Source organism: Stieleria maiorica, from assembly GCF_008035925.1.
Classification (GTDB): Bacteria; Planctomycetota; Planctomycetia; order Pirellulales; family Pirellulaceae; genus Stieleria; species Stieleria maiorica.
This window is the reverse complement of record NZ_CP036264.1, coordinates 8613058-8670728: the sequence shown is the minus strand read 5'-3', so window position 1 is coordinate 8670728 and position 57671 is coordinate 8613058. Positions and strand designations below refer to the sequence as shown.

Below are 57671 nucleotides of genomic sequence, written 5' to 3'. Positions count from 1 at the left end.
TGCAAAAACGCTTGCGGTGGGGGCAAGCACTTGCGGTGCGGGATTCCAGTATTTTCCGGGGGATCAGTTGTGGCGAGACGAGAAGTCTACGCAACTGGCGGGCCGGATTGGAGAGCCACGCGGGAAATTGCAAATCGATTTCGCAAAGAAAGTTGCGGCGATCTCGCGTCACGACCAACTCGTATCCTAACCGCAAATGCGGCGATAGATACACTCATCAGGGGGATTCTAACGCAGCATTTGTCACTCGGGGTGTGGTTTTAGCGGTTAGGGGCCGGCTGGACACCGCTTTCGCCTCGCAGATCCGTCCCCGGGGTGCTCAGGTGAGCCTTCCGGCGGATAATGGTGCGGTCAACTAACGGGGCGGTCAACGAAATTCCCCACTCGAGCTTCATCAACCTTTCATTCCGCAGCCATCCTTCCATGCATCGAGGTCCGGATCGAAAACTACACCTCGGCGTGATGGCAAAGTACTGGACGTCGGGACAAGTCAAGACACGGCTGGGGGCAACCATCGGGATGTGTCAGGCGGCCCAAGTGCATCGAGCGTTTTGCCACCATTTGGCCGGCCGATTGGCCACCGCGGCCGATCAACGGTCGTTCGTCGTGTCACCACCGGAGCGTCAAGCGGACTTTCGGACATCGTTGCCACCGGGGTGGCAGATCGAAATCCAATCCGAGGGCGACTTGGGATGTCGCATGCAGGCCTGGTTTGCCGGCGGCGCGGAGGCGGAGGGTGACCGAGTTTTGATCGGTGCCGATTGCCCTCTTTTGGATGGTTCGGTGATTCTCCAAACCGGTGAGCTGTTGGAATCCCACGACGTCGTGCTGGGGCCGGCGATCGATGGCGGGTATTACTTGATTGCATTGCGTGGGCCATGGCGTGCGGAGTATCGGAGTTTGCTGGAAGAGATGCCGTGGAGCGGCGCGTCGGTTTTCCAATTGACGTGTCGTCGTGCGAAGGAGGCCGGATTGCGTTTGGCAACGCTGGCGGCGATGGAAGATGTTGACACGATCAAGGAGTTGGAAGCATTGATGATTCAGTTGGAGCAGCGTTCCGGTGACGTGGATTGCCGCACACTTCGTCGGTCGATCGAGCAAGTGATTTCGCAGCGGGGAATGGGATGAAGAGCGACGTGGTGGTGATCGGGGCCGGTGCGATCGGTTTGACGCTGGCGTACGAGTTGGCCCAACGCGGTCGACAGGTCACGGTCGTCGACCGGGACCGATTGGTTGCCGTGGAGACGGACACGTGTTCGATCAACACGCCTTTTCGATCGGCCACGTCGTGGGCGGCAGCCGGCATTCTGCCGCCGGCCGATTTGGAGCACTCGACCGATCCGATGGACCGCCTGCGCGGGCTTAGCCACCAGCTGTTTCCCACCTTGGCGGCGCGGTTAATGGTGGAGTCCGGGATCGATTCCCAGCTGGCACGTTGCGGAGGATGGTACTTGTCAGACACCGTCGGCGAGACGGCGTCGATGGTCGGGATGGTGTCGTTTTGGCGCGAGCTGTCGATCGAGTGCGTCGAGCGGACGCCGGCGGAGTTTGCCGCGAGCGAACCGGCGCTGGCCGAGTGGGCCGAGCGCGAGCCGGCCGCGCGGGCATGGTGGGTGCCCGATGAATACCAAATCTCTCCGCCGCTGTTCTTGCAAGCGTTGATCAAGGCCTGTGATCGCCTGGGGGTGACGTTTTTGGATCAGAGCCGTGTGGTGGACATCGATGATGTCGAATCGAAGGTGACGGTGACGCTGGAACGCCGTCACGGAGGGCGTCAATCAATCGAAGCCGGGCAAGCGGTCGTTTGCGGAGGCACGTGGAGCGGGCTGATGGCCCCGCGGTTGAGACTCGATCAGAGTCTGGTGCCGGTACGGGGGCAGGTGTTGTTGCTGAAGACTGAAACGCCGATCTTGTCGAGCATCATCAATTTCGGCCAACGCTATTTTGTTCCACGGCGTGACGGAGCCGTGTTGGTCGGTTCCTGCGAAGAGGAGGTCGGATTTCAACGGGGAACGACACCGGCGATGCTGGACGAATTTCGCCGGTTCGTTCGACGTGTTTGTCCGCCGCTTGCGTCCGCCCGGGAATTGAGCGCTTGGTCCGGGCTGCGGCCGTTGACGTTTGACGGGTTTCCGATCTGCGGCAAACTGCCCGGCAGCGATTCGATCTTTGTCGCCACGGGACACTTTCGCAGCGGCATCCATCTGTCGCCTGGGACCGCCATTTGTTTGGCTGATCTGATGGGCGGTGACGAGCCCCCGATCGATCTGCAGCCCTTCTCGGTCGGCAAGCAGCAGGGGACGGCCGGTTGATGAACGGCTTGTTGGTTGAATCAGCCGTATGGCGCGAGCCTACGGGCCCCGGTGCGTTTTCCTGGGAGTTTTAGGCCCGTACGCTCGCGCGAAACGGCTAATCCCACGTGTGATCGGATTAAATCAACAGGTCGTTAGGCGGTCTGGGCGGTAGTCAAACGCGGCAGGACATCTCAAGATGGCGGGACCACCTTCTGGCGAAGGTGGCTACGTTCGGCCGGCGATGCACAACACACCCCCTATGGAAACAGCCCCCCCGATGACCGAAGAGACCGCGACGTTGGAACCGCCGGGGTCGATCGCCGTGATCGGCGCCGGACCGCTTGGGATCGAAGCGGCGCTCTACGGACGCTTTCTCGGTTACAACGTGACGCTTTTTGAAGCCGTCGAGGTGGCTCATTCGATTGCCGATCGGCGTGATCAGCCGATCCCGATGATGCCCGATCGCTGCGTCTCTCCCTTGGCCAAGGGGGCGCTGGACGCTCAAGCCGGCGATGACGAACCGAAGTCGCTGCCACTTTCGATCGCCGAGTGGATCGATCGAGTCTGGTTGCCGCTGACGCAAACCGATTTGCTCCGCGGCCGGCTGCGTTGTCCGGCACGGGTGAGTGCGATGGAGTTGGTGTCGGCCCCAAGTGACGATGGGGATGACAGCGATCTGGAGGATGACGACGTGCCACCGGATTTTCGGTTGCGTCTTGCCGAGGGAGAAACGGCCGACTTTGAAGCCGTGATCGTGGCCACCGGAGCCGAAGGGACCGAGATCGAACGATCGTTTGACGAGCCGGTGGATTACCTGTTTACCATAGGCCGGCAGCCGACCGGAGACGCGGAGCAGGACTTTGCCGGTGGGCTCAAACAGATCGTGGCCGTTTACGCCTCGCTGGGCGGGCGAGCGGATCTGGACCTGTACCGGCCCCCGCGCGGATGAGACTGACCTTGATTTCTGGGGGAGATCGGCGAGATAAAAAGGGATGTGGGGGCGGAATGACAGGCTGGAATCCTATCCCACTTCTTCCCGCTCGATCCTTGACGGCACTGGATTCAATGGCAAGACATCGATGTTGTGTTCTGGTTTGGTTCACTGCGAGTGTGATTTCGTGCTGCGCGGTGACCTGTCCGGCGCAGGAGCGGTTGCCGGGCGATTCGGTCTATCGTCGCGGCGTCGCGTCGGTTTCGGAACGTTCGTTTCCATCCGAGCCGGTTCAGCAGGCTTCGGCGGGGGAGTTTCCGTCGTTGGTCGTTCCGGGGGACGCCGATGCGGATGACCGGGCTTCTTCGGATGGGGCGTTGGCAGGGCCGGTGGTGACCACGGTCAGTTCGCTGTTGGTGGTGCTGGCGGTCTTCGGTGGTCTGGTTTGGATTTCGCGTCGCTTCGGATCGTCGCGGACGTTTCAGGGAGCGTTGCCCGAGGACGTGCTGCGGAATCTTGGCGGTGCGGCGATCGATGCCAAGACCCGCGTGACGTTCTTGAAGGTGGGGGCTCGGATTTTGGTGATCGGACAAACCACGGCCGGTGACCCGCAGACGTTGTCGGAGATCACTGATCCGGAGGAGGTCGAGCGGTTGACCAATCGATGTTTGGGGCGACCGGAGATCGTCGGCCGGCGATCGGGGTATCCCAGCGGTGTGGAGACGTCGCGTCGCGATTTGGCCGCCGGATGAGTTTGGCGATCCTGAGCGTTGCGATCCTGCTGTTGGTCGGCGTCGTGTTAAGGCAGTCGCTGCGTCCGCTGCGCGTGTTGTTCATTCCCGGTTCGGTCGTGGCGGGGTTCGTCGGATTGACGGCGGTGACGTTGCTGGGGCGTTTGGGCGGCGAAGTGGTTGCCGCGAAAACGTCGGAGCTGAACGAGACTTTGGCCGGTTGGCCGGGACCGCTGATCGCCGTGGTGTTTGCGGCGATGATGTTGCAGCAATCCGGCGGCAGCCCGCGGCCCCATGACGATTCGACCGCCCGGCGCGTCGGACGCCAAGGTTTGATGGTCTGGATCATCGTGCTGGGGGAGACGATGGTCGGATTGTGGGCGACTTGGCTGTTGATTCAGCCCCTCTACGATGTACCCAATTCGTTCGGCATGCTGATCGAAACGGGGTTTGCCGGTGGCCACGGTACTGCCGCCGCGATGGGGCAGGTGTTCGCCAGCGAGCAGGTCGGTTTGGAGGCCGGGCTGGATTTAGGCTTGTTGATGGCGACGTGCGGGCTGGTCTACGGTGTGGTCAGCGGCATCTTTTGGATCAACGTTGCCTCGCGATTGGGATGGTTGCGGGACGAATCGACGCAGTCAGCGTCGGCGAGCGTGTCGCAGCAGCCCAAACCGATCGGGTATCAGACGACGTCTCCCGATGCGATCGATCCGCTGTTGTTGCAGATCGTCTGGATCGCCTTGGCAGTCGGTGCGGGGATGTTGATGCAGGCTGTGGTGCTGGGGCTGGCCGGCCAGATCGATGTGGTGATGGGAGCCGGTGCGGCGTCGGACGCGGTGGGGGCCGATGCGGAATTGTCCAAGCGGATGTCGGCGAGCAACGTGATGGATTTTCCGCTGTTCATTTACACGATGTTCGGGGGCTGGCTGGTCCGCCGGGTGCTGCGTCAACTCGGGCAGACCCATCGCATCGATTCGATGACGATCCAGCGGCTCAGTTCCACCGCGATGGAGATTCTGGTGGTCGCCGCGATCACGTCGTTGAAGCTGAGTGCGGTCGCTGCGCTGATCGGGCCCTTTTCGATTCTGTTTGTTTGTGGAGCAATTTGGACGGCGATCTGTTTGATGGTGATCTCTCGCTGGGTATTGCCTCGTGAATACTGGTTTCCGCTGGCTCTGATCAATTACGGGATGTCGACCGGCACCACGGCGACGGGGTTTGTGTTGCTGCGGGTGGTCGATCCGGAGTTGAAGACGGGGGCGGCGAGTGATTATGCGCTTGCGGCGCCGTTGTCGGCCCCGTTCATCGGCGGCGGGATTCTGACGATCGCGTTACCGCTGGTGCTGTTGGAGCGGGTTTCGATTGTTTGGCCGGCGACCGTGATCGCGGCGGCGGTGTTGGTGTTGGTTGGGGTGGGTCGGCACCTGGGCCGGTCTGATTGATTGGGCCGCGGTGAAAACACTCAAGCACCGCCAATCGACCCTCCCCTCGCTGCGGTCGACCCTCCCTGCCAGGGAGAGTTGCTTTGAAAAACCCCGCTCACTCGCCAGGGCGGGGCGAGTGAGCTGGCTTGTGCGAGGTCCTTCGCGAAAGGCGACGGGACGGTTAGAACATGTCGATCAAATTCCCGCCACCAGGAGCCCAACACCGGGAGACTGCATTGTCCAGTGTGACTGTCCCTGTCGATGACTTTCCGCCGCTTCCGGCCCCCACGTTGGGGCAACGGGTCGCGGTGTGGTGGATGATCTTGAAAACGTCCCTGGGTGAACGGTTGGTGTACCGTGGCGATTTTGCCCTGGGGACGCTGATGCGGTTCCTGCCGATCATCACGCAGATCTTTTTGTGGTACGCGGTTTTCGATTCGATCGGAGACCCCGAAGGGAGTTCGGCGGCCGAGATCGGCGGGTTCGGGTTTCGGGACATGGTCGCGTACTACTTGCTGACGATGATCGCGCGGGCGTTTTCCAGCATGCCGGGATTGGCTTCGGGGATCGCTCAGCAGATCCGCGAGGGGGAAATCAAACGGTTTTTGATCCAGCCGATCGATTTGATCGCGTTCCTGTTGCTGACGCGTATCGCCCACAAGCTGGCCTACTATGCGATTGCGGTGGCTCCGTTCGCGTTGGTGTTTTTCTTGGCACGGGACTACTTCGTCGGCGGCTGGCCCAGTCTGCCGGTGTTCCTGGCGTTTTGTGGTTCGCTGGTGATGGGGTTCCTGATCGGATTCTTCCTGGAAGCGGCGATCGGGATGATCGGGTTTTGGTTCCTGGAGGTCAGTTCGTTGCTGTTTGTGATCATGTTGTTCAGCTTCTTTTTGTCTGGACACATGTTCCCGCTGACGATGTTGCCCGAGAGCGTGTTGACGGTGGTGAATTGGTTGCCGTTTAAGTACCTGGCGTATTTCCCGGCGGCGATCTTTTTGGAGAAGATTCCGGAGGAGGAGTTGGCGCGGGAGATGTGGATCGAAGCCGGGTGGTTGGTGTTCTTTATCATCCTGTGCCGCATCGCGTATGCCCGCGGCGTGAAACGCTACAGCGGATTCGGAGGGTAACGTCGATGGAGGAGCTACTGCGTTACATCCGCGTCTTTTCGACGTTCGCCCGCAACAGTCTGGTCCGTGACATGACGTTTCGGATGAACTTTTTCTTGCAGTGCGTCAGCAGTCTGGGTTGGACGGCGATGAACGTCGGTTTCTACCTGATCATTTTCGAACACACCGGTTCGATCGGCGAGGGGACGGGGTGGGACCGCGATCGGTTCTTTTTGTTCATCGCGACGACCTGGTTCATCAATTCGTTGGTGCAGGCGTTTTTCATGCCCAACGCGCAGGAATTCAGCGAGATGATTCGGACCGGCGGGCTGGATTTTGCGCTGCTGAAGCCGATCGACACGCAGTTCTTGATTTCGTTTCGGCGGGTCGACTGGAGTCAGTTGTCGAACTTTTTCGCCGGCGGAGTGATCGCGGCGGTCTCGCTTTGGAATCTGGCCCATCGCGAGGTCGATCCGATGGTGCCGTCGGCGTTGTCGGTCGTGCTGTACCTGGTGTTTCTGGTCTGCGGGATCATGATCATGTACAGCGTGATGATCACATTGAGTGCGACGAGTGTTTGGTTGGGGCGGAATCAGTCGCTGTACAATTTTTGGTTTTACATCACCAATTTCAGCCGCTATCCGATGGAGATTTACAACCGCGGTTACTTGGGCAAACCCCTGTTTGGTCTGTTCACGTTTGTGATTCCGATCCTGTTGGTGGTGAACGTTCCGGCGCGGATCTTGGCCGATCCGTTGGTCGCACGCGAGGACGGTGCCCAGTGGTACGTGGTGTGGGCGGCGGTGATGACGGTCTTCAGCGTGTTGGCCAGCCGCTGGTTGTTCCGCAAGAGTTTGCTGAGCTACCGGAGCGCCAGTTCGTGAGGGCTGGGAAGTCGCCGTGTTCTCCGAACTCGGCGCACGCGAAAAGCGAAGCTTTGTCCCGCGCCGACCTCGGAGAGGACGGCGACCGTCCCGTCCAATCAAAATCGAAGCTGCGGTAGACTACTCGCAGCGAGAGGAAATCAACATGCAGGCGCGCGACCAAGGAGAACAGATGGACGTATCGAAAGACATCGTATGGCACCAGCACAGCGTCGACCGGGAGATGCGCGAGCGGCGGCTCGGGCAACAGGGCTGTGTGATTTGGTTCACGGGGCTGAGCGGGTGCGGCAAGAGCACGATCGCCAACGCGTTGGACGTGATGCTGTCCGAGGCCGGTCGGGCGACGACGTTGTTGGACGGTGACAACGTACGTCATGGGCTGTGTGCGCCGCCGGCGGTGTTGGAACCCGAGCACGGTGCGGAGTTTGCGGAGCGATTCGGGTTGGGGTTCGGCGCCGTCGACCGGGAGGAGAACATCCGCCGCATCGGCAGCGTGGCGGCGTTGATGGCGTCGGCGGGGCTGATCACGTTGACGGCCTTTGTCAGCCCTTATCGCCGAGATCGCGACCGGGTCCGCAAGATCGTCTCCCAGGCGGGCCGGCCGAGTGATTTCGTCGAGGTGTTTGTCGACACGCCGCTGGAGGTCTGTGAGGCGCGTGACCCGAAGGGGTTGTACAAGAAAGCGCGTGCCGGCCAGATCAAGCAGTTCACCGGTATCAGCGACCCCTACGAATCACCGGAGTCGCCCGAGATCCGCCTGGACGGGGGGGCGGGGGAATCTGTCGACGAGATGGCCGGGCAGGTGAAAGCCTGGCTGGTCGAACACGGGGTTTTTTAGCGGAGAGTTTCAAGTTTCAAGTTGGGGGCCCGGGGGGAACTTGAAACCTGAAACCCAAAACCTGGAACTGATTTTTTGCCGTTGCGGTATTGGGCGATGGCGGTAAACTACCGGACCGTAAATCAGACACGAAACAAAAATTTGGTTTGAAAGTAAGTACGAATGACGATTTCGAAGCAGCGAAAAGCTGAAGTCATCAAAGAACACGGTGCAAACGAAGGCGATTCGGGTTCTCCGGAGGTTCAGATCGCGATTTTGACCGAGCGAATCAACGGTTTGACCGAGCACATGCGGACGCACAACAAAGACTATGCGTCCCGCCGAGGGTTGCTCGGATTGGTTAGCCGCCGCCGTCGCTTGCTTGACTATGTTCGCGGGGAGGACCCGCAGAGATACTTGGATATCATCGGAAAGCTGGGCATCCGTAAGTAGCCCGCAACATCGGCCGCTCTGGCGTGACGAAGGCTTCGGCCAAAAGTCGCCATCGCGGCGACCGGAGATTGATTTCTCGCTTTCTTCTTCACGCCCGGCGGCCTCTATGCAATCGCCGGGCGGGGTTCGGCAAGCGCTGTGCTTGCCGCTGTCGAGGGTGATTGAAACTGCCCTCCCCCTCCAGAGCCTTTTCTCTATAGCGCCCCTGATCTCGTCCGCCTGCGTTGGACCGTGCCGGCAGAAATCGTAGAGCATCGGGGGTGATCTTGATCCGATTCGGTAGGTCGGAACGGTCCGCTATCGTTCATGACTCCGGGCACCCCGCAGGCAATTGGGCCGGTCGGTTGCCGGAGTAATTTTGTTGTAGTTGTCGTTGCAGGAAGGAAAGTAAAGTGACTGTGAATAAGATTCGCGTCGAAAAGAAGATCGGGCGTCATGTGTTGTCGTTCGAAACCGGTCAGTTGGCGAAGCAAGCCGCCGGTGCCGTGTTGGTTCAGTACGGAGAAACCGTCGTTCTGGTCGCCGCGGCCAGCAGCAACCCGCGGCCGGGAATTGATTTTTTCCCTTTGATGTGTGATTACCGCGAACGCTTCGCGGCGGCCGGAAAGTTCCCCGGCGGATTCTTGAAACGTGAAGGACGCCCGTCGACGAAAGAGATTTTGAGTTCGCGTCTGATGGACCGACCGATCCGACCGCTGTGGCCCGAGGGGTACATGGACGAGGTTCAGGTCCAGGCGTTTGTGGTCGCCAGCGACCAGGAAAACGATGGCGATGTGTTGGCGATGAACGGTGCCGGCGCGGCTCTGCACATCAGCCCGCTGCCGTTCTTGGGGCCGATCGCGTCGGTTCGCGTCGGCAAGGTCGATGGCGAATTGGTCGCGTTCCCCAGCAATTCGGATCTCGAAGAAAGCGAATTGGACATGATCGTCAGCGGCTCGCGAGAGCAAGTCGCCATGATCGAAGGCTTCGCCAACGAGATGGCCGAAGACGAAATGATCGAGGCGATTCAGTTCGCCCACTCGGCGATCCGCGAAATCCTGGATCTGCAAGACGAGCTGTACCAGAAGGTCAACCCGCAGAAGATCGAGTACACGCCGCCGGAAGACGACGGGTTGTTGGACAAGATTTCGGCCAGCTACTACGACGAATTTAAATCTGCCATGCAGACCTCCGGCAAGCACGAACGTGCCGCCGCGGTCAGTGCCCTGCGCGACAAGGCGATGGCCGAGATGATTCCCGATCCGGAAGCCGAAGGCGCGATTTGCAGCAAACGCTTCAAGACGGTTTGGCATGATTTGGAAGGCAAGGTCGCCCGCGATTTGATCGTCGCCGGAACCCGCCCCGACGGCCGCGACAACACCAGCTTGCGTCCGATTCACTGCGAAACCGACGTCTTGCCCCGCGTCCACGGCTCGGCCGTGTTCCAGCGTGGTGAAACGCAGGCGTTGATCACCGTGACTCTGGGAACGGCGCGTGACGAGCAGCGTGTCGACGGCTTGCACGACGAATTCAGCAAGAAGTTCATGCTCGATTACAACTTCCCCTCCTTCTCCGTCGGCGAATGCCGACCGATCCGCGGGCCGGGACGTCGTGAAATCGGACACGGTTGTTTGGCCGAACGCAGCGTCGCGCCGGTGCTGCCGGCCGCCGATGAGTTCCCCTACACCGTCCGCGTGATCAGCGACATCACCGAATCCAACGGCAGCAGCTCGATGGCGTCGGTGTGCGGTGCCACGCTGGCACTGATGGCTTCGGGCGTTCCGATCAGCAACCCGGTCGCCGGGATCTCCGTCGGATTGGTTCGCAACAGCGCCGACGACTACGTCTTGCTGACCGATATCCTGGGCAGCGAAGACCACTTCGGCGACATGGACTTCAAGATCGCTGGGACGCAAAACGGGATCACCGGCATCCAGCTGGATTTGAAGATCACCGGGATCAGCGAAGAGATCATTCGTGCGACGCTGAAACAATCGCGTGAAGCTCGGATCGAGATCCTGCGCAAGATGCTGACGACGATCCCACGTCCCCGTCGCGAAACCGCTCCGACCGCGCCGCGGTTGTTGCGGACCCGAATTTCGCCGGACAAGATCGGCGCATTGATCGGCCCCGGCGGCAAGAACATCCGTGGCATCCAGGAATCGACCGGCTGCGTGATCGAAGTCGACGACGACGGCACCGTTTTGGTCGCCGGCAACGACAAGGATTCGGCCGCCGAAGCGATGCGTCAGGTCGAAGCCTGCACCGCGACCGTCCAGATCGGCAAAATCTATGACGGCATCGTCAGCAGCATCAAGGACTTCGGTGCATTCGTCGAAATCCTGCCCGGTCGTGACGGACTGTGTCACATCAGCGAGCTGAGCAGCGGCTACATCAGCAGCATCGACAAGGTCGTGCGTGTCGGTGACGCGATGAAGGTCTTGGTCATCGACGTGGACGAGCATGACCGCGTCAAGCTGAGTCGACGTCAGGCGCTCGAAGAGCTGGGCGAAGAGGACGAGATCGCAGCGATGGTCGCCGAGCAAGGTGACGATCGCGGTGGCGACCGTGACCGTGGTGACGGCGACGGCGGTGACCGTTCGCGACGCCGTGGCGGAAGCGGACGTCGCCGCGGCGGAAGCGGTAGTGGCGGCGGACGTCGCCCTCGCGACTGAGACCCGCGCCGCGTCTGCGGACGCACCTGATCAACAAACCCGCCCAAGAGCCTCGGTTGTCACAGCCGAGGCTCTTTCGGGTTCGGGACCGTTCGTTGGTGTCTAGCCTTGAGGCGATTCTCCGTCGCTGCGAGGAACGTCGATCGTATTACTGATGGATTCAGTTGCTCTTGTCCCGTGCGTTATCAAAGATCACTAAGCTCGGTTCGCCAACGGCGATCTACAACATAGCCTGGGGTGAGACCGGATGAGCCCCAGCGAATCCGGGCGTAACCCCAGGCTATGGATGTGTATGCCCTTGGGGCAAGTGCTGCGGAATGAATTCCGCAGCATCGTGAAACCGCCTTCGGGGCTAACAAAGAAGATCGATGATCACCACTGAGCGGTCCTAACCAAAAAGTCGCTCAGTAATACAATCGACGTCCCTGGCAGCGAGAGGCGCCGGCCCGGAAGGGCCATCGTACCCCGATGCGTCGCCGGACGCCGGCCCTAACCTTCTTGCTGCAACAACTCGATGGTCGTCTTGATCACGTCGGTGTTGTCCATCAGAAAACTGTGCAGCACGGGGACGGTGCGAAAGCTTTTGGCGCCGTCCAACTTGGCTTCTTCAACGCCGACAACGAAGTCGCCGTCGCCCTCGACCAGCGGATTGGCCACCGGCGTGGAGACGTCGCCGGCGATGATGTGAAACGGAAACGGCGGCACGGCCAGTTTCGGTTCCAGTTCTTTCCACTGCGCCCCCAGTTCCATGCCGCCTTTGCCGGTGACCCAGCCGAACACTTTGGTCGGCGCCAATCGCTGGGCGATCGTCGCGCCTTGGTTGGGCGGTCCCAACATCACCATCGATTTGCAGCGTGGCAGGATCTGTTGCGGGTCGCCGTCGCTTTGCAGATCACCGACGGCGTGGCGGACCACGATGTTCCCCATGCTGTGACCGACAAAACTGAAGGTATCGTCGCGGGGCAGGTCTTCGAGCAATTCACGCAGTGCCGCGGCATGGTCACCGATCGACGCTCGTGTGCTGGCGTAGGAGAATCGGATCGCGCCGGGGAGTCCGTTTCCATCGAGTTGTTTGTCGAGCGCTTTCATGCTGCCGCTGGTTCGCATCAATCCGTGCAACAGAATGACGTGATGCTTGGCCGCGGCGTTGGCGTTCTTGGGGCATTTTTGATTCAGTGTATCAACGCATTGTTGTTTGCTGCCCCAGGCCCGACGATAGCTGTCGGCGTCGATCAATCGCCAATGTCCGGTCAACGCGTTTTGTTGGACCCGGTACCCATCGCGCCACAGGTGGTCCGTCCAGATCTGAGAGTACTGGGTGGTCGGAAGCGGCACGTTGAAGTTGGGGGCGTCCGTCACGTCGGAGTCCTCAGTCGAGGGCGGTGCGGTTGGCGGTCCTGCGGAGTGACCGGAATGATGATGGATTTCGAAGCTGAGCGAAGCGGCCAGGGCGAGGGTGAGCAGGTAACGCATGCGACTGATTTCGTTGGCAAGCGGATTCGGGCATCGTTGGGGGCTAAGCGAGAAGAGCCCGTGACGGCAGGGATGCTTCGGAAAAATCCTCCTTATTTGATCGACTGAAGTCGAGCCAGGGGGCGGCCGGGCGGGAAAAAATCAACCGAAATCGGTCGGTTGGCGCGAGCAGTCCCGAGATTTAAGCGTTGCGGAAATCGGGTAGGAAGATTTCGGGGGTAAGAAAATGATGCAATGTACCCTTGGTTCGACAAGGCTAATCTTCATACCTCTGCCCCCGGGCCGCGTCACCCCGTGGCGTCGTTTGGAATCAGGAGACGGATGGCAGAATGATTCGGGGCAGAATGATGAAGTGCCCGCTGGCTGATGCCCAATACGGCTAAACCGAGGTTGATGGGGCCCTTACGCTGGCGCGATACGGCTGATGTTATTTGGTTATGAGCCGATTGGCGCCAGCCTTCGGGCCCTCCCCTGGACAAAACTACCTCGATTTAAAGTTATTGGGCTGATGCCAAGGGCGATCAGCCGAAATCGCGATCAGCGGTTGCTGCTGGAGCTTCGTCGGCTGACGCGTTGGGCCTGTTTGCTCAGGAACTGCGTCGCTTCTTCGGCGACCAGGACGGTTTCTCCCGAGCGGATCTCGGTGCGGAACCGGTGGTGGCCTTCGCTTTCGGCTTCGGCGATCACGCGGATGCGAACCTCTTCGCCGGGACGAATGCTGTCGATCGGATCCAGCAGGACTTGTCCGGTCAGCACTTGGCCGCTGTGGCCTTCGATCCGACGCGGTTCAATGCCGTTGCTGAATTGAGCGATCGCTCGCACGCCGTTGGCTTGCCGGCTGCCGCGGTTCTTGATCACGATTTCGTAGACGACTTCGGTTCCGACCGGTGCCGGTGCCGCGGGGTCTTGCAGCGTCATCACCAGGTCGGCGATCGATTCGACGCGGGTGTCCAAGGCGACCGCTGCCTTGCCGGCCGCACTGCCGGCAGCGTTGAAGTCGAACGTTTGCTTGCCGGGCGAAACCATGGTGCAGCTGAACTCGTAATCGCGTGACGCACCGGGCGGCAGCGACTGGATCGTCCAAGTCAACTTGGTGCCCTGTTGCTGTGCCGCGTCGATCCCGCCTTGGTAGCGGACGCCCGAGGGCAGCGCCAGGCTGGCAACGACGTTCTTGCAGGTCGCTTGACCGTTGTTGCTGATCTGCAGGTGGTACATCGCGTCGGTGTTTTGGTACTTGGTTTCCGGACCGGCCAAGACGGCTTCCAGTTCGGCGGCGGAAACGCGAATCGTCTTTTCGGCCTGTGCTTTCAAGCCGAGATCGCCGGAGGCCAGCCCGTGGATCTTCAGATCGCCCAGGTCTTGAGCGGTCAGCTCGACTTCGAATTGCGCTTCCTTGCCGCTGGGGATGTTGCCGATCCGCTGCGTCTGCGGCGTGGGTGAATTCGGCGACAGGGTGAACACGACGTTGGGTGCGACGCCATCGCCGGGATTGAGCACCCGTACCTTGTAGGTTTGCGATTCGCCGTAAACGACTTCCTCGGGGCCTTCGATCAACAGGTCCAACATCGGCTCGCGGACTTCGATCCTGGCGATGCTTTTTTGGGGGATTAGCGTCCAGTCGACGTCCAGCCCATGGGTCCCGCTGCGTTGGGCTTGGAGCCGCACGAACAGTTTTTCCGTCGTGCCTGCGGGCAGCGAATCGAGCGTCCAAACCAGTCGGTCGCCTTCTTCCAAGCCCTGACGCTCCACGGAGCCGCGGCTGGCGTTGTGGCCCTTGATGTCCGCCCAAACCGGGATCACTGCGCGGACCATCAATCCTTCGGCGTCGATCGCACCGCGGTTCTCCACACGGATTTCGAACTCGTGTGTTTGGCGGATGATCACGCTGGACGGGCCGTGGGTGACGACGCGTATCCCCGGCAGTTCCGACGCGACCGCGGTCTGACCGGCGGCCAGCTCACGGGACGTCGATGGTTTGGTGACAGGCCGCGGTTGCGGCGATGGTTGGAACGCGCCGTCGGAATGCGTCGGTGCCGGTTGCGTCGCGATCGGTCGATCGGACGTCATGGGCGCCGGCGTTGGAACTGCCGGGATCTGCGTTGCCGGTGTGGATGCCATCGGGGTTCCCAAGTGGCTTCCGCCGGGAGCGATCGCGTGCGTTCGGTTGGGTTGGCGGCCGTGAGTCTCCGGGACGACCGGCATGGTCGGCTGTGAAGCGTACGGTGCGGTCGGGATCGGTGATGTGGCCCCCATGGACGTGGCGGGCGGTTGGGCGACAGGGGCACCCAGCTGCGGGATCGCGTAGGGATCGTGGCCGGACACATACGGGTTTTGTGAAACCGGATGCGGCGGAACATAGGGTTGGACGGCGATCGGTGCGGTGGGCATCGGTGAGGTGCGGGGTGCAATCGGCGCCGCGGGCTGGGGCATCGTTGCCGCGGGTTGGGCCATCGGTGCCGCTGGCGGTGTGTTGGTAACCGGTGCAGTGGTGGCCACACCCGAGCCGATCGGGGCGCTCGCCGGTCCGAACGGGGTGCTGGCCGGATTCAGCGGGGCACGTGGTTGCGGGCGGGGCTGGAACGAGGATGCCGGCGGCCCGATCCGATGTCCGGCGAGCGATCCGGTCGGTCCCAATTTGGGCGCCGCGGGGGCGGGCAGCTCCGGAGCGACGAACTGCGGTTCGCTCGGTTCCGGCGGGTTGATCGGGGAAAGCGGCACCGATGGTGGCGTGGGCGATGACGCGACGTTGGCCATCGGTGCGGCCGATTTCGGTGCGGGCGCAGGGGCCGTCGCCGCGACTGTCGTCGGCGCTGGCTCAGCGGGGGCATTGGCAGCCGGTGCGGTCTCGGCAACGGTGGTCGGTTCGGGCGCAGCCGGCGCCGGTAGCGGTTTGGCGTTCGCCTCAGGTGCGGTCGTGTGCTTCGGGGCTGACGTGGCGCTTTCCGCCAGTGCCGCATCGCTGCCCGTTTGAGTCGGGTTCGTGTCCGCGGTTGCGGCGGGTTTCGGCAGTGCGGCGACCGCAGCCGGTTGGGGTTTCGGCTGTGGTTGCGCTTTGGGCTGCGGTTTGGGTTGGGCCTTCGGTTGCGGATTCATGGCGATATCGGCAGCCGGAGTCTTGGCGGGTTTCGGGGCCGGCTTGGTCGGTTCCATTTCGGCCGGTTTCGTCGGCTTGGCGTTGGACTCAGCCAGCTTGGGGGCCGGATCGCTGGAGCTGATCGAGGCTTCAACTGCGGTTTTGGAATCGGCGATCTTGGATTCCTCAACGACCTGGCGACGTGACACTTTGGGCACGATCGCTTCGCGGGTGGCGGGGGCATTTTTAGCGGCAGCAATCTCGGACGCATCCAATGTCGGGACATCGCGGCGGCCCGACCGCCGGCTGCTGGACAGGACGGACAGCGCGACGTTGTCCTCACGCTGGATTTGGCTTGAGGTGCTGCGTGATGTTGAGGTGCTGCGCTGAGCGGTGCTAGCCGGTGCAGTGCGTCGGCTTGACGGTTCGATGCGTCGGCTTGACGGTTCGATGCGTCGGCTTGACGGTGCCGCAGCGAGGGCCGGCGGCTGCGGGATGGCCGGGTTCATCCGCGGCTCGGGGGCCGGCAGCGGGGCCGACGTGTGGGGCGAGGTCAGTCGCGAGGGGCCGGCCAGACGGGTTTCATTCGGTTGCGGATCGCGAATCGGCGTCGGGCCTTTGGCCGGTGATTTCGATTTCGCTTGATGATACGGAATTCCCTGCCAATCGACTTTCGCTTGGGGCGTCGGGGCGGTCGGCTGGCTCGCTCGGTCGGTGCTGCTGGGACGCGATCCGAAAATGCCGCTCAGGATGCCCTGGGATTGAACCGTTTGATTGGACGTCTGGTGATCGGAGGGCCGCCGCGGCGTGTGGTTATGCGATGTCGTGTCGTTGCCACTGGAGCTTTGGCCGCGACCGAACAGGTTTGGCAGCAGCGAGAAGCTACGATTGGGGTCGACATTGGGGGCTGTCGGCTGCTTGCCGACAACTTGTCGGATCGGTTCTTTTTCCCCAAACGGCACCAAGCCCAAAGCGTTTTGCACGCCCGAGGTCGCCTGTCGGGGCTGGGCGGCCGATGCGGATTGTTGGGCAGCAGCGCCGCCGGCAGCCGCTCGACGTGACGCGTCACCGGGGCTTGTCGCAGCGACGGGGCTGGCAACCATCAGCGTGGCGAGCGAGTAAAGAGCGAATGATTTGACGTGTCCGCGCAGCATGCGTCCATCTCGTGAAGTGCGTAAAGAGAGCTTGTCATTCACGGTATCGGAATCGCTGCTGCAACAATTGAGTAGAATTTGACGGTTGTGCCGGATTGTCTGACGCATTGGCTGCGGTTTCACGCCGCCTTCGTTTCACAGGCCGATCCCGCTCGATTCCCGTCCTCCCATCCTTGCTGTTGAATCACACCCCCATGAAACTCCGCTCTTGGTCTCGATCGTTTGGTTTGTTCACGCTGTGTACAGGTTTCCTCATGACGTCAGCTCTCTCGTCCCTCGCGCGTGCCGAAACGGTGGACGTTTGGTTCGGCACGTCGACCTCGCGAAACGGCCCCAGCAAGGGCATTTATCACGGCAAGTTCAACACCGACAACGGGAAACTGACCGATGTGGAACTCGCCGCGGAGATCGGCAGCCCAGGATTCTTGGCCAAGCACCCGAGCGGAAAAATGCTGTATGCCGCCGCCAGCGATGCGGGGACGCCATCGATCGTCGCCTACAGGATCGAAGGCGGGGGCGGCGAGGCCACGTTGGTCAAAGACAGCAGTGTGCCGATCGGAGACGGCGGTGCGGCTCACGTCTCGGTCAGCCGCGATGGTAAAGTCGTTTTGTCGGCACAGTACGGTGCCGGGTCGACCGCGTGTTTTTCGCTGGATGATTCGGGCAGCCTGATCAAACGCACCGATTTGCAAAAGCATCCTGCTGGTTCCGGTGTGATTTCCGGTCGCCAAGAAACCGCCCACGCCCACTGGTCGGGAACCTCGCCGGATGATCGCTTCGCGTTCGTTCCCGATCTGGGGATGGACAAGGTCGTGATCTACAAAATCGATACGGAGAACGCCACGCTTGAGCCGCACGGCTACGGGGTCTGCCCGCCCGGCGGCGGTCCGCGTCACATGAAGTTTCATCCCAACGGAAAGACGATTTATGTGCTGAACGAATTGGCGTTGTCGGTCACGGTGTTCGACTATGACGCCCAGGCCGGCACGATGTCGCCGATCCAGACGATTGAAACGATCAGCGAAGCGGTCAAGGCCAAAGAGGTTTTCAACAGTTCGTCGGAAATCCGAGTGCACCCCAGCGGCAAGTTTGTCTACGCCGCCAATCGTGGCAACGATACGATCACCGTTTATTCGGTGGATGACTCGTCGGGCAAGTTACGCTTGGTCGAAGTCGAACCGATTCGCGGGGCATGGCCGCGGAATTTCAATTTGGATCCGAGCGGAAAATGGTTGCTCGCTGCCGGTCAGGCGTCCAACACGGTTTCAATCTTCAAGGTCGACCAAGACACCGGCGAACTGCAATTCACGCGGGATGCGGTGTACGTGCCCAGTTCGATTTGTGTGCTGTTTTAGGGGGCAAGATGATGGGGGCAGAATGATTAGGGGCAGAATGATGGGGCGAGAGGGTCGCCGGCAGGGATTGTTTTGCCCTTCCTTCGAGTATGAGGCAACGATCGTGCAATGGGACCAATAGGACGTCTAGGTCCCATGCGTCCTATTGGTCCTATCGATCACGGCCTCTTCTCATCATTTCGCCTGGGCTAATTGCCAGCCCAAAAAGCCATGCTCCTTTCCCGCTACAGCAGTTTTTCGAACTGCTTATACGTCATGGTGTTGGCGACGTCGGCTTTCGTCAGGCCTCCTCGGCGGGCTTGTTTGATGCCGTATTGCATCACGTCCATGCCGTCGACGGTGTGGGCGTCGGTGCTGATCACGATCGGGATGCCCAGCTTTTTCGCGGCCGCCAGGTGCACGTCGTTTAAATCCAGGCGGGCCGGGTTGGCGTTCAGCTCCATCAGCGTGCCGTTGGCCGCGGCGGCTTTCATCACCGCATCCATGTCGACTTCATAAGGCGGGCGGCGATTGATCAGTCGGCCCGTCGGGTGAGCGATGCAGTCGACGTGTTCGTTTTCGATCGCGCCGAGAATCCGCTCGGTGATCTGCTCGCGCGGTTGGCGTTGTCCATAGTGGACACTGGCCAGCACCCAATCGGCTTCGGCCAGAACGTCGTCGGGCAAGTCCATCCCGCCGGATTCCAGGATGTCACATTCGATGCCTTTCAGGATCACCAATTTCCCTTCGTACTCGGGGCGGATTTCATCGATCATCGCCCACTGCTCGCGCAGGCGATCGGCATTGAGTCCCATCGCCATCGACACGCGTTTGCTGTGGTCGGTGATCGCGATGTACTTCAGCCCTCGCTCGATCGCGGCGTCGGCCATTTCGCGAATCGTGTTCTGGCCGTCGGTGGCCGTCGTGTGCATGTGCAAGTCGCCGCGGATGTCGTCCAGCGTGATCAACTCGGGGATCTCGCCCGCCTGGGCCCATTTGAACTCGTTGCGATCCTCGCGCAATTCCGGAGCGATCCACGGCAGGCCGATCGCCGCGTAAACGTCTTCTTCGGTTTCGCCGGCGACCTGAGTTTCATCATCGACCCGGAACACACCGTACTCGTTGATCTTCAGCCCCTTGTCCTTGGCGATGCGACGTGTGTGCACGTTGTGGGCCTGCGATCCGGTGAAGTACTGCAGCGCGGCGCCGAACTGGTTGGCGTCGACACATCGCATGTCGACTTGGAACGCTTTGCCGACACGGATCGAAATCTTGGTGTCGCCCCGGCCGATCGTTTGCGATCGGTCGGCGTAGGATTCCAGATGATCCATCGCGGCGTCGCGATCGGAGGCGACGACCAGCAGATCCAAGTCGCCGATCGTTTCGCGTCCGCGCCGATACGAGCCGGCCCACTGCATCGTTTCGATGTGCGAGCAGGATTCCATATGGCGACCGATCGCGCGGGCCAACGCGTCGCCTTCGGCCCAACGGATCCGCTCGGCCGCCTGCTCGGCGATCGCCAACCCTTCTAAAATCGCCTCAGCCGTCTTGGCACCAAACCCTTTGACCTTGGCGACCGAACCGGCTACACACGCAGCACGCAAATCCGCCAACGAGTCGATGTCCAATTCCTTTTGCAGCTTGGCGGCCTTCTTGGCTCCCAGACCCGGGATCCGAGCCATCTGGATCAACACCTCCGGGACTTCCTCGCGGAGCTTTACCAGTTGGGGCAGCTTGCCGGTTTTCAGCAGCGTTTCGGTCTTCTCGGCGAGCGTCTTGCCGATGCCCGCCAGGTCGCTCAATTTGCGGTCGGGATCGTCGACGATGTCGGCGACCGATTCGTCCAGATCACGAATCGCTTTGGCGCCCTGGGTGTAGGCGCGAATACGGAACGGGTTTTCGCCCTTGAACTCCAGCAACTCGGCGAGTTCGTCAAAGACGTTGGCGATGGTGGCGTTGTCCATCGTGGCGTGGCTTTCCGCTTGAAGGGGAGATGATTTGATATCGCGTCAGCAGCGTATCAACTTGAATAGCGACTCGCGCTGCGTCAGTATCAAGTTTTCGGGTTGCGTTTGTCGAGCGGAAAAGGGGGCCGAGTGTCGCCGTGTTCTCCGAACTCGGCGCGGACGCGAAAAGGCGAAGCTTTGCCCCGCGCCGACCTCGGAGAGGACGGCGACTGACTTGTCCCAATCAAAAACCAAGCTGCGACAAAACGACTAGCGTGCCGGCAGCCAGCCACCGCTGTCGCGTTTGACGGGGGTCGGCTGGCGCGGTGCGGTTGGGGCCGGGGTCGCTGCGTCTTCCCAGGCGGCGACTTGACGGACGCTTTGGTGCCGCGTGGTCGCCTCGCGGACGGGGACGCTGACGCGCGGGCGTGCCGAATCAAGTTGGGAGGGGGACCGCGAGGAGGCGGAGCTTTCGGTGTTGCGGAACAGAGCCGACGGGTCGGCACCACGCGAGGAGGGCGCCGGCAGCGGCGGTGCCCGAAACTCTGGAGCTTGGAACTCTTGCGTGCTCGGCGGTTGAACGACGCGCTGACTCGGCGCCGACTGGCCCGTCGGTTCGGTTGTCGGTTGCGTCACCGTCGGCGGACCCGCCGGAACGCCGATCGGTCGCAGGGTGCTCCACTGTGAACCGGAGGATTGCGACCCTGTGGATTCGGTCGTCGATGCCGGGGGAGATAGCGGCGTGACCGCCGAGGGCGTCTGGGCGGTGAACTGTTGACCGAAGCGATCACCCGGGTTCCCGTTGGGCTGGTGTCGCGTCACGGGTGGGTCCAACTGGATCGCAGGTCGGTTGTCGTCGTCGCCGGTTCCGCTGGACTCTGACGGTGAGCTTCCGTAGGGATAAAGGTCGTCGCCGTAGGAATCGGTTCCGTTGTTGTTGAAGTAGCCGTTGTCGGCAGATCCATTGCCGGTGGATCCATTGCCGGTGGACGTTGAATCGGACGAGCCATTGGTGGCCGAGCCATTCAGTTCGGGGCGGCCGGATTCTAGACGCGGCTGTGGCACTGATTGTTGGTCCGACGGATCACCGCCGGAACCGCTCGGCGATCCGCCGGTCAGTGGAGCCGTGTTCGAAAATCCGGAATCGGGGATCGTTGATGGAATCGTCGTGACACCGGGATCGCCGGGTAAGAATTGTCCGCCGACTTGGCCGATGCCGCTGGCTGGCGGTGCGAAGCTGCCGGGGGTTCCGGCAAGGGGAAACGAAGATTGCGGGTAGGTATTTCCTAGCGTCGGTGTTGAGCAGACGTCCGGTGTGGTCTGCACCGGCGCCGCACCACTTTGCAGGGGAAAGGACGAGTTGTACGGCACGCGTTGCAACTGCTGCACATAAGAGCTGCACGGTTGTTGCACCGTGACCGTCGTCCCGGTCATCGGATCCACCGTCGACACAGGCCGGTAATAGGTGATCGGCGCCGTGTAATAGGACGTGACGTAATTCGTGTCGCGTCCCAACAGCGAGTTGAAGAAGCGAGCCAATCCAGAGCCGAATCGGCGGCGTGGCGGTTGCGGGCTGACCGGAACCAAGGGCGCGTAATTGGTTGGTACGGCGTTGTACGTGACCGGCGCGACGTTGCCGGGATAGTTGGCCGTGTAGACCGGTGACGCGGTGATCGGGTTGGCGGTTGCGGTCCCACGCAGCGTCGTGCTGATCGGCACCCGATTGGCGGTGGCAAGCGGCAGCCGATACGCGTCCGTCGTCGGCACGTAGCTGGACGTGATCGGGGCGCTCGGCGTGACCGGGGCGGAATTGACGATCGGCAGACGCTGCGCGTATTGCTGGCCGGCCGGCATGCCGGTGTAGACCGACGGATTGTCGAAGGTCTGGACGGAGGTGTAGCCATAGCCGGGACGCTGGGCTTGGTAGGCGCCCGAGGTCACCGTCGGGGCACCCAGCGGAGTCACCGTGACGGGCGCTCCTGCATAGCCGTAGTTGGCGGTGTAGGTCGGTGTTCGTCCGAACAGCCAATCCAAACAACCGGCGTCGGCGAAGCTGGCGAATTGGAACGCCGGCAGGATGGCGGCGGCGGTGATGGCAAGGGTTCGAAGGTTCGATCGGCCGGTCGACATGCGACGATTCCGTGGACGGCGGTTTGGGGTGATGGCATTCTTTTGGGGGGAGCTTGGTTGTGGAAAGTCCACAGAATCTCCCGCAGTAGTGGACGCCGCAGATAGGGTCTGGTCAATCGATTCGACAGCCTCACTTGGCAGTTGGAAAGCGATTCGGGCCGTCCCGTGCCGGTCGTAACGGGTTTTGGGGATCTGGCGGGGGAACAGAGACAGTTTCGGGAGTTTCGTCGTCTGTCAGTTTGCCAGCAATTTAAGGGGAGTGCGTCGCCGGGGGCTGGATGATGGGGGCAAGACGATGGGGGCAAGACGATGGGGGCAGAATGATGGGGGCAGAATGATGGGGGCAGAATGATGGGGGCAGAATGATGGGGTGGCAGAATGATGGGGTGGCAGAATGATGGGGTGGAAGGGGGGCTTTGGGATGAGGACGCTTTGTTCGTTTTAGTGGTTTCGGGGGGATTTCTCTGATTGCCTTGAGCTACGGGGAGGACGATTGCCCACGGATGGCAGCGCGAACCCACGGATCTTAGGCGGCATTACATCCGTGGGTTCGCGCTGCTATCCGTGGGCTTTTTCGATTCCCCCAGGCCTCCTGCCCGGACGCACCACCCCAAAGAATGCTTCCCGCCGCGGGGTTCTTTTCGGCTTGGGGCCTTCTGCCAACGTGGCACGAGCGTTAATCTCTCCGGCCCCGCTGCGGAAGATCGCGTCCGGTCCCCAATTTTGTTCTCAGGCGGCGATTCATTGCGGTTGCGATCGGAAAGGGCGGCAGAGACGGGCTGTTTTTTTTGCGTCGATGCCGGCTTGGCACGCCGGTTGCTATCCGTGGCGGTCAATCAGCGGAACTGTCATTCCGTCGCCGGATTCGATTCGCATCGACTGCCAAAAAGGGCCGTCGGCGAAAGGGCAGCCACCATCAACGGCTGCACCGGGGCGACGAGAGCGGGTCCGCATGCACGAATACACCTCCGGCGCACACGGTCGCCGGTCCAACCCATTTTCCCCCTTATTGAACATCTCGTCAGACGCGTCGCTGGGTTGAGCCCGGCAGTGGACTGATCGGGGTGCGTTGTAAACCACAGGAGAAACAACGTCGTGGCAAAGCAAATCGTTTTCGACGACGACGCCCGCGGGCCACTGTTGGCCGGCGTCAGTAAATTGGCGCGAGCCGTCAAAAGCACGCTCGGTCCACGCGGCCGAAACGCGGTGCTCGACAAAGGCTGGGGGTCGCCCAAAGTGACCAAAGACGGTGTGACCGTCGCCGAAGATATCGAGTTGGATGACCCCTTCGAGAACTTGGGTGCACAGCTTGTCAAAGAGGCCGCCAGCAAGACCAACGATGTCGCCGGTGACGGCACAACGACGGCGACCGTGTTGGCCGAAGCGATCTTCCGCGAAGGGTTGAAGATGGTCGCCACCGGCGCCGATCCGATGGCGCTGTCGCGCGGGATCAGCAAGGGTGTGGAAGCCGCCGCGGCCCAAATCCAAAAACTGGCCAAGCCGGTCGACGAGAAGAGCAAGAGTGAGATCAAGCAAGTCGCGACGATCGCCGGGAACAACGACCCGACGATCGGTGACGTGCTGGCCAACGCCTTCACCAAGGTCGGCAAGAACGGTGTGATCACCGTCGAAGAAGGCCGCAGCAATGAGACCTACGTCGACGTCGTCGAGGGGATGCAATTCGACCGCGGGTTCCTGTCTCCGCACTTCGTCACCAACCAAGACGAAGTCTCGGTCGAGTTGGAAGATTGCTACGTGTTGTTGTTCGAAGAAAAGATCAGCAACAACAAAAAGATGATTCCGCTGTTGGAAGCGATCAGCAAGGAAAAGAAACCGTTGCTGGTGATCGCCGAAGACGTCGAAGGCGAAGCGTTGGCGACGTTGGTCGTCAACAAGATGCGCGGCATCATCTCGGCAGCTGCCGTCAAGGCACCCGGCTACGGCGATCGCCGCAAAGCGATCCTGGGCGACATCGCAGCCTTGACCGGCGGCAAGGCCATCTTCAAGGATCTGGGCATCGACCTGGAAAGCGTCAAGTTGTCGGACCTGGGACGGGCCAAAAAGATCCGCATCACCAGCGACGCGACCACCATGGTCGGCGGTGCCGGCAAGAAGGCGGACATCGACGGCCGCGTCGAGCAGATTCGCCGTGAGATCGAACAAACCGACAGCGACTACGATCGCGAGAAGCTGCAAGAGCGTCTGGCCAAGCTGGCCGGCGGTGTTGCCCAAATCAACGTCGGTGCCGCGACCGAAACGGAAATGAAAGAGCGTAAGGCGTTGATCGACGATGCCCGCGCGGCCACCCAAGCCGCGTTGGAAGAAGGCATCGTCCCCGGCGGCGGAACGACGTTGCTGCGTTGCCGTGCTGCGGTTGAAAAGCTCGAAAAGTCGATCGAAGGCGACGAGTCGCTGGGCGTTCGCATCGTTCGGAACGTGTTGGACCAACCGCTGCGAGCGATCGCCAACAACGCCGGGCTGGACGGTGCCGTCGTCGTCAACCGTGTGTTGCAGCTCAAGGGCAAGACCGAAGGCTATGACGCCAACGCGGAAAAGTACTGCGACCTGCTGGCCGCCGGGATCGTCGATCCGGCCAAAGTCGTGCGGACTTCATTGGCCAACGCTGCCAGCGTCGCGGCGCTGTTGCTGACGACCGAATCACTGGTCACCGAGATCCCCGTCGAAGAAGAGGAAGGGGGCGGCGACCATCACCACGACCACGGCATGGGCGGCGGAATGCCGGGCATGGGTGGCATGCCGGGTATGGGTGGAATGGGCGGCATGCCGGGCATGATGTAGCCCGGACCCGCGGCAGGCACAGTAGCGACGGGCGGTGGACTCCGCTGCCCTGCTCTGCCCTGCCCCACTCCGGCGGCGCCGCACGAGAGTCACTCCGCGGCCCCGCCAAATGCAACTGAAACAATTCAAACTCAATCACCTTTCGAAAACACAACACAATCATGGCAAAACCGAAATTGCGTCCGCTCGATGACCGAGTCGTTGTTCAACCCGTCGAAGCCGAAACGACCACCGCCGGCGGGATCGTCCTGCCCGATTCGGCGAAAGAAAAACCGCAACGCGGCACGATCGTCGCCGTCGGCCCCGGCAAGCTGCTCGAAAGCGGCAGCCGAGGCGCGCTCAGCGTCGACGTCGGCGACACGGTGATCTATGGAAAGTACGGCGGAAGCGACATCGAAGTCGATGGGCAAGAGATGAAGATCCTTCGCGAGAGCGACATCCTGGCAAAGGTCCTGTAGGGACATCGGCGACCGCCCCGCCCTGCCCTGCCCCGCACCCGCGGTGGCATCGGTCGCAGCGGCGGGCCCGGTCCAGGTGTTCTGGGATGCGTTCATTCAGCACTCGTTATCATTGATAGAGGAATCCTCTCGTGGCAAAACAACTCTTATTCGAAGACCACGCACGCGCACGCATGCTGGCCGGCATTGACAAACTCGCCAATGCCGTCGCGGTGACGATGGGCCCCACCGGTCGCAACGTCATCATTGACAAATCGTTCGGCGGCCCGACCGTGACCAAAGACGGTGTCACGGTTGCCAAAGAAATCGAACTCGAAGACCGCTTCGAAAACATGGGCGCGAAGCTGGTCATCGAAGTCGCTCAAAAAACGAGTGACTTGGCCGGTGACGGCACGACCACCGCAACCGTGCTCGCTCGGGCGATCTTCAAAGAAGGTCTCCGCAACATCGTCGCCGGCAGCAACCCCGCCGCGATCCGCCGCGGGATCGATCGTGCCGTCCAAGCCGCTTGCGACCAGCTGCACGAAATCGGACGTCCGGTTCAGGACAAGGCCGAAGTCGCCAACGTCGGCGCGATCAGTGCCAACAACGACAACGAGATCGGCAGTCTGTTGGCCGACGCTCTCGAACGCGTCGGGAAAGACGGCGTGATCACGGTCGAGGAAGGCAAGTCGCGAACGACCGAAGTCAACTACGTCGACGGGATGCAGTTCGACAAGGGATACATTTCCCCGTACTTCATCACCGATCCCGGCACGATGGAAGCCAACCTGGAAAACGCGTTGGTGCTGCTGTACGAAAAGAAGATCAGCAACATCCGCGACCTGGTTCCGCTGTTGGAAAAAACCGCTCAAGCCGGTCAACCGCTGCTGATCATTTCCGAAGACGTCGACGCCGAAGCATTGACGTTGTTGGTGGTCAACAAGCTGCGTGGCACGTTGAACGTGTGTGCCGTCAAGGCACCCGGATTCGGCGATCGTCGCAAGGCGATGTTGGGTGACATCGCGACGCTGACCGGCGGCACGCTGATCAGCGAAGACTTGGGCATTCAGCTGGAAAACGTCACGCTGGATCAGCTCGGTCGCGCCAAGAACGTCACTGTCGACAAGGGCAGCACCACGATCATCGAAGGCGGCGGAAAACGCAGCGACATCGATCAGCGTGTGGCTCAGATTCGCGCTCAAATCGAGCAGACCGACAGCGACTACGACAAGGAAAAGTACCAAGAGCGTTTGGCCAAGTTGGCCGGTGGTGTGGCCGTCGTCAGCGTCGGTGCGGAAACCGAAGCCGAGATGAAGCAAACCAAGGCTCGTTTGGAAGACGCCTTGCACGCGACCCGTGCGGCCGTCGAAGAAGGCATCCTGCCCGGTGGTGGAACCGCACTGGTTCGCTGCACCGAAGCGGTTCAGGCGGCCAAGTCGAAAGCCAAGGGCGATGAAAAGATCGGTGTCGAAATCGTGCTCAACGCACTCAGCGCCCCGATGAAGCAAATCGCCGACAACGGCGGCATCGACGGCAGCGTCGTGGTCGACGAGGTCAGCCAAAAGCCGACCAACACCGGTTACAACGCCAATACCGGTGAGTACGTCGACATGTACAAGGCCGGCGTCATCGATCCGGTCAAAGTCGTGCGAACCGCGTTGACGAACGCCGGCAGCATCGCAGGATTGCTGTTGACGACCGAAGCGTTGGTCACCAACTTCGAAAAGGAAGACAAAGACAAGCTTCCCGTCGAAGGCGTGATCGCCTAGTCGATCCCGGAGACGTGTCTTCACAACAGCGGGTCGCTGCCTAACCATCGGCACGCGGCCCGCTTTTATGTCCGATCCTCATGCGACGCGGCGGCGTCGCCACCCCAACGGCCGATGCCGTGAGTGATGATGAGCGAAAAGCAATGCTATTACGAAGTCCTTGGTGTCGACCGGGGAGCTGCCAAGGTCGAGATCGATCGTGCCTATCGAAAGCTGGCGATCAAGTACCATCCCGACAGCAGTAAAGCCGAAGACGCGGTCGAACGGTTCAAAGAGGCATCCGAGGCCTATGAAGTCCTGAGCGATGCGGATAAACGCGCTCGGTATGACCGTTTCGGACACTCCGGCGTGGACGGAGCCCACAGCCAGTTCAACGACGTCGAGGATATCTTTGAGGCCTTCGGCGAGATGTTCGGCGGTGGCGGCGGCATGTTCGGCGATCTGTTCGGCGGACGCGGCGGTGGTGGTCGACGGCGGCGGTCGCGACGCGGAGCCCGAGCCTTATAGACCGCCCATTTCGAAACGCCCATCTCTTCGGCGACGTCCAGCGGCGGACGCCCGATCACGGCGGTCTCCCAGAACATCCGCCAAGTCCGCTCGTCGAAGCATTGGCGCAACAGCTCGATCATCCGGCGGCGGGCATCCAACGAGTCCGCTTTGGCGGTTGTTGGTGGATCCTCGAAATCGATCGCCGAGGCATCGGCGATCTGCATCAAGGCCAAGTTGGCGGCGGTCCCGCCGGCGGCCCGCTCCTCGGCGGCGATCCGTGCCCGGTCGCGGATCTTGTTGCGGGCGATCGTCCAAAGCCAGCCGCGAAAGGTTGCTCCGTCGCGACCGCCGTCGAACCGTGAGAGCGCTTTGGCGACCGAGGAAAAAGTGTCTTGCATCACGTCGGCGGCGTCCGCGGACTGGCAACCACACCGCCGCGCCCATCCATAGACGATCGGCCCGTAGACCTGGGCCAGCTGTTTCCAACCTTCCGCGTCACCGTCCCGCGCGCGGGCCAACAAAGACGCCGAGGTCGAAGGTTCGTCGCGAAAATGGGTCGAATTCATTCGCCCATTGTAGCTTCTCCGAGCAGACCGATGCGTCGGACCGGCGTCGGTCGTCAGCGTTCTTCACCCTTCCTGGCAGCATAGGTGTCTCCACGAATTCTGGTGCACGAATATCCTTGTGCATGAATTCCAGATCGCATCGCGATCATTCGGCCAACGGCCGTTCACACCCATAGCCTTGGGCATCGCCCAAGGTCCGCAATCGAGAACGAGGGGGATTGGCCAACGGCCATATACAAATGCCGCGTCAAACGCGAAGGTTGTGCATGGCCGTTGGCCAAACTTAACCTCATTGCGATGAGGTTCCTGGGGCGGCGCAATCCTCGCAAATGCCCGGTTTGCTTGCCCCAGGCTATGGATATGCATGCCCTTTGGGCAAAAACCGACTCGTGTAGATACCAATGCCTGCCGGGAGGGTGACGTTAAAAAAAGTAACCCTCCCGAGTGCAGGAGGGTTACGAAGCAATCCGCGTGACCTTCTCGTGGGAAAAGGCCGATCAAGACCGAGCGAACACTCTTACGGCAGTTCGATCGTTTGCAGGGCCAAGGTCCCTTTGACGTCGACGATGGCGACGGCGTGGCTGGCATCGAACTTGTCCATCTGCTTCACACCGGCCAGGGAATCGATCGTTTCATAGGGTTGCCCTGCGGTCCCGCCGCCGCGAACCGGTTCGGTCAGCCCCTGATTCTCTCCGATCCCCTCGGTGCTGATTTTCATCATGCCGCGGGCCGAGTTGTTCATCAGGATCGAAGTCTTGCCGCCTTTCTCGTAGACCACCATGTCCAACGGTTGATTGCGATTTCCGAGTTCGGCAACGGTGGTCCCGCGCACCTTTTCCGAGCCATCAAGTGCATTGACGGGGAAACGGACCAGTGGCGTGCAGGTGAATCCGGCCAACAAGCTAGGTTCACCGTCAACGACCATCGGCAAGAAGGTTTGGATCGTCGCATCTTCAACGCGTCCGTGTGCGGCATGGAAAATATCCACGCTGGTGGTCACCGTGTTGTCGGCAAACGGGTAGGGGAACTCGATCACACGCGAGGGCGAATCGCCGGCAGACAATCCGGTGACCATGACCTTGCCTTCGAAAAAGGCGACGTCGGTGATCGATGAATCGCGGGCATTGCGTGTGCGTCCGCGTCGCGTGACGTCTTTGTCTTCCGGCGGATTGGGCAATGCCTTGGAGGCGTGATGGATCTTGTCCAAATTGATTTTCGTGATCTCGCTCTGACCATCGACTTTCAACAGGTGCACCTGACCGCCGGCAACGATGCTTAGAAACGCGTTTCCGGTGTCCGGGTTGACCGCCAATTCGCCGATTTCGACGTCGCCGGACAAGCCCAACGATGATTTGATCGCGGCTTGTAAATCATCAATCGCCGGACCGCTGCTGCGATCGCCCGCGTCTTCGGTGTCGATCGCGTACACCGTCGCGGCCTTAGGATCACCGACCAATAGGACGCCGGAGGTGGCGAAGGTCATCGGCCCGACCGATTGAAGCTCGACCGGACCCAACGTCATTCCGGATGAAGCCGCCATGACACTCGATGCGGCCAGCAAAACCCCAAAACAACAGGCGGACAGGGCACGTCTGAATGGGAGGACGAAGGGCATGTTAGAATCCTTGTTTGGAAAATGGAGGGGAGAGAGACGGTGCGGAACGCACCACTACAATAACGGATCCACCGAGACGAATACACAAACGGGAGAACAGATGGAAAAGACAAGCCAAAATCGTTGCGTCCCCCTGGGACAGAACCGAACGGTCAGCCGCCGCGATGCGATCGCCGCTGGACTGGCGTCCACGGGAATGGCACTGGCAGCATCAACAAATGCACAGGATGCCGACCGTCCGCCGGCCGCGCCGACCAAGGACGCTCGCAAGTCCTCTCCCAAACGCTATCGTGCCAAAAAGTCGATCAACCAATGGGCATTTCCCTATCCCGATCGGATGTCGCTGCGGGAGTGCATGCAGCTTGCCAAAGACGCGGGATTCGACGGGATTGAGCTGAATTATGATCTGGACAACGACCTTTCCCCCAAAGCTTCGCAAAAAGACCTGGTCGGCATCCGCAATCTCGCCGATGAAATCGGGATCGAAATCAGCGGCCTGTGCTCGTTCCTGTTCTGGCCCTACCCGCTGTCCAGTTTGGACGCGGCCAAACGCAACCGCGGAATCGAACTGGCCGGGTTGATGGCCGAGGCCGCGGCCACGATGAAGGTGGAGAACTTGCTGGTCGTCCCCGGCGCAGTGCACATCCCCTGGCGGGACGATCACACGCCGGTGCCCAACGACAAATGTGAAGCCTTGGCGCGGGAAGCCGTCGGCTCGCTGGTCAGCGGCGCGGAAAAGAAGGGCGTTTCGTTGAACATGGAAAACATCTTCTTCAATGGTTTTCTAATGACGCCGATGGAGATGAACGATTTCGTCGATGGGTTCGGCAGCGACGCCGTCCAAGTCCACTACGACACCGGCAACATCTCCATGTTCCAGCACGCCGAACACTGGGTGCCGATCCTGGGCAAGCGGACCAAGAACATCCACTTCAAAGAGTTCACGAAGAAGGGAACCGATTATTCGCTCGAAACCTTCCGACCATTGCTGGACGGGACGACAAACTGGCCCGCCGTGATGGAGGAACTGGAAAAGATCGACTACGAGGGCTACGTGACGTTCGAGTACTTTCACCCGTACCCGCATTACCCCGAAGCGTTGATCTATCAAACGTCCGATTCGCTGGATCGGATCCTGGGCAGGATCTGAGGCGGCGCACAGTCGGCACACCAGCGCACGTTGGTGTTTAGCCTTTAGGCGACCGCTTTCTGGGTACGATGGCCCTTCCGGGCCGTCGTCCACTGGACTCCCCGTCGCTGCTTCGCAGCGACGGGCGACCGCCCGGAAGGGCCGTCGTACTCAGAGCAGCGACACGGGCGGCCGAAGCCGGCACACCAGCGTGCTACAAAATCATCTCCCCACCGTCGGTCGCCTTGGTCGGGCTACCAAAACCCGTCGTGTAGGCTTGATCGGCATCGACACCCAACAAGCGCATCAGCGTGTACATCAAGTCCGCCACGCTGCGGGGGGCTTCGTCATGCTGTTGCCCATCCTTTCCCGTCGACCCGATCACACGGCCTCCGATGTCACGCCCGGCCAACGTCACCGGGATCGTTCGGGGATAGTGATCACGTCCGTTCTGGCCGTTGATCACGGGCGTGCGTCCGAATTCGCCCATCCACAAGATCAACGTATCGTCCCACAGCCCGTTGGCCTTGAGATCGTCGATCAACGCGATCCAAGCCGGTTGCAGTTGCTGACACAACCGTTTGACGGCAGGGACATTCCCCACGTGAGTGTCCCAACCTGGCAGTTGCACTTCGACGTACCGCACACCGGATTCCAGCATCCGACGGGCGGCCAGAACGTTTCGCCCGAAATCACTGTCGCCGTATCGGGCCCTGGTAGAAGCGTTTTCCGCAGAGACATCCAACGCGTCGGAAAACGAGGACTTCAACAGACGTCGCACCGAATCGATCTGCTCGGATCGCTGCCGAAGTTGTGCCGTGCCACGACCCGAGCCGGAATGCCGATTCCACTCGGTCAACAAATCCAACTGATCGCGGCGCCGCTGGACGCTGCGGATCGTCTGGATCGTTCTTCCCAAGTCATTGACGACAAACGGTCCATGCTCGGTGCCCAAAAAAGCCGGCCCGTAGACCAAGTCGCCCAGCGTCACAAACCCCGGCACGTCGCTCGCCGGACGGGTGGACGCAACGTAGGATCCGAGCGCAGGTCGCGGAAAGGAATCAATTCTTTCGTACCCGGTGTGCAGTAGGTGTGACGCGCGATCATGTTCCCCTTGATTCGAACCGACCGATCGAATCAGGCACAAGTCGTCGGCATAGCTGGCCAAATCGGACAACGTCTCACAAAGCCGCATTCCCGGTACGCTGGTCGCGACGGCTTGCAACGGACCGCCCGTTTCGGTCCCCGGTTTCGGATCAAAGGTCTCCATCTGGCTCGGTCCGCCTTGCATCCACAACGTGATGCAACGACGGAACGGTGCAGTCGGATGGTTCGACTCCGCTGCCTCCGCAACCAGACGCCCCAGCCACGTGGAAAGCCCGGCCGCCGACCCGCAGCGTATCCACTGGCGACGATTCACAGGATTAAGAACAGACATGTTTCACCTTGTAAACACCACGACAGGCTGGAAGCACAACGCAAATCTCCCTCGTTTCCGGGCTCCCGCCTGGGAATGCACCGTCCGCGAGGTTCCTGCCTCGCCACTCTCGCTGGCAGAACCGTCGTTCAATCCCGCTCGAAGCCGGAATCTTGGAACAAATAAAGTACACTAGTGGCTAAAAACAAACTCGTTTCCGTGCAACAACACATACAGCCAATCGCTTCCTGGCACGCCCGCCAGACGTTGGCGTTCCCAATCATCCGGCGGCCGCGACAAGGTCGAGCGAAAGATGGAATCCAGGTCTCCGCTCGGTGGCGATGTCTCGGCGGCGAGTTCCTGTAACAACCCCTGACTGGTACGTTGCAACGCCAGCGGATCGGTCGCCCCCACCTCTGCCGCCGATTGCCCGATGAAGTCCACCGCCAGTGAGTTCAAAAGCACCGGCGACGGCGGATCCTGTTTCATCACCGTCGCGTACGAAGCGATCAATTGTTCGGGCAGCAGAGGGCGCGGCGCTCGCGCAGCAAACCATTCGATCGACTCGGCCCGATTCCTCGCATCGGCTCGCGGTGCCGTGCGGGCATAGGCGTCACTGGTCACGATGGTTCGAATCAATCCGCGAAGATCAAACCCGTTGCCCCGCAACTGGTCCGCCAACGCTTGATGGAGCGCCGGAACGCTCGGCGGGTGGGCTTGGCTGAGACCATCAACCGGGTCGACGATGCCACGGCCGATCAATAACTGCCAAACCCGATTGCCCATCGCTCGGGCGAACGGTTTGGACCGCACGGTCATCAACGCCAGTTCGCGTCGCCACGCCGCCGTGCGAGGCCGCGAACCGGTCAAAAACCGAGGCGTCGTGTCCGTCGAATCGTTCTGGGGTCCCGAATCAATCCGGGCCCCGGAATCAAGGACCTGAACGCCCCCGGAGACTTCTCGCAGTGAGATCGATTGAAAGAACCGACGCATCGCGGTGTAGTCCGCTTGGGTCCAGCGGTCGAAGGGATGGTCGTGGCAACGCGCACAATCGAGTTGGACCCCCAAAAAAATTCGCGACACAGGCGTCACGGGGTCTTCACGGTTGGCCACCAAAAAGTTGACGCCTCCATCGAGTGTCGTCACCCCTTCGGCCGAGATCAGGTCAAACGCGATCTGGTCCAATGGGGTCTGCTGTTCCAATTGCGTTTGCAACCAACGTCGCAATGCCTCGCGATCGACTTGTCGCGACTCGCCGCGCCCGACCAGAATCGTGGTCCAAATCTGTGACCAATACCGTGAAAACTCCTCAGAACGCAGCATTTGATCAAGCGTTCCGTCGCGGTCGTTGGCGGCTTCGAACCGATCCAGTTCGTCGCTGGTAGGAACGCGCCCGAGCAGATCCAGACTGATGCGCCGAAGGTAAGTCGGGTTGTCGCAACGTTCGGTCGGTGTGATCCCGGCATCGCGGTGAGCGGCGGCCAGGATCTGATCGATCGGCGCGTCGGTGGCATCTGCCGTCGACGCAACGCCACCGATCACCAAAACGATGGTCAGCAGTGTGACGTGGGCAAGTCGATGAGCTTTCATCTGCAATGTACCTGAATGCCAACCGTGGGATAGGCTTCCAGCCTGTCGATCCAGAATAATGACAGGCTGGAAGCCTATCCCACTTCCCCTCGTTCCCAGGCTCCCGCCTGGGAACGCATGTCTCGCGAGGCTCCCGCCTCGCCACCACGGAGGCGGAGCCTCCGAATAATCCCGTCCCCAGGCAGAGCCTGGGAACGAGGCCTGACAGCGGACCTAAAAGTCGTCCTTCGCGAGTTCATGCTCCAACTCCGCCGCCCGGCGAGTCAACTGACCAACGACTTCGGCCCGCTGGGGATGCACGGTCCATTGACCGGTCGCTTCATCGACAACGAAAAACTCTTTCGCCAACAGCTCCGTCGTGTCGGGCTGTGATTGCTCGGCCAGTCGGCGAATCTCGGTCAACAGCAGCATCCGGCCCGGTCCCTCGAGCGACTCGGCCAACTGACGATCAGCCATCGAATCGCGCATGTCATCGACTCGGCGCAAGTAGCGCCGGATGGTGCGACACGCTGTGAGCAGCTCGCCTGCCCGTTGGTTGACCTGATCCGCCGCATCGTCACGGACCCGCAAGCCGTTTTCACCTTCCGGCTCCATGACCTGAGAAATCATCCCTTCGACGTGCTTGCCCAGATCAAAGTCGGCGTACGGCACATCGACGGCGACTTGGAAAGCGATCACGCCGGATTTGATCTGAGTGGCAAAACGTTGTGTCAGCGGATCGCTCTTGTCCAGATCCTTCTCGATCTGGATTAGCCGATCACGCACCGCGTCGATTCGATTGCCCGCCCGGTCGGCCATCTCAAGTAACTCCTCCAGGTTTTGCCAGGCTTCTTCATTCTCGATGACGAGGCCGGCGGCCGTGTCCCGCGAAATCTTTTCCAGTTGGACGAACAGGTCGTCCACGGCAGCGGTCGCCGACGATGTGTGCTCCTTTGTCAGGTGCAAGGCAACGACGGCGGCCATCGCGGGATCATCTAACTTGGCGACCAGACGTTCGTGACGTTCGTCCGGCGTCGCAAACTCGCTGGCAAAATCGGGCAGTTCACGTTTTAGTTTTTCAAACACCTTGGTCGCCAATTCGAAACGCTCAATCTGCCGCCGCCCGTCGGCACCGAGCGTCGGGATGACCACCATCTTGTCACCACGGCGAACGAGCACTTTTTCCAGTGCCTTGCCGAGGAACAACTCGATCGGATCACTGCGGCCATCGAATTCGTCCAACATGATCGCATAGCCGACATGTTCGTCGGTCAGCATGCGGCGCGCCATCTGGTTCGTTTCGGTGGAATCATCCAGCCGCTCGGCGACGCCCTTCATCCGCCGCTGCATCGAATCGAGTACCTGACCGAGTTGTCGGGATTGTTGCACCCAAGATTCAGCCGCCTGCCGACTGTCGCCGCGCAGGGCCAACGTTCCGTCGGGGGCGACGTCGAAATGTTTTTCGACAAACCGCGGGATCGCCTCGGCACGCGCGGTTTCTCGGTACTTGCCTTTCAACAAATCGATCACACCGGCAAAGGCGACTTGACCGGATTCGCTGTCGAGCAATTGAGCGAGCTGCGACGAGGCTTTGTCGCTCGGATTCAAACGCCGACGCAACGTCTGGATCTGATCCTTGGAATCCGAGGACAACACCTGCAACGATGCCGATCGGCCGTCGGAGGTCTCACCACCCTGGCCAGGCGCATCATTGTCCGCAGCGACCAAACGGAATTGCACGGCCGACAGGAAGACCAAGCCGGCAGCAATCAGTCCCAAGAGTAGACGTTTCATGACGGAATCTCTGGAAGGAGGAGAGGAGGAAGCGTTCAACAAGCGGGTGACTCGCTCGGTCAGCGGCGGTGCAGCCATCGATTGAACGCCCAGACCGCCGGCGATGCGTGGCGGAGTAGCGGGCGGGTGGTCGATGAACTCGACCAGCTGCACCAGACTGGCCGCCAACCCCTGGGCGGCGGCCGGATCGGCGCGGGTCAACGATTCGTCGCAGGCCCATTCGGCGGATTCCTCATAATGGCGCACGCACCACCATGCCGCCGGGTTCCACCAGTGCAGCGCGACGGCGGTCCGGGCGATCGCTTGACGCCAAACGTCATGGCGACAAAGGTGGGCCAGTTCATGCAGCAGCACACCCCGCCGTTGATCGACCGTCAATGATTCCCAATACGGCGCGGGGACCACCAAGGCGTATCCGCGCGGCCGACGAACCAACATCGGACCGGCAGCCCCGGAAACCAACATCTCGGGCGCATCTCGACCACGAAGCCGACAAACCCGCTGCCACTGGGATTGCCACGACGCGGGTGCCGGATCAAGTTGATCGACCAGACGACACAGTTTCCGGTAGCGGGTGACACCACGTCCGGCGATGGCGACCATCCCCAACATCCAAACCGTCAATGCTGTCGGCGTCACGAGATCCGTCCAAGGACTGACAAACGCATCGTTGGTCGGTGATTCGGTTGACAGAAGTCCCGATCCCGCCGTTACCGCGTCCGACCGACCGCTTTCAGGCTGGAATTGCGGTCCGACCAACGAGTCGCCGACCGACACCGCAACATCGGGTATCGCCACCGGCGAAAGGGACGTTGCTGACATCGGATCGGGTTCTAACCATGGCAACTCCACGGGCATCCGAAACAACATCAGCCCTTGCAGCAACACAGCAAACAGAATGATCTGACGCAATCGTGGCGTCATCCTGTCGATCCGGCGCAGCAGAAAGGCGGCGACTCCGCACGAAATCGTTAACATCAGCGATGCCGTGACCAGACAATGCAGCAGCGTGTTCATCGCCGTTTTCCTCCCGAACGCGTCTTCGAACCACGTTTTGTCGCACGGGTCGGTGGCGACACGTCGGATTCAGCGGAATCATTCGACGGTGCAGGGGAACTCTGTTCGGCGTCGCGAATCAGTTGCTTGAGTTCTTGGAGTTCATCGGGACTGATCCGTCGGTCCTGCATCAATTGGGCGACCAAGGGAACGACACTGCCGCCGGACAGTTTTGAGATCAGTTGATCCAGATGTCCGGCCTGGGCTTGTTCACGCTCGATCGCCGCGGCGTACTCCGCCGGCCGCCCCGACTTCGTTGCCAATCCTTTGTCGACCAGACGATTCAATCGGGTTTGAATCGTGGTGTAGCCGACCGCGTCGGCGCCGAAACGCTCATGAGCTTGGGCCAACGTCAACGGCCCCTCACGCCACAGCAAGTCCATCAAATCCAGCTCTCCGCTGGAAAGACGCATCGATGATTTCATCGGCAAAGCACCGCCAGAAGAAAAACGACCGCAACCTCATTTACGACAACTGTCATATTCTTTACGACACCTGTCATAAAGTCAAGCGTGAAGCCGAGATTTTCGCACGAGAGGTGGGGCGGGCATCCAGGATCGTCGATCGCAGAAACAAGCGCCGCGCCCCTGCCAGCGGGAAGCGTCAGCGAGCGGCCCGTGAACCAGCCCCCTCCTCGTTCCCAGGCTCCTGCCTGGGAACGCACTTCCGGAGAGGCTCCTGCCTCGCGGGAACCGAAGGCGGAGCCTTCCTCCAATCCCGTTCCAAGGCGGAGCCCTGGAACGAGAAGTACGAGCCCGAAGCGCAAGCGAATGCCCCCTCGTTCCCAGGCTCCTGCCTGGGAACGCACCTCCGGAGAGGCTCCAGCCTCGCGGGAACCGAAGGCGGAGCCTTCCGCCAATCCCGTTCCAAGGCGGAGCCCTGGAACGAGAAGTACGAGCCCGAATCGCAAGCGAATGCCCCCTCGTTCCCAGGCTCCTGCCTGGGAACGCACCTCCGGAGAGGCTCCAGCCTCGCGGGAACCGAAGGCGGAGCCTTCCGCCAACTCCCGTTCCAAGGCGGAGCCCTGGAACGAGAAGTACGAGCCCGAATCGCAAGCGAATGCCCCCTCGTTCCCGGGCTCCTGCCTGGGAACGCACCTCCTGAGAGGCTCCAGCCTCGCGGGAACCGAAGGCGGAGCCTTCCGCCAACTCCCGTTCCAAGGCGGAGCCCTGGAACGAGAAGTACGAGCCCGAAGCGCAAGCGAATGCCCCCTCGTTCCCGGGCTCCTGCCTGGGAACGCACTTCCGGAGAGGCNCCAGCCTCGCGGGAACCGAAGGCGGAGCCTTCCGCCAATCCCCGTTCCAAGGCGGAGCCCTGGAACGAGAAGTACGAGCCCGAAGCGCAAGCGAATGCCCCCTCGTTCCCAGGCTCCTGCCTGGGAACGCACCTCCGGAGAGGCTCCAGCCTCGCGGGAACCGAAGGCGGAGCCTTCCGCCAATTCCCGTTCCAAGGCGGAGCCCTGGAACGAGAAGTACGAGCCCGAAGCGCAAGCGAATGCCCCCTCGTTCCCAGGCTCCTGCCTGGGAACGCACCTCCGGCGAGGCTCCAGCCTCGCAGGAACCGAAAGCGGAGCCTTCCGCCAATCCCGTTCCAAGGCGGAGCCCTGGAACGAGAAGTAGGACCGCGAGCGGCACGTTACCCGTCAGCCACCCTCACGCTCCGGTCTGAACGACCGGTTGGGTGTGACGGTCACTGCACAAGACGACCAGCAGATTGGAAACCAGCGCCGCCCGTTGGGAGGCATCAAGTTCGACGATGTTGTCGCGATTGAGATGCTCCAGCGCCATCTCCACCATCCCGACGGCGCCGTCGACGATCTTGGTCCGAGCGGCGACGACGGCGGAGGCTTGTTGTCGCTGCAACATCGCGGCGGCGATCTCCGGCGCGTAAGCCAAGTGGCTGATCCGCGCTTCCAAGACCTGTACCCCGGCCTTCTCCAGTCGATCCTGGATGTCTTCGCGCAGCCGGTCACAGATTTCGTCCGTGCTGCCACGCAAGGACTGTTCGTCGTCCCGACTGTCGTACGGATAGCGTGTCGCCAAACTCCGCAGCGCGGCCTCGCTCTGGACTTCGACGAAGTTCTCAAAGTCATCGACTTCGAACAACGCCTCTGCCGTGTCGACGACCTTCCACACCACCACTGCGGAGATTTCAATCGGGTTTCCATCTCGGTCGTTGACCTTGGACGGTTTTCCCGGCGTCCGCGTCTTCGCCTGGGTCACAACGCCTTCCTTGTTCTTCGTTTCCGGTTTGGTCGAAGAACCGGTTTCGAAATTGCGAACACGTAAGCTGACTTTCTTTTTGCTATAGAAGGGATTGACCCAAACGAAACCCGATCGCTTGACCGTGCCTTTGTATTGGCCGAACAGCAATAAGACTCGGGAGTTGTTCGGCGCGATGGCCATCAATCCGAATAACGTGGCGATCCCGGTGATCAACATCAACACGCCGACCGGGACCAAGAGAGGCGCCAACGGTGCGTTAATCGCTCCGGCGACAACGCAGCAGGGTGCCGTGACGATCAAACCGATTCCAAAGAACAACGGTCCCCAACCGGGAATCGCCTCAACGACCCTTTCATGGTGATGGCTCCCGTCGGGCTTGGGAGTGCCGGGCAGGGCAGTACTGGTCATCGTTTTTCCTCATTTGTCTGCTAAGAGTATTGCTGTACGGCGTCAAATGGAACTAGTTCCGAAATCGACGGATCCAGGGCGCGCGGTGTCCTGGTTAAATGCCACGTTGCCGATCGATCTAAACTATGATCGGGACTGAGACTGAGATGCGCCCCAACCTGTGACTCCTCATCAACGGAACTACTCAATGAGCCAATCGGCTGACAATCACGACCACCAAGCCCGGACCGCGCTGCCCAATCAGGTGTCATCAGGCGATCAACGAAAGCAGGCGATCGCACAATTTGTCACGACCATCCGCAATCCCGAAGCTCAGGTCGGACAGCACATCATTGAGGCGCTCCAGCACCAAGACACGGTCGCAGTGCTGACCACCGTCGCACTCGGTGCAGACGGCCAGCAACGTGTCATTTCGGTGGCCCTGGACCCGGAACGTATGACGCAGGTCCAGGAGATCCTGACTGCCGCCGAAGCCGAGCGTGACGCCGAAGAACCCTGTATCGGATTTCATTGTCTGATCAAACCGAAACGTTAACGTTACAATAGTTCGGTTGATCCGAACCGGTCGCTGAGACCAGACGAGCGGCTTTTTTTCTTAAGGGTGGCGGCGATGTCCCGTGACACTGCGATACAACTGATCAGGGGGTGGGGGTTCGCCGGCCTTTTGGTGACCTGCGTTGCATGGTCGCGACCGATCGTCGCTCAGGTACAGGTACCAGCCCAACCGCCCACCGATGCGAAGAAGAACGGCCAACCACCGGAAAAAGGCACCGCAGAAAAAGACCTTGCAGACAAGGCCAAATTCATCGCCGCCCTCGATGACATCGAATCGCAGATCGTCGAACAAGAGCGGTACGGTGAATACGGAACCGCCGCGGTGATGAAGTATGTCCAGGAGTTGGAAAGGGAATACTTTGCCAACGAGGATGCACTGGCAAGGTTGGATGAATCGGAGGTCGCCGCCATTGGAAGGCGCCGCCAGGATTTGACGGCCCGACGTCAACACCTTGCGCTACTCCTGTGGCAACTCAAACGAACCGGATCGCAAATCGGTCACCCCGGATTTGACAGCCGCAAACTGACGACACAAACGCACAAGTTACTCAGCGAGCACCGCAGCGTGATGCGTGACGCGAACCTGATGAAGCGTTTTCAATCGATCACGCGGCGACTGTCACTACTCTCTCGCCAACGGATCACGAACAGTCAACTTCAATACAACTTTCACTTCGTGCATCCCACCCGGCCCACCTCCGATCGGAATGTCATCCCGATTCCAGGCCCAGTCCCTCCCGATGGCGCTGCCGATGGCGATTTCCCCGATGGTCCGATTCAAACCCTGCGTCAACCGATCGGCAATCTGATCGGACTCCGCTGGCATGATGGCCGCCTGAGTTGGGATGAAGCTCATTGGGAAACCCCGTTCGCCGGGTTCGATTTGAAAACCATTCAGCTGCAAATCAACACCGAACTGGAAAAGCGCGGCATCAACGTCCCTGAACAGGATCGCATCGTTGCGCAGCGGAACCAACGTTTGTTCGACACGCCACGACCGATTCTGTTGTTTCAAGACTTGCAACAGATCGCCGCGAATGGGAAGCCGCCCAGCCGCTCGTATTCCACCAGCGGCACTTCGGCGCGCAGCCGGTTTACCGTCGGCGACATCGAAGCATCGATCGCCACTTCACCGCAAAAGCGTGAGTTCACGATCCGTGAAGACTCCGGCCCAAGTCGGACGTTGGCTGTCCGCAGTGAAAATGACAGAAGCTTGCGGATCAGTCTGATCGGGGAACACATTCTGCTGCTCGATCAATACCCCGATGGCTCGGTCCGCTGGGTCAGTATCGGCGACGATGTGATCAGCGAAAAAGCAAGCTCCTTTGCCAAGCTGTACGCCCAGCACCCCGAACGCATTGAAAGCGAATTGTTCTCTCGGCTTCGACATTGCGGAGTTGACACGCCGCTGCAACGATTTGATCGTCAACTGGTTTCTCGGGTCATGGATCAAATCAAGGGCGTCGATCAACCAACCCGACAGCGATTCGCCCACTTGGTCACTCAAATCGATAGCGGCAATTTTGCCGACCGGCAAAAGGCCTACCGTGAACTGTCCGACAATATCGAATCCTTTTCGACGCTACTGCTTCGAACCAGCGACGAAGATGGCCGGTCGGCCGAAGCGACCGCGCGGCTGGCGGAACTGCGAAAGCAATCGGGCGAGCGATTCCTTGAATTGGATCGACTGATTGAATCGACCGGATGGCTGAACGACCCGCGTTATTTGATCGGGTTAGGCCAGCGCGTCCGCGACGACCAATCCGATCTGATCGCCCAACGATTGGAATCGGTCACCGGCCAATCCTTCGGCGACGATTGGCAACGCTGGCAACGTTGGATTGCGGGGCGATAAAACGGCTGAGATTCGTTTGACATCAGCCGGTTCGCGGTATTGCGCTTTCAGCCTGTCGACCTAATAAGCCGACGGCGCTAGCCGCGGGCCCCATGATGACAACCTTGCCCGTGGAGGCCCGTGGCTAGTGCCATCGGCTCACGATTGTTCCGGTTGCGATTCAATCAACAGGCCGCCTCACCGGCCGGGCCAGTATTCCCACCAGGCTTGGAACAAACGCAACTGATCGAGGGCATAGCGTTCTTGCGACGGGCTCAACCGATCGGTTTCCAGCGCGGGTCGGCGATAGATCGGATCGATGGTTTCCGAAGCGATCAATCGGTAGTAGAGCGTCAGATCGGGGCCTTCATCGTATTTCGACAACACCGCCAAGGCTTCGTCCAGCTCTTTCGCGTACCGTCGTGCTTCGCAATCGCCTTCGGCCGCGCGGCGGCACAGGTCGACCAAGTGCAACACTTCACCGGGCAAACAGTTCCCGATTCCGGTGATCGCGCCCTGTGCGCCACAACGCAAGAATCCGAAATACACCTGCGTGTCGACGCCGACCAACAGCAATCCGCCGTCTTCGGACGACGTGATGTGCTCGGCGGCGTATTGAAGCGATGCGGCGCCACCGAACTCTTTGAACCCGACCAGGTTCGGATAGTCACGGCGAAGCTGTCCATACAGCCCCGCTTTGGTTTGGTATCCGTAGTAGGGGCTGTTGTAGATCACCGCCGGCAACTGCGGGGCGGCAGAAAGCACGCGGGCAAAATGGTCCGCCTGGGCGGCTTCGGATATGCCGCGTGAGAGCAAGCGTGGAATCACCATTAAACCGGCCGCCCCGACGTCGGCTGCATGCGCGGCATGCTGGGCGGCAACCATCGGACTTTGCGATCCCGTCCCCACCACCACCTTCAGCCCCGCGCCAACCAGACGGGCGACCCCTTCGCGACGTTGGTCATCGGTCAACAACGGCCAATCCCCCATCGATCCGCAGTACACGACGCCCGTCATTCCGGCATCGACCAGATTGGATGCGTGACGCACCATGGCATCGAATTCCGGTCGACCGTCGTCGCCGATCGGGGTCATGATCGCCGGCAGACAACCGCGAAACACACTGTCATCAATGTCCGAGGCCGATTGAGTTGCTGTGGTCATCGCTTTTTTCTGTTCCTGGAAAAATCGTCGGGTGTCAAAGGAGTGATTGGTGTGAAATTCATCATTGTGACCGTTGGAATCGATCGACGCGATACGGCGACGGATCGATGTGTGGTGGGCCTCCGCGCACCAATTCGGATACCAACTGTCCGGTCGCGGGGCCGGTCGCGACGCCGATCATCCCGTTGCCGGCGGCGACCCATGCGTTGGCCGCTCGCCGCGACGGACCGATGCACGGCAATCCGTCAGGCATCATCGGCCGCCAGCCCGCCCACGATTGCTCCGTCGCATCGGGCAGTTCCACACGCAGGTGCCGCCGTGCCGAGCGTTTGAGCAGCTCGATCCGCGCGGCGGGGACCGAACGATCAAACCCGGTCAACTGCATCGTCGAACCGATCCGAAACGAATCGCCCAGCGGCGTGACCGCGACATGATCGTCCTCGAAGATCAGCGGCGTCTCGGGCATCCCCGTCGCGTCGGCGTACGTGACCGAATAGCCCTTGCCCGGGATCACGGGAATACGGCAGCCCAGTTCCCGTCCCCATTTCGACGCCTCCGCGCCGGTCGCCAGAACGAAGGCATCCGCCGAGAGGGTTTCGCCCCGCGTCGTTGTGACCGACGCCAATGCGGCGCCGCTGAACTGCATCGACTCGATCTCCGTCTGCTCGCGGATCATCCCACCGCCCTGCTCGATCTCATGGCGCAGTTGATTCAACAACTCACTCGGAGACAGATGCGCATCATCGGGAAAATGCCAACCGCCGGCCAAGGACTCCCGCAGCGTCGGTTCCAGCTGCAACACATCATCTCCGTCATAGCGATCCAGACGAAGTCCGAAGTCGCGACGCAGCTGTGCCGCGGGTTCTTCATAGGCTTCGAAATCACGCTCCGATCGATACACCAACAACAAGCCGCGCTGCTGCCACTTGATATCCGCCGCGTTGCGGTCGGCAAAGGTCTGGTATTGGGTTCGCGACGATTGGAGCAAGGCGTGTCGCGCCGTCGAGGCATGTCGAAAATCGTTCGCGTTGCAGTGTTTCGCGAAACAAGCCAGCCACCGCCACAGCGTCGGATCCCAGCGTGGCGTGATCGACAACGCACCGCCGGTTCGTGCCATCATGCGGATTCCATTGGCCACCGCTCCCGGGGCGCACAACGGATGCACGTGACTGGGGCAAATGTAGCCGCAGTTGCCGCTCGACGCCCCGCTGCCGATCCGATCTCGCTCCACCAGCGTGACCGCGCATCCGGCATTTGTCAGGTGCCATGCGGTCCAACATCCGATGATGCCGCCGCCGATGATGATCACATCCGATCGCGCGCTCATGGGCACTGTTCTCCGATCCCGAACCGCAAATCATCATCGGGATCGAACACTTGACGTGTTTCGGCGATCACATGGGCTCGCCCTCGGATCGTGACGTGGACATGCTCTTCTTCATATTGGTACGACGCGACGAACCGGCTTCCGGTGATCGATTCCTGCACCCAATCGACTCCGGGTTCCAGCGTCCCTTGAGCTGCCAAGCAGGCCAGTTTGGCCGACGTGCCGGTACCACAGGGCGAGCGGTCGTAGTGACCGCCGGGACACAACACAAAATTGCGACATCCGACCGGATCGCTCGCGCGACGATCATCGGTGGCGTCTGAGAGTGAGCAGTACATTTCGACGTGGTCGATCAGCGCGCCGCTTTCGCCGCGGATCTCGTGCTGGTCCAGTGCGTCACGAATCTGCTGGGCGCGGTGCATCAGCTCCGCGACCGGTCCATTGCGCACCGATTCGTCGTGCGTCAAAAAAAACCAATTCCCGCCATAGGCGATCTCGCCGGTCACACGGCGACCGTCACGACACTCCAGCGACACGTCCTGGCGATAACATCGGCTGGGTACACCGGTGAATCGGACGTCGCGATCGGGTAACAAGGTTGCCTGGACCATGCCGGCGGGCGTCGCGAATTGATAGGTGCCCGGCAGGATCGCTCCCTGATGGCGGAGCGCTTCGACGACACCGATCAATCCGTGCCCGCACATCCCGAGGTAGCCGACGTTGTTAAAAAACACGATGCATCCCGTCCGCGACACGTCATCTGGCGGCGCAACGACGGCTCCGACAGCATACTCGGTCCCCCGAGGCTCGCGGGTCAGCGCCTTGCGAACCCAATCGCTAGCCCCGCGCAGCTGTCGCAGCCAGTGTTCGGGGCTGCGATCGGAAAGCCCGAGATCAGAAAGCCCGAGATCGGCGGCCGACACGATGCGTGTGATCTCACCGCCTGTGTGGGTGTCTAGAACAGAAAAGGAATCGAGCATAGGCTGAAACGTGTGGGAACACCGCGACGGTTTCCGGCGTCAGGAAACAGATGTTTTTCCGCGGTCGCGTTCGGGCGACAACCACTATAGTGGGTTGCCAGAGGCGCGAATTGACATCACGAAGCAGCGGGAGTCAAAATTGCGCACACCTAATTCGGCATGCTCCGACGACCCCAGACGGTCACTCTCTCAGTTGCTGGCCGATCCGTTCGTCAGCGAAGCGGTCTTTGACCATCTGACCGACATCGTTTACTTCGTCAAAGACCGCCTGGGACGCTACGTCGTCGTCAACGAGACCCTGGTCCAACGCAGCGGTGCGAGCCGAAAAAGCGACTTGATCGGCAAGACGTCTGAAGAAGTTTTTCAGGGCAAGATCGGAAGTGGTTTCTTGGAACAGGACCTGTCCGTCATCCAAACGCAACAGCCCTTGATCGACGAATTGGAACGCCATGTTTATCCGTCGAATGTCACGGGCTGGTGTCTGACCACCAAGTTACCCCTCAAGGGCGCCGACGGATCCGTCGTCGGGGTCGTGGGGATTTCACGCGACCTTCAGTCACCGGGCGAGGACGCGAGCGATCTGAATCAGCTAGCCGACACTGTCGACCACATCAAAAGCCACTTGGAAACTCCGTTGCGAACGGCCGAACTGGCCGAGCGGGTCGGCATGTCCTCCTATCAACTCGACCGACGCTGCCGTGAGGTCTACGGAATCTCTTCCTCACAGCTGGTCTTGCAGTTGCGGATGAGCGCCGCAGCGGCCAAGCTACGTCAGACGGACGATCCGATCGTCTCCATCGCGCTCGCGGCCGGCTATAGCGACCAAAGCGCGTTCACACGCCAATTCCGACGCACCTTCGGTGTCTCGCCCGGAAAATTTCGCGCCCAACAATCAAACTGATGAAGTACTTTGCTTTCGTCCTCGCGACCACGCTACTTTCGACGTCCATTTCCCATGCCGTTGAATCCGCGTCCAGGCCGGCCGACGCGACACTACGCGCGCTGATGGATCGCGTTTGGGAATTTGAGCTCGACGAGTACCCGCTGCTGGCGACCGATGTCGGCGATCCGCGTGGGCAAGACCGGCTGGCCAGCAACACCGCCGCCGATTTCGAGCGTCGTGACCAGGCCCGCGCCGAATTCCTACGATCGCTCGACGCGATCGATCTCCAGTCGCTCGATGCCGAAGACCAAGTCGACGTCGACCTGCTGCGTCGCAAACTGGAAACCGAGCGAACCGATTACCGGCTGGGTTTGCACCTGATGCCGATCAACAACCGCGAAGGATTCCACATCGGATTGCCCGAGTTGCCGCGGCAGATGAATCCCGATTCACGCCAGGATTTTGAAAACTACATCGCACGGCTGAACCAGTTTCCGCGTTATGTTCAGGAACAAATCGCACTTTTGCGTCGCGGCGTCGAAGCCGGTTTGACGCAACCGGCCATCATCATGCGTGACAGCGTTCGGCAAGCCCGCGCCCATGTGGTGGACGATCCCGAGAAGTCGCTGTTCCTGACGAATCTGGCCGAAGAATCGATCGCCAAATTGTCCGAGGAGGACTGGAAACAGCTGCGCCCGACATTGATCGATGCGATCGAAAACAGCGTCATCCCCGCCTTCCGGGCCTTCGCGGAGTTTTTGGACCAAACCTACGTGCCGGCCTGTCGCGGTGGCATCGCCGCACGATCCCTGCCCGGCGGCCGGGAACTGTATCAGGCCCAGATCCGCAAGTTCACGACGTTGTCGATGACACCGGATGAATTGCACCAGACCGGGATTCGTGAGAACGCACGGATTCGATCCCAGATGATCGCGATCAAAGAACGCGTGAACTTTGACGGTGACCTGCAAGCGTTTTTGGCGCACTTGCGGACCGATCCGAAGTTTTATCCCAAGACCAAAGAAGAACTGCTCAAGGAAGTCGCCTACATTTTGAAACAAGTCGACGGCCGGCTTCCGACACTCTTCGGCAAGCTGCCTCGAACACCTTATGGGATCCGAGAAGTCCCCGATTATGTCGCGCCCCAAACGACATCGGCCTATTACTGGCCTCCCGCAACCGACGGATCGCGGGGCGGTTTCTATTACGTCAACACGTACAACCTGTCCGCCCGTCCGCTGTACCAACTCGAGGCGCTGTCATTCCACGAAGCGGTCCCCGGCCACCATCTGCAACTCGCACTGCAAGCCGAATTGGAAGGGCTGCACCCGATCCGAAAACAGAGCAACTTCACGGCGTTCATCGAGGGCTGGGCGTTGTACAGCGAAAAACTGGGCGGTGAACTGGGATTCTACAAAGACCCCTACCAGGAGTTTGGTCGATTGAGCATGGAAGCGTGGCGGGCGAGCCGGTTGGTGGTCGACACCGGCATCCACGCCAAAGGCTGGACGCGCCGGCAAGCGATCGCCTACATGCAGGAGAACACGGCGCTTTCAGAGCACAACATCGTCGCCGAAGTCGATCGCTATATCGGCTGGCCGGGACAAGCACTGGGATACAAGGTCGGTGAACTGTTCATCACGGAATTGCGGACACGCGCCGAAAACCAACTGGGCGACGCGTTCGACGTCCGCGAATTCCACGACGAAGTCCTCCGCTCCGGTTCGATCCCGTTGCCGGTCCTGGAACGCAAGATCCAAAGCTACATCGACCGAAAATCGCCTCCAACGACCGTCCTGCCTACGGCTGAGGCAAAACGTGACGAATCCAAGTGATCTGGCCGGTTGAGTAAGAGGTGGTCGGTGGAGGGGTGTACGACGTCCTTTCTAGTAGCGTCGTGCAGAGCCCCACGGGCGACGGGCCCGGAAGGGCCCTCGTACTCAGAGTGCGGTCGCCTAAAGGCTAAACACCAACGGGCTGCTCCACGTACGACGGCCCTTCCGGGCGGTCGCCTGTCGCTGCAAAGCAGCGAAGGGAATCCAGCGGACAACGGCCCTTCCGGGCGGTCGCCTGTCGCTGCAAAGTAGCGAGGGGAATCCAGCGTACGACGGCCCTTCCGGGCGGTCGCCTGTCGCTGCAAAGCAGCGAGGGGAATCCAGCGGACGACGGCCCGGAAGGGCCATCGTCCCCAGAGAGAAGCATCTCGCTAACGACTCACTTTCGCGTCACCAAACCCACGCCGACGATCGCGATTCCCATTCCGACGAAGTGCCACGGCGACGACGGTTCCCCCAGGACACCGATCGCTAACAGCATCGTCAGCACCGGCCCGACACTGCCGATCACAGCCGTCCGCGTCGCACCGATCCGCATGATCGCCTCGTTGATCATGAAACTGGGGATCAACGTGCAAACGATCGCCAACACAAATCCGTAGGCATAAACGACCGGCGATGCGCTGATCAATTGCGACACCTCACGGGTCGCCAAGAAGTGCAGACCGATAAATGCCGTCGATCCGATCATCGCCAAACTCGTAAATCGGCGACTGCCCATCATCGACATCGTCGGCTTGGCCAACAGGATATAGATCGCATAGCTGATCGCCGATCCGCTGACCAGCACCACGCCCCAGGTGACCTGCGTTCGATCTGCGACCAAGCGTTCTTGGCCATACATCATTGCGACGCCACAGTAGCACAACACGATCGATAGGATGATCCGCCGATGCAGGCTTTCACCCAGGAACAGCCAGGCCAGGATCGCGACGATCGCGGGATAAACAAACAGCGTCAACCGCTCCAATTGGGCGGTGATGTACTGCAAGCCGCTAAGATCCAAGTACGACGCCAGGTAATAGCCCAAGAATCCCAGGGCAATTGCCCGCATCATCAGCGACCGACCGATCGGCCGGGTCGACGGATCACGATGCACCTGCCACAGCACGCCGACATAAACCGGCAGCGCGAAAGCGAGCCGGATCACCAGCAACATCGTCGGCTCGGCCCCGGCGGCGAACGCCAATTTGATAAAGATTGATTTGAGCGCGAACAAAAACGTGCCCAAGACCGCCAATAAAACCCCCGACGCGAATCGGCTGGGAGGGTCATCGTCTGAGTCGTTCAATGGACGGGTCGCACGGCAGGGGGAAACGAGCAAGCAGGATCGGACATGATGATCCCTCTGGCTCGACAGCCCCACAGCGCCAAAGGTTCGCGCCTGGACACTCGGGTAGACGGTGGTGGACGACGCGCGGAGTCCTCGCGGCACGCAATCTGAATGGACTCGTCGCCTCGTCCACTACCCGCAAGTCAGCTCGTGGGAAACGCCGCCCGCCGGTCGATTACGCAAGTAAATCCGTGACGATCGTTCCATGCACATCGGTCAATCGAAAATCTCGCCCCGCGTGACGGAACGTCAGCTTTTCATGGTCCATGCCCAGCTGATGCAAGATCGTGGCGTGCAAGTCATGCACCTCCACCGGGTTTTCCACCGTGTACTTCCCGATCTCGTCGGTCACGCCATGCACGTGCCCGCCCTTGAATCCTCCGCCGGCCAGCCAGACGCTGAAACAGTCCCGGTGGTGCCCGCGTCCATTTTTGCCCTCTTTGGTTGGCGTGCGTCCGAACTCCGTCGCCCACAACACGATCGTGTCGTCCAACATGCCGCGTTGACGTAGATCCGTGATCAGCGCCGCGGTCGGCTGGTCGACGTTGTAGGCCAGATCCGCGTGCTCCTTCATCTCCCCATGTGAGTCCCAATTCGGTCGCGACCCGGTGTCGATCAATTCGATGAACCGAACGCCGCGTTCGGCCAATCGCCGCGCCACAAGACACTGCCAACCGAAATCCGCGCCGGGGCCTTTGACCTTGCGGTCCAGCCCGTACAACCGCCGAATGTGTTCTGGTTCCTGGTCAAGACCAAACGCTTCGGGCGCCGCCTGTTGCATCTGAAATGCCGTTTCGAACGACTTGATCCGAGCCGCCAAGGCGGTGTCGTGGGGACGCTGATCGGCGTGACGCCGATTGAATTGATCGACCAGATCGAATTCCAAATCCTGCAACCGCCCCGTCGCGTCGGGCGGGTTCAGGTTGGCGATCGGATCGTTTCCAGGCAACACACGCGTGCCTTGGTGGAACGCCGGCAAAAAATCACTCGCATAGACCTGGGTTCCTCCATAAGGCAAATGCGGCGCGATGACGATAAAGCTGGGTAGATTCTGGTTGAAAGTCCCCAGACCGTAGCTGATCCAGGATCCCATGCTCGGCCGTGCGAAGGTTGGGGACCCGGTGTGCATTCCGAGTGTGGCTTCGGAGTGGTCGAAGTGCGACGCCTTCATCGACCGAATCAAACAGACTTCATCCATCACGTCACGGACGTGCGGAAAGATGTCACTGACCATTGTCCCGCATTTCGGATCGGGTTTGGCACCGAACAGGTTGCCCATCAACCGGTCTTTTCCACTGCCGTCACGACCGCCCGCGGTCGATTTCGGATCGAAGGTGTCGATGTGCGAAACGCCACCGGTCGCGTAAATAAAAATCACGCGTTTGGCTTTCGCCGCGTGGTGCGTCGCCTTGGGTACCAGAGGATCCGACTCGCCTGCCAACAATTGCGAGACGATCCCCGGCATCAACAACGAACCACCGACCATCGATCGAAGCATCGTTCGTCGATTCGAACTCGAGTTCAACATCGCAAAGGAGCTCGTAGTAAATGAAAGGGGGGCATTCAATCCAAATACAAAAATTCATTCAAACGCAGCAAACTGCGCGTCAAGCTGGCCCACTTCTGCCGTTCCACATCGCTGCCGTCGCCGATCCGTGCGGCAACCTTATCCAAGTGCGCCAACAATTGCCGCGTCTCTTCGTTCGTCGGCGGTCGGCACAACAGGGTCCGAACGGCGAAGTCGATCCGCTTTTGAGGATCGCCGGAGTGGTGGATCACGGCTTCGGCAAATCGCGACGCCTGATCGTGCAGGAATTGATCATTGACAAAGTACAACGCCTGCAACGCAGTGATCGACTGGTCGCGGTTACTGGTACATGCATTCGGATCGGGACCGTCGAACGTTTGGTAGTACGTCCCAGCGGTCAACCGCTTGGTCATCAGGTAGACGCTACGTTTATTGCTGGGATAGTCGTCGTTGAACGGATGGTGCTGTGTGAATTTCCACTTCTCCCGGGGTGGAAATGGATAGGGGTCGGTCTGCGGCGAGACGTCCAAGGTACCGGCAATCATCATGACCGAATCACGAATCGATTCCGCATCCAACCGCTGGCGATTGAAACGCCAGTGCAGTGAATTGTTCGGATCACGGGCCAGGTTGTCGGAATGACCGGCGCTGGAGAGTGCATACGTGTGCGATGTCAGGATGCGTCGCTGCAAGTGTTTCAGCGACCAGCCGTTGTTCATGAAGTCCGTGGCAAGCCAATCGAGCAGGTCGGGGTGTGTGGGCGATTCACCACGCAACCCAAAATCGCTGGTGCTTGAAACGATCCCCGTTCCGAAGTGTCGTTGCCAGACTCGATTGACGATCACGCGTGCGGTCAGCGGATTTTGTGGATGCGTAATCCACTCGGCCAACTGCTTGCGACCGCTGGTCGAATCGGCCACGTCCGGATCGAGTTTCCAGCCCCCCAGAATTTCAGGAAACCCGCGCCGGACCTGAGCCCCTGGTCGCGTCGGTTCGCCTTTGATTTGAATCCGCGCATCGATCGCATCCGCATCCGCCACGGCATAGGCGCTGGGAATCTCCGGCAACGTTCGCAGGTGTGCGGCAAGTTTCTCACCAGCCTTTCGAGCCTGGATCAACATGCCGTCCAACTCCTCGCGCATCTTCCTCCGCTGCTCCAAACTGCAATCTTTTTCGCGCAGGGCGTTTTCTCTCGCTCGGGCCTCGCAGCGATCCAAATGCTTTTGCAACTCGGCGGCCAGCCGATCCGATTCGGGTTGGAATTCTTTCAGCCGTGCACGCGTTTCGGCCGAGTCCATCAAACTGACAAAATCGCGCTGCGTTTGGAACAATTCGATTCCCGGGAACGGGTACCGCGTGCTGGCAAAAATCCCGTACATCGCGTAATAGTCGCGTGCACTGATGGGATCGAATTTGTGATCGTGACAGCGGGCACACGCCAATGTCATCCCCATCATCGTGCGGCCGACGTTGTCGATGGTGTCTTCGATCGTCAGATGCCAGGGATAGCGTTCGATCAATGAACCGAACCGGCGGGCCATGGCCAGGTAACCGGTCGCGATCAGTTGTCGGTTTCGTTCCTCCAGGGTTGACGCGGGCAACAGGTCACCGGCGATTTGTTCGATCAAAAACTGATCGTATGGCAGGTCGTTGTTGAACGAATCAATGATGTAGTTGCGATACAAGAACGCTTGCGGAATCGGAAAGTCCGAATTGTCGCCGGCCGTATCGGCGTAGCGCACCCAGTCCATCCAGTGCCGCCCCCATCGTTGGCCGTAGGTGGGGCGGCTGAGTAAATCGTCGACCAGCTCGACCATCGCCTCGGCCCGGCCGACCTCCGCGACGCGTCCGCGAAACGCATCAACTTCCTGGATCGTCGGCGGCAATCCGGTCAGCCCGTACGTCGCACGGCGGATCAGATCGACCGGCGTGGCATCGCCGACGACGGCCAGCCCCGCTGCTTCGCGACGGGCTTGGACAAACCGGTCCAGGTCACCGGTCGGCCAAGCAAGCTCGCGCACCGCCGGCGGTGCAACGGCGCGAATCGGTTGAAACGCCCAATGGTCCGTTTCCGGAAACGAATGCTCGGATGACTCGTCCGCGGCCGGCCATTCCGCCCCCGATGCGATCCACCGACGCAGCAAGTCGATCTCCGCCTCCGAAAGCCGATCTCCATCGGGCGGCATCCGGTCGTCTTCGCTGCGTGATCGCACCCGCGCCAGCAGGCCGCTCCCTTCCGGCATCCCCGGGACAATCGCGGCGTGCCCCGAGTCCGCTTCGGCAAATGCCGCGGCCGATCGATCCAACCGCAGACCTCCGTTTTGCTCTTCCGCGCCGTGGCAATCGACGCAATGCCGATTCAGCAGCGGTTTGATCTGGTGAACGAAATCGATTCGCTCCTCCCCGAAGATGGGAATCGCAGTTAAACCAATCATGCCGGCGAAGAAGAGACGGATCATGGATTCACAATCGTCCAAGAGGCGGAGGAAAGATGGGAGAGCGGGCCCCATCAGTCTACCGGAAATAACGCCGCTTCACTCGGCCCCGCTTATCGTTTTGGCCATCTTTTTACCCGCGGCGATCACCGGGGCGATCCCGACGCCGCGTAAAGCATTGGTGACCAGATGCAGATGCGGAATCTGCACCATCGCGGTTTCGATCGTTTCGACGCGTTTGAGATGACCGACATGGTACTGGGGCATGGCGTCGTTCCACCGCACGACACGGGCGAGTGTTTCCCGACCGGTCATTCCGATCAGATCCGCGAGTTCCCCGCGAACCATGTCGACGATTTGTTCATCGGATTGCTGCAACAACTCCGGTTGCAACGCGCCACCAACAAACACACGAATGATCACATGATCTGCGGGACAGCGGATCGGATACTTGTGGCTTGCAAAACTGGCGGCCAGGATCTTGCGATTTTCGATTTGTGGGACGACAAATCCGAACTGGTGTGGCAACCGAGCGATCTGGGACTTGCGAACGCACAGCACTGCGATCGCGGTCGACGCGGACGGGATGGATGACAGCGCGTCGGCCGCGGTACGGCAAGGCGTTTGAATCGCGGCGGCATCGATCGAGCGAAGCAGGCTGGCCGATGCCGCCGCCGGCGCGGCCAAAATGACTTCGTCAAAGGATTCGGCCCCGCGATCGAAGCTCAATTCCCAGGGCTGCGAAACATCGTCGGTGTGGCGCAGGGCCGTGATCGGCGTATCGGTCTGAATCGATTCCTCTCCGATCGCCGCGGCAAGCGTGTCGATCAGTTGCTTCATGCCGTCGGGAAAGCCGCGAAACTTCTCGTACCGCGCGCCGGCACTGTTCCGCTCGGTCACGTCCTGGTTCTCGCGCCGCCGGGCCAACGTCGCCTGGGCCAGCGAACCGTGTTTTTTGACCATCGCGACCATCGGGGCCATCGTCGCGTTCATGCTCAGCTTTTCGATGTCGGCGGTGTAGATGCCTGCGACCAGCGGCCCGACCAGCCGATCCAGCACTTCACCGCCCATTCGATGGCGAACGAAATCTGCGACACTGACATCGTCGGCCACGGCGTTCGGAACGGCTTGCCCGCCGACGAACCGTTCGGCCAAAAATCGCAGCTTACCGGGGATCGACAACAGCGGCGTGGTCACCATCTGCCAAAGCTTCGTCGCCCGCATCAAGACGAAGCCGTCGGGAATGGGCACCAATTTGCCTCGGTGCACGATCATCGCCCCGGCGCGCGAGGTGTCGGGAACGATCAACTGGTCTTCGACTCCCAGATCACGACACAACTGAATCGCCGCGGGCGGCTCGGTCGCAAACATGTCGGCGCCGTGATCGATCACAAAGCAACCGTGCCCGGCCGATTCGATTCGCTCGGTATGGATCACTCCACCCAGACGCGACGACGATTCGTAAACCTTGATGCTCGCGCGGGGTGAGAATCGTTTCAAGTAGAACGCGGTGGCCAATCCCGACAGCCCACCACCGATCACCGCAATCCGTTTCGGAACCGAGGGTGACACCGACTCCGTCATCGCCGTTTCATTTCCGTCCTGCTGCGACAATCGACTAAAATCCATCCGTCGGCATGTTCATCTCCATTTGCATTTCCATCTCCATTTGCATGTCCATTTCCATCTGCATGTCGTAGTCGTCATAACCGTTCCCGTAGGAATTCATGCCGCGACGATTTCCGCCTCCGAAACGCTGCATTTGAGAGACCAGGGGAGCTGCCATGGCGAACCAGCCGTCCATCGCCGAGTGGAACTCACGGGCCGATTCGGCCGCCAGGGCAGGTTGCAAGATCGGGTCCAGCATCAACGGCACCATCTCCGCAGCCCCACCGGCCAACAGTGATCCGTCGGCGGTCCCGGCGAGTGTGTCTTCCCACGTCTTCATCGCTTCGGCCCATTTTTCGGCGTCGGATTCGGCCGGCATCCAGAGACCATCGACCGTAATGAAATTCATGCTCTGCTTGACGTCGCCGTAGCTGATTTCGACGGTCGCTTTACCGTCTTTCTCATCTTTGACCTCGTAGGATGCAGATTCGATCCCCAGCATTTCCATCTGCTCGTAGATCGATGCGATGTGCGGGGCCAGCCGCCCGTCCAATTCGAGCAACCAAGTCCGCAATGGGGTTGTCGACAATGCTTCCAACCGCAGTTGGTCCGGATCGATTCCGTCACGAAGCAGACCGCCGATCGACAACAGCAGCGATTTCAACGTGTCTCTGGCATCGGCATCGATCCCCTGCAACCGCGGGTGCGAGAAAACCCAGCGCTGACGTGTGACAATCAAGTCACCGACCGAGTGGACCGAACTCAAGACCTGACGCATTCCCTGCATGTCCAGCTTGGCGACACTCATCCGTAGCAACCGCTCCAGATCGTTCTGGTAATTCAGCGGCAGCGAGTCGAAGGCGGCGATCAGCCCGTGTCCGTTTTTGTTCTGCTGGTCCATCCATTCCAATTGCGCCAGCAACCCGCCGGTGGAGCTGAGTCGTTGGTAGGGCGGGGGTGTCGGGGGGGCAGGTAGCGGTGTCGGTGCCGGTGCGGCCGCCTCTTTGGCCTCGGCCTGAATCCGTTGTCGCAACTCGGCTCGTTTGCGCCGCTGTTCTTCGCCCAACCGGCGCGCTTGGATTCGACTATCGGCGATCAGATTGTCGACACTGACGGTCACGCGTCGCGGTCCGGGCAACTCCAACACCACGTTGTTGCCCCACAACCCGATGAAGTCCGCCTCCACCGTGCTCGATCCGTCCAAACTGGTCCATCGCTCGGCGGCGGAGGATTCACCGGCGGGTCCAAACAACCCGCTCCAGGCGGCCACCACGGCGGCGATTGCAACCCCAACGGTCACGCGGCGAAACGCCCCCTCGGTATGGCCCTCGGTATGGCCGGTTGTATGGCGGCGAGAATCAGTGCGGAGTGGCATTTTGAAACGTCTCGCGACGACGATCGGGGAACTCGGATGGGAGAACGCAGGGCCGCGGGCGACCAGCGGCTCAGAAGTTCAGTATATTGCGAGAACGGATTGATTACTGCGGCATTTTTCCTGGGTTTGCGATTTTGCAACCTCACCAGCCCTTGTTCGGAGAAACACGTGCCCGTCTCGGAGAACCCATCAGAAATGGACGTCGAAGCCCTGCGTGCACGTCATTATAACGCGACGATCATCGAAAGAATCGATTGCCACGAGAATCTGGCTCGATTTCGGATCCGCCCCGATGACGGGGTTCCGCCGTTTCAAGCCGGCCAATACGTGACGCTGGGACTGGGACTCTGGGAGCCTCGGCTGGAAGGCACCCAGGACGACGACGTGCCGGAAAAAAAACGCTCGCGCGTCGTCAAACGCGCCTACTCGGTCTCCTGCCCGCTGTTGGATGATCAACAGGCCCTCGCGCCGGTGGACTCCCTCGACTACCTGGAATTCTACATCGTCCTGGTCCGTGCCGCCGACAGCCCCGACAAGGCACCGCCGGCTTTGACCCCCAGACTTTTCTGTTTGGGCAAAGGAGACCGGATCGCGATCGGAAAAAAATTCGTCGGCACCTACACCCTCGGCCAGCCGGCCCCCGACGCGACTGTGTTGATGCTCGGCACCGGCACCGGCGAAGCGCCCCACAACGCGATGACCGCAACGCTGTTGGCCGGCGGACACAAGGGGCGCATCATCAACGCGTGTTGCGTTCGCTACTTTGGTGACCTGGCCTACCATTCGCTCCATCTTTCGTTGATGGAACAATTTCCCAACTACCGCTACCTGCCGTGCACGACGCGTGAAGCGGTGAACCTTGACGCCGACTTGCCGGGTTACGTCGGCAAACAATACATCCAGGATTACTTCACCAGCGGGAAACTCGCCAAGGACGCCGGCGACCCGCTTTCCCCGGCCAACACACATGTCTTCTTGTGCGGTAACCCTGACATGATCGGCTACGTTCCTCCGGGCGTCTCTCCGCCAAAAAAGTGCGGCATGTTGCCGTTGCTGATCGAGGCTGGTTTTCGCCACGAAATCCACGGCAGCGGCCCCGGCAGAATTCATTTTGAAAAATATTGGTAACCTCTG

General features: G+C 60.7%; 38 protein-coding genes and 2 pseudogenes. 21 read left to right on the top strand and 19 right to left on the bottom strand.

What is annotated here, in order from left to right; all coding sequences use genetic code 11:
* Positions 1–423: 423 nt before the first annotated feature.
* From Mal15_RS29395 to Mal15_RS29350, 10 genes are all read left to right on the top strand, one after another.
* Positions 424–1128 (top strand): TIGR04282 family arsenosugar biosynthesis glycosyltransferase, encoded by a 705-nt coding sequence (locus Mal15_RS29395; RefSeq protein ID WP_167547117.1) that lies wholly within the window; start codon positions 424–426, stop codon positions 1126–1128.
* Positions 1125–2312 carry an NAD(P)/FAD-dependent oxidoreductase gene (locus tag Mal15_RS29390; protein ID WP_147871018.1) on the top strand — a complete coding sequence of 396 codons (1188 nt, stop codon included), beginning with the start codon at positions 1125–1127 and terminating at the stop codon, positions 2310–2312. Before Mal15_RS29395 ends, Mal15_RS29390 begins: the two co-directional genes overlap by 4 nt.
* Positions 2313–2553: 241 nt before the next feature.
* Complete coding sequence (locus Mal15_RS29385; protein ID WP_233903103.1) at positions 2554–3243, top strand: NAD(P)/FAD-dependent oxidoreductase; 690 nt, start codon at positions 2554–2556, stop codon at positions 3241–3243.
* Between the two features lie 116 nt (positions 3244–3359).
* Entirely contained in the window at positions 3360–3977 is a 618-nt protein-coding gene (locus Mal15_RS29380) for a FliO/MopB family protein (protein ID WP_167547116.1), read from the top strand.
* Positions 3974–5398, top strand: a complete 1425-nt coding sequence (locus Mal15_RS29375) for a sodium/glutamate symporter (protein WP_147871016.1) — start codon at positions 3974–3976, stop codon at positions 5396–5398. The genes Mal15_RS29380 and Mal15_RS29375 overlap by 4 nt, the downstream gene beginning before the upstream one ends.
* A 299-nt stretch (positions 5399–5697) precedes the next feature.
* Positions 5698–6507, top strand: coding sequence for an ABC transporter permease (locus tag Mal15_RS29370; RefSeq protein WP_315854306.1), 810 nt, complete (start codon positions 5698–5700; stop codon positions 6505–6507).
* A 5-nt stretch (positions 6508–6512) separates the two neighbouring features.
* Entirely contained in the window at positions 6513–7370 is an 858-nt protein-coding gene (locus Mal15_RS29365; RefSeq protein WP_147871014.1) for an ABC transporter permease, read from the top strand.
* 172 nt (positions 7371–7542) lie between these two features.
* The gene (cysC, locus tag Mal15_RS29360) at positions 7543–8208 is read left to right on the top strand and encodes an adenylyl-sulfate kinase (protein ID WP_147871013.1); all 666 of its coding nucleotides are present in this window, start codon (positions 7543–7545) and stop codon (positions 8206–8208) included.
* A gap of 162 nt (positions 8209–8370) precedes the next feature.
* A complete protein-coding gene (rpsO, locus tag Mal15_RS29355; RefSeq protein WP_147871012.1) occupies positions 8371–8640 on the top strand; it encodes a 30S ribosomal protein S15 in 270 nt (89 codons plus the stop codon).
* 392 nt (positions 8641–9032) lie between these two features.
* A complete protein-coding gene (locus Mal15_RS29350) occupies positions 9033–11294 on the top strand; it encodes a polyribonucleotide nucleotidyltransferase (protein WP_147871011.1) in 2262 nt (753 codons plus the stop codon).
* Positions 11295–11783: 489 nt separating this feature from the next.
* On the opposite strand, the gene Mal15_RS29345 is transcribed toward Mal15_RS29350, so the two are convergent.
* Both Mal15_RS29345 and Mal15_RS29340 read right to left on the bottom strand, forming a co-directional pair.
* Complete coding sequence (locus tag Mal15_RS29345; RefSeq protein ID WP_147871010.1) at positions 11784–12767, bottom strand: esterase/lipase family protein; 984 nt, start codon at positions 12765–12767, stop codon at positions 11784–11786.
* Between the two features lie 537 nt (positions 12768–13304).
* The gene (locus Mal15_RS29340) at positions 13305–16994 is read right to left on the bottom strand and encodes a COG1361 family protein (protein WP_147871009.1); all 3690 of its coding nucleotides are present in this window, start codon (positions 16992–16994) and stop codon (positions 13305–13307) included.
* A 254-nt stretch (positions 16995–17248) separates the two neighbouring features.
* Between Mal15_RS29340 and Mal15_RS29335 the strand changes: the two genes are divergently transcribed.
* Complete coding sequence (locus Mal15_RS29335; protein ID WP_233903102.1) at positions 17249–18349, top strand: lactonase family protein; 1101 nt, start codon at positions 17249–17251, stop codon at positions 18347–18349.
* Positions 18350–18573: 224 nt separating this feature from the next.
* On the opposite strand, the gene polX is transcribed toward Mal15_RS29335, so the two are convergent.
* Positions 18574–20292: a DNA polymerase/3'-5' exonuclease PolX gene (gene polX / locus Mal15_RS29330; RefSeq protein ID WP_147871007.1), complete on the bottom strand. Its 1719-nt coding sequence runs from the start codon at positions 20290–20292 to the stop codon at positions 18574–18576.
* Positions 20293–20544: 252 nt separating this feature from the next.
* Positions 20545–22404, bottom strand: coding sequence for a hypothetical protein (locus tag Mal15_RS29325; RefSeq protein ID WP_147871006.1), 1860 nt, complete (start codon positions 22402–22404; stop codon positions 20545–20547).
* A 1095-nt stretch (positions 22405–23499) separates the two neighbouring features.
* On the opposite strand from Mal15_RS29325, the gene groL (Mal15_RS29320) reads away from it, so the two are divergent.
* The 4 genes and pseudogenes from groL (Mal15_RS29320) to Mal15_RS34795 form a co-directional block, all read left to right on the top strand.
* Positions 23500–25203, top strand: coding sequence for a chaperonin GroEL (groL, locus tag Mal15_RS29320; protein ID WP_147871005.1), 1704 nt, complete (start codon positions 23500–23502; stop codon positions 25201–25203).
* Positions 25204–25364: 161 nt separating this feature from the next.
* On the top strand, positions 25365–25661 hold the full coding sequence (groES, locus tag Mal15_RS29315) for a co-chaperone GroES (protein WP_147871004.1): 297 nt from the start codon (positions 25365–25367) through the stop codon (positions 25659–25661).
* Between the two features lie 131 nt (positions 25662–25792).
* Positions 25793–27412: a chaperonin GroEL gene (gene groL / locus Mal15_RS29310; RefSeq protein ID WP_147871003.1), complete on the top strand. Its 1620-nt coding sequence runs from the start codon at positions 25793–25795 to the stop codon at positions 27410–27412.
* 129 nt (positions 27413–27541) lie between these two features.
* Positions 27542–27907, top strand: a pseudogene (locus Mal15_RS34795) (DnaJ domain-containing protein); the annotation flags it as partial.
* Positions 27908–27924: 17 nt separating this feature from the next.
* On the opposite strand, the pseudogene Mal15_RS34790 reads toward Mal15_RS34795, so the two are convergent.
* Both Mal15_RS34790 and Mal15_RS29295 read right to left on the bottom strand, forming a co-directional pair.
* Positions 27925–28467: pseudogene (locus Mal15_RS34790) on the bottom strand (RNA polymerase sigma factor); the annotation flags it as partial.
* Positions 28468–28984: 517 nt separating this feature from the next.
* The gene (locus Mal15_RS29295) at positions 28985–30007 is read right to left on the bottom strand and encodes a hypothetical protein (RefSeq protein WP_147871000.1); all 1023 of its coding nucleotides are present in this window, start codon (positions 30005–30007) and stop codon (positions 28985–28987) included.
* 175 nt (positions 30008–30182) lie between these two features.
* Between Mal15_RS29295 and Mal15_RS29290 the strand changes: the two genes are divergently transcribed.
* Positions 30183–31232, top strand: a complete 1050-nt coding sequence (locus tag Mal15_RS29290) for a sugar phosphate isomerase/epimerase family protein (protein WP_147870999.1) — start codon at positions 30183–30185, stop codon at positions 31230–31232.
* 193 nt (positions 31233–31425) lie between these two features.
* On the opposite strand, the gene Mal15_RS29285 is transcribed toward Mal15_RS29290, so the two are convergent.
* The 5 genes from Mal15_RS29285 to Mal15_RS29265 form a co-directional block, all read right to left on the bottom strand.
* Positions 31426–32649 (bottom strand): DUF1501 domain-containing protein, encoded by a 1224-nt coding sequence (locus Mal15_RS29285; RefSeq protein ID WP_147870998.1) that lies wholly within the window; start codon positions 32647–32649, stop codon positions 31426–31428.
* Between the two features lie 171 nt (positions 32650–32820).
* A complete protein-coding gene (locus Mal15_RS29280; protein ID WP_147870997.1) occupies positions 32821–34218 on the bottom strand; it encodes a DUF1549 domain-containing protein in 1398 nt (465 codons plus the stop codon).
* A gap of 213 nt (positions 34219–34431) precedes the next feature.
* The gene (locus Mal15_RS29275; RefSeq protein WP_147870996.1) at positions 34432–37008 is read right to left on the bottom strand and encodes a M56 family metallopeptidase; all 2577 of its coding nucleotides are present in this window, start codon (positions 37006–37008) and stop codon (positions 34432–34434) included.
* On the bottom strand, positions 37005–37472 hold the full coding sequence (locus Mal15_RS29270; RefSeq protein WP_147870995.1) for a BlaI/MecI/CopY family transcriptional regulator: 468 nt from the start codon (positions 37470–37472) through the stop codon (positions 37005–37007). Before Mal15_RS29270 ends, Mal15_RS29275 begins: the two co-directional genes overlap by 4 nt.
* A gap of 1227 nt (positions 37473–38699) precedes the next feature.
* Positions 38700–39680: an SPFH domain-containing protein gene (locus tag Mal15_RS29265; protein WP_147870994.1), complete on the bottom strand. Its 981-nt coding sequence runs from the start codon at positions 39678–39680 to the stop codon at positions 38700–38702.
* A 187-nt stretch (positions 39681–39867) separates the two neighbouring features.
* On the opposite strand from Mal15_RS29265, the gene Mal15_RS29260 reads away from it, so the two are divergent.
* Positions 39868–40215 carry a hypothetical protein gene (locus Mal15_RS29260; RefSeq protein ID WP_233903101.1) on the top strand — a complete coding sequence of 116 codons (348 nt, stop codon included), beginning with the start codon at positions 39868–39870 and terminating at the stop codon, positions 40213–40215.
* Between the two features lie 75 nt (positions 40216–40290).
* Positions 40291–42090, top strand: a complete 1800-nt coding sequence (locus Mal15_RS29255) for a hypothetical protein (RefSeq protein ID WP_147870993.1) — start codon at positions 40291–40293, stop codon at positions 42088–42090.
* Between the two features lie 177 nt (positions 42091–42267).
* On the opposite strand, the gene Mal15_RS29250 is transcribed toward Mal15_RS29255, so the two are convergent.
* From Mal15_RS29250 to Mal15_RS29240, 3 genes are all read right to left on the bottom strand, one after another.
* The gene (locus Mal15_RS29250; RefSeq protein WP_147870992.1) at positions 42268–43233 is read right to left on the bottom strand and encodes a dihydrodipicolinate synthase family protein; all 966 of its coding nucleotides are present in this window, start codon (positions 43231–43233) and stop codon (positions 42268–42270) included.
* 61 nt (positions 43234–43294) lie between these two features.
* Positions 43295–44560: an NAD(P)/FAD-dependent oxidoreductase gene (locus Mal15_RS29245; RefSeq protein ID WP_147870991.1), complete on the bottom strand. Its 1266-nt coding sequence runs from the start codon at positions 44558–44560 to the stop codon at positions 43295–43297.
* Complete coding sequence (locus tag Mal15_RS29240; protein ID WP_147870990.1) at positions 44557–45540, bottom strand: proline racemase family protein; 984 nt, start codon at positions 45538–45540, stop codon at positions 44557–44559. The genes Mal15_RS29245 and Mal15_RS29240 overlap by 4 nt, the downstream gene beginning before the upstream one ends.
* 139 nt (positions 45541–45679) lie before the next feature.
* Here Mal15_RS29240 and Mal15_RS29235 point away from each other — a divergent pair, with 139 nt between their 5' ends.
* The gene (locus Mal15_RS29235; protein WP_147870989.1) at positions 45680–46441 is read left to right on the top strand and encodes an AraC family transcriptional regulator; all 762 of its coding nucleotides are present in this window, start codon (positions 45680–45682) and stop codon (positions 46439–46441) included.
* A complete protein-coding gene (locus Mal15_RS29230) occupies positions 46441–48258 on the top strand; it encodes a DUF885 domain-containing protein (protein ID WP_147870988.1) in 1818 nt (605 codons plus the stop codon). Before Mal15_RS29235 ends, Mal15_RS29230 begins: the two co-directional genes overlap by 1 nt.
* Positions 48259–48637: 379 nt before the next feature.
* Here the strand turns inward: Mal15_RS29230 and Mal15_RS29225 are convergent, their stop codons facing one another.
* From Mal15_RS29225 to Mal15_RS29205, 5 genes are all read right to left on the bottom strand, one after another.
* A complete protein-coding gene (locus Mal15_RS29225) occupies positions 48638–49549 on the bottom strand; it encodes a DMT family transporter (protein ID WP_147870987.1) in 912 nt (303 codons plus the stop codon).
* A gap of 217 nt (positions 49550–49766) precedes the next feature.
* Entirely contained in the window at positions 49767–51089 is a 1323-nt protein-coding gene (locus tag Mal15_RS29220; RefSeq protein ID WP_233903100.1) for a DUF1501 domain-containing protein, read from the bottom strand.
* Between the two features lie 65 nt (positions 51090–51154).
* The gene (locus Mal15_RS29215) at positions 51155–53578 is read right to left on the bottom strand and encodes a PSD1 and planctomycete cytochrome C domain-containing protein (RefSeq protein ID WP_167547115.1); all 2424 of its coding nucleotides are present in this window, start codon (positions 53576–53578) and stop codon (positions 51155–51157) included.
* A 75-nt stretch (positions 53579–53653) separates the two neighbouring features.
* Positions 53654–55183, bottom strand: a complete 1530-nt coding sequence (gene hemG / locus Mal15_RS29210) for a protoporphyrinogen oxidase (RefSeq protein WP_315854277.1) — start codon at positions 55181–55183, stop codon at positions 53654–53656.
* Complete coding sequence (locus Mal15_RS29205) at positions 55173–56537, bottom strand: hypothetical protein (protein ID WP_147870985.1); 1365 nt, start codon at positions 56535–56537, stop codon at positions 55173–55175. Before Mal15_RS29205 ends, hemG begins: the two co-directional genes overlap by 11 nt.
* Positions 56538–56705: 168 nt before the next feature.
* Here Mal15_RS29205 and Mal15_RS29200 point away from each other — a divergent pair, with 168 nt between their 5' ends.
* Positions 56706–57665, top strand: coding sequence for a ferredoxin--NADP reductase (locus Mal15_RS29200; RefSeq protein ID WP_233903099.1), 960 nt, complete (start codon positions 56706–56708; stop codon positions 57663–57665).
* Positions 57666–57671 lie beyond the last annotated feature (6 nt).

Coding starts and splice junctions, on each gene's coding strand:
- Mal15_RS29395 (WP_167547117.1), top strand. CDS start 424: ATGCATCGAGGTCCGGATCGAAAACTACACCTCGGCGTGATGGCAAAG.
- Mal15_RS29390 (WP_147871018.1), top strand. CDS start 1,125: ATGAAGAGCGACGTGGTGGTGATCGGGGCCGGTGCGATCGGTTTGACG.
- Mal15_RS29385 (WP_233903103.1), top strand. CDS start 2,554: ATGGAAACAGCCCCCCCGATGACCGAAGAGACCGCGACGTTGGAACCG.
- Mal15_RS29380 (WP_167547116.1), top strand. CDS start 3,360: ATGGCAAGACATCGATGTTGTGTTCTGGTTTGGTTCACTGCGAGTGTG.
- Mal15_RS29375 (WP_147871016.1), top strand. CDS start 3,974: ATGAGTTTGGCGATCCTGAGCGTTGCGATCCTGCTGTTGGTCGGCGTC.
- Mal15_RS29370 (WP_315854306.1), top strand. CDS start 5,698: ATGATCTTGAAAACGTCCCTGGGTGAACGGTTGGTGTACCGTGGCGAT.
- Mal15_RS29365 (WP_147871014.1), top strand. CDS start 6,513: ATGGAGGAGCTACTGCGTTACATCCGCGTCTTTTCGACGTTCGCCCGC.
- cysC (WP_147871013.1), top strand. CDS start 7,543: ATGGACGTATCGAAAGACATCGTATGGCACCAGCACAGCGTCGACCGG.
- rpsO (WP_147871012.1), top strand. CDS start 8,371: ATGACGATTTCGAAGCAGCGAAAAGCTGAAGTCATCAAAGAACACGGT.
- Mal15_RS29345 (WP_147871010.1), bottom strand. CDS start 12,767: ATGCGTTACCTGCTCACCCTCGCCCTGGCCGCTTCGCTCAGCTTCGAA.
- Mal15_RS29340 (WP_147871009.1), bottom strand. CDS start 16,994: ATGCTGCGCGGACACGTCAAATCATTCGCTCTTTACTCGCTCGCCACG.
- Mal15_RS29335 (WP_233903102.1), top strand. CDS start 17,249: ATGACGTCAGCTCTCTCGTCCCTCGCGCGTGCCGAAACGGTGGACGTT.
- polX (WP_147871007.1), bottom strand. CDS start 20,292: ATGGACAACGCCACCATCGCCAACGTCTTTGACGAACTCGCCGAGTTG.
- Mal15_RS29325 (WP_147871006.1), bottom strand. CDS start 22,404: ATGTCGACCGGCCGATCGAACCTTCGAACCCTTGCCATCACCGCCGCC.
- groES (WP_147871004.1), top strand. CDS start 25,365: ATGGCAAAACCGAAATTGCGTCCGCTCGATGACCGAGTCGTTGTTCAA.
- Mal15_RS29295 (WP_147871000.1), bottom strand. CDS start 30,007: ATGGCGGCTTCATCCGGAATGACGTTGGGTCCGGTCGAGCTTCAATCG.
- Mal15_RS29290 (WP_147870999.1), top strand. CDS start 30,183: ATGGAAAAGACAAGCCAAAATCGTTGCGTCCCCCTGGGACAGAACCGA.
- Mal15_RS29285 (WP_147870998.1), bottom strand. CDS start 32,649: ATGTCTGTTCTTAATCCTGTGAATCGTCGCCAGTGGATACGCTGCGGG.
- Mal15_RS29280 (WP_147870997.1), bottom strand. CDS start 34,218: ATGAAAGCTCATCGACTTGCCCACGTCACACTGCTGACCATCGTTTTG.
- Mal15_RS29275 (WP_147870996.1), bottom strand. CDS start 37,008: ATGAACACGCTGCTGCATTGTCTGGTCACGGCATCGCTGATGTTAACG.
- Mal15_RS29270 (WP_147870995.1), bottom strand. CDS start 37,472: ATGAAATCATCGATGCGTCTTTCCAGCGGAGAGCTGGATTTGATGGAC.
- Mal15_RS29265 (WP_147870994.1), bottom strand. CDS start 39,680: ATGACCAGTACTGCCCTGCCCGGCACTCCCAAGCCCGACGGGAGCCAT.
- Mal15_RS29260 (WP_233903101.1), top strand. CDS start 39,868: ATGAGCCAATCGGCTGACAATCACGACCACCAAGCCCGGACCGCGCTG.
- Mal15_RS29255 (WP_147870993.1), top strand. CDS start 40,291: ATGTCCCGTGACACTGCGATACAACTGATCAGGGGGTGGGGGTTCGCC.
- Mal15_RS29250 (WP_147870992.1), bottom strand. CDS start 43,233: ATGACCACAGCAACTCAATCGGCCTCGGACATTGATGACAGTGTGTTT.
- Mal15_RS29245 (WP_147870991.1), bottom strand. CDS start 44,560: ATGAGCGCGCGATCGGATGTGATCATCATCGGCGGCGGCATCATCGGA.
- Mal15_RS29240 (WP_147870990.1), bottom strand. CDS start 45,540: ATGCTCGATTCCTTTTCTGTTCTAGACACCCACACAGGCGGTGAGATC.
- Mal15_RS29230 (WP_147870988.1), top strand. CDS start 46,441: ATGAAGTACTTTGCTTTCGTCCTCGCGACCACGCTACTTTCGACGTCC.
- Mal15_RS29220 (WP_233903100.1), bottom strand. CDS start 51,089: ATGCTTCGATCGATGGTCGGTGGTTCGTTGTTGATGCCGGGGATCGTC.
- Mal15_RS29215 (WP_167547115.1), bottom strand. CDS start 53,578: ATGATCCGTCTCTTCTTCGCCGGCATGATTGGTTTAACTGCGATTCCC.
- hemG (WP_315854277.1), bottom strand. CDS start 55,183: ATGGATTTTAGTCGATTGTCGCAGCAGGACGGAAATGAAACGGCGATG.
- Mal15_RS29205 (WP_147870985.1), bottom strand. CDS start 56,537: ATGCCACTCCGCACTGATTCTCGCCGCCATACAACCGGCCATACCGAG.